General features: G+C 52.7%; 39 protein-coding genes (1 of these 39 running past the window's edge). 10 read left to right on the top strand and 29 right to left on the bottom strand.

The window, feature by feature from the left end:
• Positions 1 to 1,572, bottom strand: partial view of a right-handed parallel beta-helix repeat-containing protein gene (locus ACN0YN_RS23145; RefSeq protein ID WP_417387400.1) — the 5' portion only. 450 nt of this gene lie to the left of the window's left edge; 1,572 of the gene's 2,022 nt are visible here — the first part of the coding sequence; the start codon lies at positions 1,570 to 1,572; the stop codon falls past the left edge of the window.
• A 387-nt stretch (positions 1,573 to 1,959) separates the two neighbouring features.
• Between ACN0YN_RS23145 and ACN0YN_RS23140 the strand changes: the two genes are divergently transcribed.
• Together ACN0YN_RS23140 and ACN0YN_RS23135 are read left to right on the top strand one after the other, a co-directional pair.
• Positions 1,960 to 3,363, top strand: a complete 1,404-nt coding sequence (locus ACN0YN_RS23140) for a DUF1501 domain-containing protein (RefSeq protein WP_417387399.1) — start codon at positions 1,960 to 1,962, stop codon at positions 3,361 to 3,363.
• Positions 3,364 to 3,388: 25 nt separating this feature from the next.
• The gene (locus ACN0YN_RS23135; protein ID WP_417387398.1) at positions 3,389 to 3,928 is read left to right on the top strand and encodes a hypothetical protein; all 540 of its coding nucleotides are present in this window, start codon (positions 3,389 to 3,391) and stop codon (positions 3,926 to 3,928) included.
• A 48-nt stretch (positions 3,929 to 3,976) separates the two neighbouring features.
• On the opposite strand, the gene ACN0YN_RS23130 is transcribed toward ACN0YN_RS23135, so the two are convergent.
• The 5 genes from ACN0YN_RS23130 to ACN0YN_RS23110 all read right to left on the bottom strand — a co-directional run bounded on the left by ACN0YN_RS23130 (position 3,977) and on the right by ACN0YN_RS23110 (position 11,894).
• Positions 3,977 to 4,462, bottom strand: coding sequence for a hypothetical protein (locus ACN0YN_RS23130; protein ID WP_417387397.1), 486 nt, complete (start codon positions 4,460 to 4,462; stop codon positions 3,977 to 3,979).
• A gap of 39 nt (positions 4,463 to 4,501) precedes the next feature.
• Entirely contained in the window at positions 4,502 to 7,639 is a 3,138-nt protein-coding gene (locus ACN0YN_RS23125; protein WP_417387396.1) for an efflux RND transporter permease subunit, read from the bottom strand.
• Between the two features lie 139 nt (positions 7,640 to 7,778).
• A complete protein-coding gene (locus ACN0YN_RS23120) occupies positions 7,779 to 9,050 on the bottom strand; it encodes an efflux RND transporter periplasmic adaptor subunit (RefSeq protein ID WP_417387395.1) in 1,272 nt (423 codons plus the stop codon).
• On the bottom strand, positions 9,041 to 9,499 hold the full coding sequence (locus ACN0YN_RS23115; RefSeq protein WP_417387394.1) for a MarR family winged helix-turn-helix transcriptional regulator: 459 nt from the start codon (positions 9,497 to 9,499) through the stop codon (positions 9,041 to 9,043). Before ACN0YN_RS23115 ends, ACN0YN_RS23120 begins: the two co-directional genes overlap by 10 nt.
• Positions 9,500 to 9,713: 214 nt before the next feature.
• Positions 9,714 to 11,894, bottom strand: a complete 2,181-nt coding sequence (locus tag ACN0YN_RS23110) for a sulfatase-like hydrolase/transferase (RefSeq protein WP_417387393.1) — start codon at positions 11,892 to 11,894, stop codon at positions 9,714 to 9,716.
• A 220-nt stretch (positions 11,895 to 12,114) separates the two neighbouring features.
• Between ACN0YN_RS23110 and ACN0YN_RS23105 the strand changes: the two genes are divergently transcribed.
• The 5 genes from ACN0YN_RS23105 to ACN0YN_RS23085 all read left to right on the top strand — a co-directional run bounded on the left by ACN0YN_RS23105 (position 12,115) and on the right by ACN0YN_RS23085 (position 22,255).
• Entirely contained in the window at positions 12,115 to 14,082 is a 1,968-nt protein-coding gene (locus ACN0YN_RS23105) for an arylsulfatase (RefSeq protein WP_417387392.1), read from the top strand.
• 369 nt (positions 14,083 to 14,451) lie between these two features.
• Positions 14,452 to 17,694 carry a family 16 glycoside hydrolase gene (locus tag ACN0YN_RS23100; protein WP_417387391.1) on the top strand — a complete coding sequence of 1,081 codons (3,243 nt, stop codon included), beginning with the start codon at positions 14,452 to 14,454 and terminating at the stop codon, positions 17,692 to 17,694.
• Positions 17,695 to 18,096: 402 nt separating this feature from the next.
• On the top strand, positions 18,097 to 19,638 hold the full coding sequence (locus ACN0YN_RS23095; protein ID WP_417387495.1) for an arylsulfatase: 1,542 nt from the start codon (positions 18,097 to 18,099) through the stop codon (positions 19,636 to 19,638).
• 104 nt (positions 19,639 to 19,742) lie between these two features.
• Positions 19,743 to 20,714: an HAD family hydrolase gene (locus tag ACN0YN_RS23090; RefSeq protein WP_417387390.1), complete on the top strand. Its 972-nt coding sequence runs from the start codon at positions 19,743 to 19,745 to the stop codon at positions 20,712 to 20,714.
• A 158-nt stretch (positions 20,715 to 20,872) separates the two neighbouring features.
• Entirely contained in the window at positions 20,873 to 22,255 is a 1,383-nt protein-coding gene (locus tag ACN0YN_RS23085; protein ID WP_417387389.1) for a carbohydrate porin, read from the top strand.
• Positions 22,256 to 22,280: 25 nt separating this feature from the next.
• Here ACN0YN_RS23085 and ACN0YN_RS23080 read toward each other — a convergent pair whose 3' ends face one another.
• From ACN0YN_RS23080 to ACN0YN_RS22970, 23 genes are all read right to left on the bottom strand, one after another.
• Entirely contained in the window at positions 22,281 to 22,622 is a 342-nt protein-coding gene (locus ACN0YN_RS23080) for a YegP family protein (RefSeq protein WP_417387388.1), read from the bottom strand.
• Positions 22,623 to 22,706: 84 nt separating this feature from the next.
• A complete protein-coding gene (gene ccoS, locus ACN0YN_RS23075) occupies positions 22,707 to 22,865 on the bottom strand; it encodes a cbb3-type cytochrome oxidase assembly protein CcoS (protein ID WP_417387387.1) in 159 nt (52 codons plus the stop codon).
• Positions 22,862 to 25,321: a heavy metal translocating P-type ATPase gene (locus ACN0YN_RS23070; RefSeq protein WP_417387386.1), complete on the bottom strand. Its 2,460-nt coding sequence runs from the start codon at positions 25,319 to 25,321 to the stop codon at positions 22,862 to 22,864. Before ACN0YN_RS23070 ends, ccoS begins: the two co-directional genes overlap by 4 nt.
• A complete protein-coding gene (locus tag ACN0YN_RS23065; protein WP_417387385.1) occupies positions 25,318 to 26,142 on the bottom strand; it encodes a sulfite exporter TauE/SafE family protein in 825 nt (274 codons plus the stop codon). Before ACN0YN_RS23065 ends, ACN0YN_RS23070 begins: the two co-directional genes overlap by 4 nt.
• 24 nt (positions 26,143 to 26,166) lie before the next feature.
• Positions 26,167 to 26,730 carry a FixH family protein gene (locus ACN0YN_RS23060; RefSeq protein ID WP_417387384.1) on the bottom strand — a complete coding sequence of 188 codons (564 nt, stop codon included), beginning with the start codon at positions 26,728 to 26,730 and terminating at the stop codon, positions 26,167 to 26,169.
• On the bottom strand, positions 26,730 to 28,106 hold the full coding sequence (gene ccoG / locus ACN0YN_RS23055; RefSeq protein ID WP_417387383.1) for a cytochrome c oxidase accessory protein CcoG: 1,377 nt from the start codon (positions 28,104 to 28,106) through the stop codon (positions 26,730 to 26,732). The genes ACN0YN_RS23060 and ccoG overlap by 1 nt, the downstream gene beginning before the upstream one ends.
• 29 nt (positions 28,107 to 28,135) lie before the next feature.
• A complete protein-coding gene (locus tag ACN0YN_RS23050; RefSeq protein WP_417387382.1) occupies positions 28,136 to 28,804 on the bottom strand; it encodes a cbb3-type cytochrome c oxidase N-terminal domain-containing protein in 669 nt (222 codons plus the stop codon).
• 20 nt (positions 28,805 to 28,824) lie between these two features.
• Positions 28,825 to 28,983, bottom strand: coding sequence for a hypothetical protein (locus ACN0YN_RS23045; protein WP_417387381.1), 159 nt, complete (start codon positions 28,981 to 28,983; stop codon positions 28,825 to 28,827).
• A 22-nt stretch (positions 28,984 to 29,005) separates the two neighbouring features.
• Positions 29,006 to 31,288, bottom strand: a complete 2,283-nt coding sequence (gene ccoN / locus ACN0YN_RS23040; protein ID WP_417387380.1) for a cytochrome-c oxidase, cbb3-type subunit I — start codon at positions 31,286 to 31,288, stop codon at positions 29,006 to 29,008.
• A gap of 547 nt (positions 31,289 to 31,835) precedes the next feature.
• Positions 31,836 to 32,531: a hypothetical protein gene (locus ACN0YN_RS23035; protein WP_417387494.1), complete on the bottom strand. Its 696-nt coding sequence runs from the start codon at positions 32,529 to 32,531 to the stop codon at positions 31,836 to 31,838.
• A 193-nt stretch (positions 32,532 to 32,724) separates the two neighbouring features.
• Positions 32,725 to 35,970, bottom strand: coding sequence for an efflux RND transporter permease subunit (locus ACN0YN_RS23030; protein ID WP_417387379.1), 3,246 nt, complete (start codon positions 35,968 to 35,970; stop codon positions 32,725 to 32,727).
• A 47-nt stretch (positions 35,971 to 36,017) separates the two neighbouring features.
• Entirely contained in the window at positions 36,018 to 37,259 is a 1,242-nt protein-coding gene (locus ACN0YN_RS23025; protein ID WP_417387378.1) for an efflux RND transporter periplasmic adaptor subunit, read from the bottom strand.
• 86 nt (positions 37,260 to 37,345) lie between these two features.
• The gene (locus ACN0YN_RS23020) at positions 37,346 to 38,107 is read right to left on the bottom strand and encodes a class I SAM-dependent methyltransferase (protein WP_417387377.1); all 762 of its coding nucleotides are present in this window, start codon (positions 38,105 to 38,107) and stop codon (positions 37,346 to 37,348) included.
• A 14-nt stretch (positions 38,108 to 38,121) separates the two neighbouring features.
• Positions 38,122 to 39,405, bottom strand: coding sequence for an MFS transporter (locus ACN0YN_RS23015; protein WP_417387376.1), 1,284 nt, complete (start codon positions 39,403 to 39,405; stop codon positions 38,122 to 38,124).
• Positions 39,398 to 40,213 carry an ABC transporter ATP-binding protein gene (locus ACN0YN_RS23010; RefSeq protein WP_417387375.1) on the bottom strand — a complete coding sequence of 272 codons (816 nt, stop codon included), beginning with the start codon at positions 40,211 to 40,213 and terminating at the stop codon, positions 39,398 to 39,400. The genes ACN0YN_RS23015 and ACN0YN_RS23010 overlap by 8 nt, the downstream gene beginning before the upstream one ends.
• On the bottom strand, positions 40,210 to 41,265 hold the full coding sequence (locus tag ACN0YN_RS23005) for a FecCD family ABC transporter permease (RefSeq protein ID WP_417387374.1): 1,056 nt from the start codon (positions 41,263 to 41,265) through the stop codon (positions 40,210 to 40,212). The genes ACN0YN_RS23010 and ACN0YN_RS23005 overlap by 4 nt, the downstream gene beginning before the upstream one ends.
• The gene (locus ACN0YN_RS23000; RefSeq protein WP_417387373.1) at positions 41,265 to 42,425 is read right to left on the bottom strand and encodes an ABC transporter substrate-binding protein; all 1,161 of its coding nucleotides are present in this window, start codon (positions 42,423 to 42,425) and stop codon (positions 41,265 to 41,267) included. Before ACN0YN_RS23000 ends, ACN0YN_RS23005 begins: the two co-directional genes overlap by 1 nt.
• Positions 42,422 to 43,570 carry a PepSY-associated TM helix domain-containing protein gene (locus ACN0YN_RS22995; protein ID WP_417387372.1) on the bottom strand — a complete coding sequence of 383 codons (1,149 nt, stop codon included), beginning with the start codon at positions 43,568 to 43,570 and terminating at the stop codon, positions 42,422 to 42,424. The genes ACN0YN_RS23000 and ACN0YN_RS22995 overlap by 4 nt, the downstream gene beginning before the upstream one ends.
• A 35-nt stretch (positions 43,571 to 43,605) precedes the next feature.
• Positions 43,606 to 44,082: a carboxypeptidase regulatory-like domain-containing protein gene (locus ACN0YN_RS22990; protein WP_417387371.1), complete on the bottom strand. Its 477-nt coding sequence runs from the start codon at positions 44,080 to 44,082 to the stop codon at positions 43,606 to 43,608.
• Positions 44,083 to 44,159: 77 nt separating this feature from the next.
• Positions 44,160 to 45,146 carry a DUF1559 domain-containing protein gene (locus ACN0YN_RS22985; protein WP_417387370.1) on the bottom strand — a complete coding sequence of 329 codons (987 nt, stop codon included), beginning with the start codon at positions 45,144 to 45,146 and terminating at the stop codon, positions 44,160 to 44,162.
• Positions 45,147 to 45,450: 304 nt separating this feature from the next.
• Positions 45,451 to 46,914 carry a DUF1501 domain-containing protein gene (locus ACN0YN_RS22980; protein WP_417387369.1) on the bottom strand — a complete coding sequence of 488 codons (1,464 nt, stop codon included), beginning with the start codon at positions 46,912 to 46,914 and terminating at the stop codon, positions 45,451 to 45,453.
• Positions 46,915 to 46,959: 45 nt separating this feature from the next.
• A complete protein-coding gene (locus ACN0YN_RS22975) occupies positions 46,960 to 49,911 on the bottom strand; it encodes a PSD1 and planctomycete cytochrome C domain-containing protein (protein WP_417387368.1) in 2,952 nt (983 codons plus the stop codon).
• A 264-nt stretch (positions 49,912 to 50,175) separates the two neighbouring features.
• On the bottom strand, positions 50,176 to 51,186 hold the full coding sequence (locus ACN0YN_RS22970) for a Gfo/Idh/MocA family protein (RefSeq protein WP_417387367.1): 1,011 nt from the start codon (positions 51,184 to 51,186) through the stop codon (positions 50,176 to 50,178).
• 263 nt (positions 51,187 to 51,449) lie between these two features.
• Between ACN0YN_RS22970 and ACN0YN_RS22965 the strand changes: the two genes are divergently transcribed.
• The 3 genes from ACN0YN_RS22965 to ACN0YN_RS22955 are packed head-to-tail and all read left to right on the top strand — an operon-like array spanning position 51,450 to position 57,592.
• On the top strand, positions 51,450 to 54,323 hold the full coding sequence (locus ACN0YN_RS22965; protein ID WP_417387366.1) for a PSD1 and planctomycete cytochrome C domain-containing protein: 2,874 nt from the start codon (positions 51,450 to 51,452) through the stop codon (positions 54,321 to 54,323).
• Positions 54,324 to 54,329: 6 nt separating this feature from the next.
• Complete coding sequence (locus ACN0YN_RS22960) at positions 54,330 to 55,793, top strand: DUF1501 domain-containing protein (protein WP_417387365.1); 1,464 nt, start codon at positions 54,330 to 54,332, stop codon at positions 55,791 to 55,793.
• Positions 55,790 to 57,592 (top strand): amidohydrolase family protein, encoded by a 1,803-nt coding sequence (locus ACN0YN_RS22955; RefSeq protein WP_417387364.1) that lies wholly within the window; start codon positions 55,790 to 55,792, stop codon positions 57,590 to 57,592. Before ACN0YN_RS22960 ends, ACN0YN_RS22955 begins: the two co-directional genes overlap by 4 nt.
• Positions 57,593 to 57,671 lie beyond the last annotated feature (79 nt).

The raw sequence follows: 57,671 nt of genomic DNA, 5'->3' as shown, positions 1-57,671 counted from the left end.
GAATTCACAGTTCGCGCTCTCTTTGAAGGGAACTGGATTCACGGGAATCACCTTACCGGAAGGTGCGTTCACCGTGACCGGCATCTTATCTCCCGTATAACGTGCCAGCTGATGATAGGTCAGTTGAACAACGACCCGGTCCCCCTGCTTCGCATACAGCAGATAATGAGTTAACGCGCGTTGTCTGACGATCCGTCGCGGCTTCGAACCGGATTCGGGTTTCACGTTCATAGGTTTGAGACGGCTGAGGTCCGTCTGCCAGGGAGTGATATCCCCGGCTTCACTCGCCGGCATCCATTTTTGAATCAGCTCTGGATTCAACCGATATCGCACCTTTAGATTATTGTGTTGAACCTGCAGATTACCTGTGACATTGGTCACCGCAGACAGGTAGGAAGCATCATAGAACGACATTACGGGATGGTCGGCTGACGTTTTCAGAACACAGTCTGTAAAGGTGACCCCGCCAATCTGCCCTACCACTCCCGGTCGCGCGATAAACTGGATCGCCGGTAGCGTCGCATCCTGGTTCTCAGGGCCAATGATGGTGCAGTTCTTAAACGTGATCGGGCAGACATCGGTCGGCTTATCCAGAATGGTGACCGGTACCTGATCGACACTTCGAAAGGTACAGTTCTCAAACTCAATCGATCCCGTCACGCTGCCGGGATTATTATTCCTGGTCGTACAAGAGAGCGCCCGACTCTCACCCATACTGCGACAGTTTTCAAAGCGTATGGAAACCGGTTTCGATTCCCGGGTCAGGTTAGGCAGATAAAGTAAATATCCCGGCCCCTTGTTATTTTCCGAGACACAGTTTCGCAGCACACAATTGACGAGACATTCATCGGCACGGTTCGGTTCAAAATCGACTCCCGCCATCGGCGCCGTGCCGGACGTCTCTTTAAATACAGAATCCTCTATCAACAGATCCTCGGCACTGATGATGCTGATCCCCTGACGATAGTTGCGTTCAAAGATCACATCCCTGATCGTAATCTTTTGATTCGTCACTCCACGTTTCGCTACCCCCAGGTAAATTCCATCACCGCCCGTCTCGCGTATCACTAACCCCGAGATCGTGACGTTACTGCAGCTTCGTACGCTGATCCCATTGCGCCACTCCGCTTTCTGGTATGGCGCAGCATCGTAGTCGGCACGCCGCATCTCCAGGACAGCCCCATTTCCGGTCAGCCGAATATTCTCTTTGAGGGCAGCCGTGAACAGTGATGCGGTGGGTGCTTTGAACTCACCCTTCTTCGCGCGAATGACGGCCCCTGCTTCGAAGACAATCTCCTGGTGACTGGCCAGCTGAAGGGGCGTCACAATCCAGGGCGCATCCATCTTCTCGACGATCACTTTTTTCGCACCCGAGTTGATCGCCGCCTGCAATGCTGCCGTCGAATCTTCCGGCTGGAATCCCCACCACGACGCATAGGCGATCTCCGTTTTCCCTGCCTGCAATTCGTCGATCGCCCGCTGATTGACGTCTGCTGCCCGGACCACACCAGATGCTGTCACGCTCAACAGACTGAAGCACACAACCAAAACACGAAGACCAGACAATAACATCTAAAAATCCTTTCACGAGCGGTTGAAATCCAGTCGGAAAACTGACTCACAGAGGAAAATCGGACCCGATTCACAGACCCGGCGGTAAAATAAAGGGAATAGTCTCAAAATAGGAGACAGGCAAAGACGATGCAAGGAGAACAGACGGCGATTCTATGACTTTCAAACCTGAAACAGACCGGGGCTGCTCTTCTTGCAGACATGACTGTTTTCCAGGATGAAAGTGCCTTCCATAATTCCCTTCCCGATTTAAAAGGTCGTGCTGGACTTAAATTAGAAACATTGTTAACATAAACAAAAGTAGATGTGACACGCGTTCTGTTAATGCTGCAAATGAAACACACGAGTCTGCCAGCAGACTCCTGATTCACGACAGAGGAACGAGATATGCAACGGCGGCAATTTCTGGTGGCATCGGGGCTCGGCTTTGCCGGCATGACGTTTGGAAAACCGACTCCCGTCAAATCTGCTCCTCAAAAACAGACAACCCCCGGGCGCAAAACCGCGAAATCCACCATTCTGTTTTTTCTGTGTGGCGGCGCTTCGCATCTCGATATGTGGGATATGAAGCCCCAGGCCCCCTCGAATTATCGGGGAATGTTTTCTCCCATTCAGACTTCCGCACCAGGCGTCCAGCTCTGCGAACATCTGCCTATGCTCGCGAAACAGGCGCATCATCTGGCACTCATCAATTCCGTCGGCGCGACCGTCAATACCAACGACCATCACGCCGGCTACTACTATAATCTGACCGGACACATTCCCGATCAGTCCTTCATCACACTCGGCAACAACCGGACACCGATGCCGGACGACTGGCCTTACATGGGCTCGGTTGTCGCTTCGCGTCGCCCCACACACAAGAGTCTGCCGAACGCGATCTCTCTGCCGCACATGCCCAGTCGTGCCCCTTACACCCGCCCGGGTCAGTTCGCCGCCCGCATCGGCGTCGAACACGACCCCATGTACATTCAGGGAACCCGTGAAGAACCGCTCAAACTGCGTGGCCCCGCGATGTCACTCGAAGGCGATGTCACCGCCGATCGACTGACCGAACGCATGTCCCTTCTGAAACAGCTCGACACGGCCCGACGTCACTATGACAGCTTCGCCGAAGTCACCACCATGAACCGGCATCAGGAACGCGCACTCTCACTGCTGCTTTCTTCCGACTCCACAGCTGCGTTCGACCTGGAACAGGAATCACAGGCCACCAAAGAACGATACGGAAAAACAATCAACGGGATGAGCCTGCTGGTCGCCCGGCGTCTGGTGGAAGCGGAAGTCCCCTTTATTACCGTCTTCTGGAAAGGGGACCTCAATAAACTGGGCAAAAAATGCAAGAGTGCCGGCAGCTGGGATACGCACGGCAACAACTTCAACTGCCTCAAAGAAAATCTGCTGCCCGAATTCGACCGCGCCTATTCCGCTTTGATCGAAGACCTCGCCGACCGTGGCCTGCTCGATGAAACACTGGTGATGGTCACGAGCGAAATGGGCCGCAAACCCAAAATCGGCGATCCCCGTTCCGGGGGACTTTCCGGTGCCGGACGCGATCACTGGACGCACTGCCTGACCGACGTCCTCGCCGGTGGCGGGATCAAAGGGGGACAGACCTTCGGAGCCAGCGACCGTTACGGCGAATACCCGCTCAACAGTCCGGTCACCCCCGCCGACGTGACTCATACCGTCTATCACGCCATGGGTATCGACGATCTCATCGCTTACGACAAACTGGAACGCCCCTATCACCTGCTCGATGATTCGAAGCCGCTGACGGAGCTGTTCTGATCAGCAGCAGAACCTGCGTGAAGTCATGATTCCCTCCGTTGACAGTTGGCAACCGCTTCCCGTATCAGAGATTCAATCCACTCTGGGCAACTTCACCAGCTGGGTCCTGTGTGGAGGATGTTCCCTCGACTGGCTGCTCAATCAAACAACCCGTGAGCACGCCGATACTGATCTCGGCCTCTTTCGATCAGACCTCACACACTGTCTGAAGTCCCTCGAACCAGCGCGTGTTTTTCTCTGTGACCCGCCCGGTCAACTGGTCCCCTGGAACGGTCTCGAAGTTCCGGCTCACGTCCACGATATCTGGATTGCCAGTGAAGACGGGACTCACTGGGTTCTGCAACTGATGGTCTACGATGACAACGCCGACACGGTCACCTATCGCCGCGATCCGCGCATCACCTGGCCTAAAAGTGAGCATGCCATTTCGATACGTGGTGTCAGCATCTTGAATCCGGTCGTGACGCTCCTGTTTAAACTGCATCGAAGGGAACTACAGGACAAGGATTGCCACGATGTTTTCACCCTGCTCAAAGCCGCTGCCCAATATATTCCAACACAATGAAATCGCCCCGATTTCCGATTTGCGTGAAGGAGAACGGGGATTCCGCAGTCATTTCCATTCTTCATTCGTGTACCACGAAATATCACTGACCTTGTTGACCTGATAGTATTCCCCTCCCAGGAGAGCAACCATTTTTTGCGCGATGCTTTCCGGGACTTGAACATCATCGATCTCATGTGCGATCAGAATCGAAATATCCTCTTTGGAAACAACAATGCGTATTTCAACATTGTCATAATTCATTCCCAGCAGAATTCCTTTTCCCCAAAGACGAACACGTCTCTCCGCCGATCGAAAAAAGGGGGTTTCCGAGACCTCCACCTCGGTCTTCCGCGCAAGCTTTTTTTCGATATAAGCAGCAATTTTCAGATGCAACTCGATATATTCAGTAAAGGGATCGTTTGGAAATCGCTGCACGTGATCAAACTCTTTCATCACTGCTTCAGCATTTTCTTCGACGGATTCCGCATGCAATCCGGAAACACCAAAAGCGGTCCTCCAGATCACTCCGTCTGAAAAATCCCAGATCATCATTCCATCACCTCATTCGTATCCATTCCGATGCAGAATAATTCAGACCGCCTGTGTCTCTACTTCAGGCTCCGGTTTCTTGCGAAAGTATTCATCCAGCTTTTGAAACACGACGTAGAACACGGGGATGAAAAAAATCGCCAGAATCGTCGATGCCAGCATGCCGCCGAAAACTGCAGTCCCTAATGCGCGCTGTCCCGCAGCCCCGGCTCCATTGGCGAGCACCAGGGGAACTACTCCCAGAATGAACGCGAAAGAGGTCATGATAATCGGCCGAAACCGCATTTCTGCCGCTGCAGCGGCGGCTTCCAGAATCGTTTTGCCTTCACTGCGTAAGTCACGCGCAAACTCGACAATCAGAATCGCATTTTTACTCGCCAGCGCGATGATCAGCACGATTCCAATCTGCGTATAGATATTGATATCCATCCCCCGGTACGCCACCGCAGCAACGGCACCCAAGAGTCCCAGAGGGACAACCAGAATCACCGCCACCGGCAGCAACCAGCTTTCATACTGGGCAGCCAGTACCAGGTAGACCAGCAGGATTGCCACGCCGAAGATGAAATACGATTCACTGCCGACGCGTTTCTCCTGGAACGCTGTCCCCGTCCATTCGTAACCGAGTGAATTCGAAAGATTCTCGTCTGCGATCTGCTCCATAATTCGCAGCGCATCTCCCGAACTGTAACCGGTCCGATAGCCGCCCGAGACCGTCGCCGCCGGATACAGATTGTACCGGTTGATCACCTGGGGACCGAACGATTTCTTGATGGTGATCAGAGACCGCAGCGGCAGCATTTTGCCCTCACTCGTACGGACTTCCAGTCGCTCAATGTCTTCCGGTTTGGCGCGGAATTCCTGATCCGCCTGCACGCGCACCTGGTAGGTTCGGCCAAACTTGTTAAAGTCATTTACATACGTCGATCCGAGATAAGCCTGCAACGTGGTGAAGATATTTCCCAGGGGAACATCCAGCGTCTTCGCTTTCTCGCGGTCGATCTCCAGGTAGAGCTGCGGTACGCCGGGACGAAACGAAGTCGTCACTCCCTGTAACGCGGACTGGCTGTTCGCGTCTGCGACAATCGCCTGGGCAGCTTCCTGCAGAACCTGTAATCCCGCGTCGGTACGATCTTCCACCTCCATCTCAAATCCGCCGCGCATCCCCAGCCCGCGAATGGGAGGGGGCGGAAAGGCGAAGACAACTGCTTCCTGAATCGGCGCCAGCTTCTGTTGCAGCGCTCCCAGGATTTTCTCCTGGGTGATCCCTTTGCTGACCCGTTCCTCAAACGGATCAAACGAGGCAAACACGGTCCCCGCATTCGAGGCACTGCTGTTATCGAGCAGCGAGAGCCCCCCGATTGTGATCCAGCTGGCTACCCCCTCAGTTTCCGCCAGGACCTGATCGATTTTTTTCATCACTTCCCGCGAGCGCTGCTGAGAAGCGGCGTCGGGTAACTGGACGGCCATCAGAATATAACCCTGGTCTTCCATCGGGATAAATCCGGTCGGCATCCGCAGATACCACCAGCCCGCCAGAGTCACCAGACCTGCAAACACGACAAAGACCGGGACCACCAGTCGCACCAGTCGTTTGATGATGCTGGTATAACTCCGCTCAAAAAAACCGTACACACTTTCAAACCAGCGATAGAAAAAGAATTTCTTCTTCCGGGAAACCGGTCTGAGCCAGAGCGCACACTGTGCCGGCTTCAAGGTGACGGCGTTGATCGCACTGATCAAAGCGGTCGCGGCGATCGTCAAAGCAAACTGACGATAAAGTTGTCCCGTGATCCCCCCCAGCAGAGAAGCAGGAATGAAGACTGCCAGTAACACCAGGGTAATTCCGATGATCGGCCCGAGCACTTCCGACATCGCTCGTATCGTCGCTTCTTTAGGCGGTTCGCCCCGTTCGATATGATGCACGGCGTTTTCCACCACCACAATCGCATCGTCGACCACAATCCCGATCGCGAGAATCAGACCAAACAACGTCAGCATGTTGATCGAAAAACCAAGTGCATACATGGCAGCGAACGCACCGATGATCGTCACCGGAACCGTCGTCGCCGGAATCAGCACTGCCCGCCAGTCCTGCAGAAAGACCAGAATCACAATCAGCACCAGCACGCCTGCTTCAAACAGCGTTTTATAGACTTCGTGAATCGAGGCATCGACGAACTCTGTCGTATTCAAAGGGATGCTGTATTCCACGCCTTCGGGAAACTTCTCGCTCATCTCCTTGACTGCTTTTTGCACATCCTCAGCCACCTGCAGCGCATTCGCACCGGGCAACTGATAGATGCCGATATTCGCGTTCGGCTGCCCTTCTTTTTCCGTGAACTGATCGTATGACTGTCCCCCCAGTTCCACGCGAGCCACATCTTTCAGATAAACCAGCCGCGTCCCTTCCCCGGTTTTGACGATGATATTTTCGAACTGCTTCGCATCGCTCAATCGTCCCATCGTTGTGACGGTGTATTGAAACTTCCGACCATCTTCAGTCGGAGGCTGACCGATCTGGCCGGCGGCGACCTGCACGTTCTGCTCAGCCAGCGCCTGCATTACATCCTGCACCGTCATTTTACGAGCCTTCAGTTCCTCCGGATCCAGCCAGATACGCATGCTGTAGTTCGCGGTACCAAACACGGTTACTTCACCCACGCCTGGCACCCGACTCAACCGGTCCCGCATCCGCAGGTTCGCGTAGTTCGAGAGAAAGAGCGTATCCATACTCGGATCGTCGCTGGTTAATGACAGCACCAGAATAATATTCGTCGACTGTTTCTTGACTGTCACTCCCTGACGCCGCACTTCTTCCGGCAACTGCGGCTCGGCAATCGCGACACGGTTCTGCACCAGCACCTGCGCATCATCCAGATCCGTCCCGATCTCAAACGTTACTGTCAGGGAATAGGAACCATCGCCGGAACACGTCGATTTCATATACAGCATATTCTCGGTGCCGTTCACCTGCTGCTCAATCGGAGAAGCAACCGTGTCGGACAGAATCGATGCATTCGCGCCGGGATAACTGGTGCTCACACGAATGGTCGGCGGCGTGATTTCCGGGTACTGTTCAATCGGTAAGACCCACATCGCGACCAGGCCAATCAAGACTGTAATGATGGCGATCACATTCGCAAAAATCGGGCGTTCAATAAAGAACTTCGAGAACATTTCACTTACCGTTCTGAAAAATAAAACTTCAACTGTTAACGCAATACATCATGCAGAGAGCCGGGAGTGGCGGGAGAGTTCCCGGTTTGAACGCAGACCAGCCATACCAGTCCGGCAGCTTGACAAAGATACCGACGCGTCAGCCGGCTGTTTTGTGAGCCTCTGTCTTTTTACCTGCCGAGACTTCCGGTTTCGATGCCTTATCCTGAGCGCCGTCGCCCGGATTGACTTCCCTGCCCGGTTGTGCCCGTTGCAGGCCTACTACCACCACGCGGTCATCCGGATTGAGGCCGCTCTCAATCACGCGTTTTCCATCTACCAGAATCCCGGTTTGCACAGCACGATGCTCAACGATATTTTTTTCATTCACGACCCGTAAAAAATCGCCACGCTGATCGGAGCCTAATGCTTCTTCGGGAACCAGCAGTTTTTTCGCAGGATCTCCTACTTTGGCCCGCACACGTACAAACAGTCCCGGAATCAGGCCCCCCTCCGCATTATCGAACACCGCACGACGCTCTGTCGTTCCCGTATCGGGGTCGACGCCAAACTCGCGGAAATCCAGTTTCCCTGCAAATTCAAATACATTGGAATCCCCCAGAGCCAGTTCAATTTGAATCGGATCGGCTTCACTGATCTTGATCTCACCCTTCTGCGCCATCTCCAGAAAACGGAGCAGATCCGCTTCACTCACTGTAAAATAAGCATAAATCGGATCCGTCGCTTCAATCTTCGCCAGTGTCGTTTCACCGATCTGCACCAGATTGCCGATATCCACCATGTGCTGACCAATCCGACCGGCAAACGGTGCCGTGATTTTCGTATAATCCAGGCTGAGTTTTGCTTCCTTCAATCTGGCTTCTGCTGCTCCCAGATCTGCCTTTGACGTTGCCACTTCGGCTTCCTGAATTTCCAGTTCATTGGCAGTCGCGACTTTTTTTGCTGCCAGTTCTTTCGTCCGTTTCAGAGTCTGCTCTGCCAGATGGAGCTGGGCACTTGCCTTTTCCTGAGCCGCCTTCGCAGATGCGACTTCGGCTTCATAAGGGGCCGGGTCAATCAGATACAGCAACTGACCTTTTTCCACCAGGTCGCCATCCTTGAAATGGATTTCCTGTAAATACCCGGAGACGCGTGCCCGTAATACGACTGTTTTGGAAGCGCGGGTCTGCCCCGTTGTTTCATAATATTCCTGTACTTCCTGCTCTACGGGCTGACTGACGGTCACCTCAGGCGGAGGAGGCGCTACAAACTGATTTGATTTCTGACATCCCGCCAGGGACAGCAGCCCCAGCAATACGATTACCTTGAACGGTTTCCCATAAACTCGCATGGGCCTGATACTCCGGGTTTTATGATTCTGATCTGCCGTCTTCATGAATGACGTGCAGACGGTATGGGTTTTTATTCGCATTTCAATGACGCTTCCGAGTAATGATCCAGGTTGGCATCGACGCGCTGCAGCATGCTTCTTAACGACTTCACTTCGGAGGAGGAGAGGCCGCGTTCCAGTTGATCTCGGACGGCACGGAAGCATTTCACAATTCGATTCCAGACCGGGATCGCCGACTTCGTGGGAGACACAATTCGTTTCCGCCGATCCTCCGGGTCCACCTGACGTTCGATCAATCCGTCACGCTCCATCCGATCCAGGACCACCACAATCGAAGGCGGCTGCACCCGCATCCGCTGCGCCAGTTCTCCCTGCGACAGGTTCCCCTCCAGCGCCAGTAACGCCAGAATCTGACACTGCCGATACGTAATCCCCTCGTTCTGCAGTTCCGCATTCACCGCGTTCTCCAGACGATGAGCCGTCATATGCACCCAGTAGCCGCAATCCTGTTTAAAATCATACTCCAACATCTATTTTATTAGCCCCCCTAATTGTTAGACATCTAATTATATGCGCGACAAAAAATCGGACAAGTGCCGAAATATGAGATCGTACGGGGACAGAACAGATAGAAAGCAGAGGCATTCACAGATGTTACTGAAAATCTGAACCTGAAACTGACTGAGACATTCTGTCAGACCTGCTCTGATTTAAAACAGAGAATGCAAAACAGCCCGAAATCAATCAGTCGTGTTGAACTTCAACCAGCTTCCGTTCTGAATCGACAGAAACCTTCGGTGTGCGCGGCGGATAGTACAAGCCGTAGCTCGCAGGGTTCTGATAATAGAGCAGTTGCTGTCGTCGCCACTGCTGCAAGAGTCCGGCAAGCTGCTGCGCAATTTCAGGCTGCTCCTGCAGTACGTTCGTTGTTTCACCTGGATCGTCGTTCAGATTGTACAGGCTGGTCGTCCCCTTCTCGCGATTGTGAATCAGTTTCCAGCCGGTTCCGCTGATCACCGCATCACTCTTCCCGATGCTTGACTGGCAATGCACGAACGCCAGCCGTTGATCTTCTTCAGGACGTTCCGAGGACAGCACATCAATTCCCTGAAAACAGGGATGTACGGGAATTCCCAGCAGACCGCAGATCGTGGGGACAATATCGATCGCCTGTGTGAGATAATCAATCGTTTGTGCAGCCTTTTTGTCCGGAGCGTCAATCACCAGGGCAGTCCGCAGCGTCGGCTCAAACGGGGGGCCAGCGTGTGTCGGAAAGCCGTTCTCATAGAACGCTTCCCCCTGATCGCCTGCCAGCACCAGAATCGTTTTCTCACGCAGATGATGCGCGTCCAGATAAGTGACCAGTTTGCCGATCTGCTCGTCGATATAATGCAGCGAATTATAATACGCGTTCTGCATGACCGGAATTTTGTCTTTCGGGTAAGAGACAAACGAAGCAGGAAAATCAATTGTCGCCGGCTGGAAGGGCCCGGCCTGACCGGGAGGCAGTTCATACGGAAAATGCGAACTCTGCAGATTCATACACAACACGAAAGGCTGCTGCTTCTTCTCCTGTTCCGAAATCCAGTCGATGGCCCGTTCCATGGTAATTGCATCATCCAGTTTGCCGGCGATATGCGCCTCGCGGGCATAGCGGGCAAAGCCGACATCTTTATCAGCCACCTGTGTCGCGCCCTCATAACTGCGCGAATCAAAGAAGACATCCAGGTCAGGGCTCTCCAGAATCGCATCCATGTGCCCCCAGGTTTCATTCTGTGACGAGTAAATGGCAGTCGCATAACCGTACTGTTTGAGCACATCGTACAACATGACTTTCGGCCACGGATCGGTGCGGGAATAATAATGGTGCCCGGTCGTTCGCAGCGGATAGAGCGAACTGAAGAGACAGGGGTCGGCGTAATTGGAATGGGTGCTCTGTGCATAACTGCGTGTGAAATTCATCCCCTGTCGCGCCAGCTGATTCAGGTGCGGCATGACTTCCTGCCCCTGATGTTCGAGTAACACAACATCATTTCGTAGCGCTTCGATGGCAATGAAGATCACCGAATACCGGTCTTTAGAATCCACCAGACTCTGCTTCACCTTGTAGACAGTGGAACGCGGCGGACCTGATTCCTCGACAGTCAGTTCTCCGTCCAGCTCGCCATTCTGCCAGACCTGCATTGCGGATTTCACCGTCAACGTCAGCACGGGATTCAACCGGGTCTGCAATTCGTAATCACAGTCGGGACCTGCGTGTTTCCACCATTCCACAGTCGCCCGCAGACTGTTTTGATTGAGGGAAGAAATCAGGACCAGCACAAACACCAGTTCCACAGTTAAAAAGACAGTCCGCCTGCCGATTTTGGCGCTCGACCAGTCCTGTGGAAGTGATTTGGGAACACGCTTGAACCGTTTGAAACCGTATACAGCCAGAAAAATCCCCGTCAGACAGACCAGCGCGGCCAGCACTAAAGAAATCTGTTCTGCCTGCCACAGATAATGGCTCATCATCAGTAGATTGCTGCCGCCAAAGATCAGCGATTCCCCGTCCAGGAACGCACCGGTGCGCCAGAAAAAGACCCAGCTGCAAACATAAAACAGCAGTCCGCCACTCAGACAAATCGCCAGCAGGCTGACCAGCATCACACTTCTGGTTTTTCCCCATGCCGCAGAACGACAGAGCGACAGCAGCCACCATAAAATCCAGCTGACGGAAGCCCACGTTAAAACGGACAGCACGACCAGTGTCAATGTTTCATACCACACCAGGCTGTGATTGTGCCAGAAGCTGTTGGGATGAAATGCTAACAGGATCAGTTCGCAGACAGCCAGACTCAGAAAGAACAGCGCAAACCAGGGATGAGGATAGATCTTCCCCAGGTTCGTCACACCCACTTTGATCATCGAAGCTACTTTTTTCACGCGTCTGTTACCTGCACACTGTTTTCATCTCTCGGGCGATCCCGCATCACACTATTAAAACGCGTCCCCCTCCCCTCACGATAGTTCAGATTTCTGCAGAAACAGGGATTTTGCTGAAACAGGCAGCGATTGCACAAACTTAATTCAGGATTTAACGGATAAAGCAGACAAACGGTTCTGTTGCGTTTTGAAATCATAGCAGGGTGCAGGTAAGCGATTTATGCAGAATCAGGCAGCAAACCAGAGCCAGTCCAATCCCGACGATCTTTTGATTTCTGCTGACAGAAACGTGCTCCGACCGTTCCGATCCGGTATCATGGATCTGTTTACGAGCCAGCATTTCGTCCTCTATTCAATAAAGCGCATCCATATGAAACAGTTATTCGCCCTGGGTCTGGTAGTCTGTCTTCTGACGGGCAACCTGTCAGCCGCAGAAAATAAAAAGACCCCTGAAAACAAATCCAACAGTAGAGCAGCGACAGCGACCACCACTCATCCCAACATCGTCATCTTCCTCGCCGACGATCAGGGCTGGGGAGATCTCAGCCATAACGGTAACACAAACCTGCACACACCCAACGTCGATTTACTGGCCAAAGAAGGGGTGAAGTTCAACCGCTTCTACGTAGGTGCCGTCTGCGCACCAACCCGCGCTGCATTCCTGACGGGACGCTACCACGCCCGCACGGGAACCACCGGGGTCTCCACCGGACAGGAACGCTTTAATTCTGACGAGTACACCATCGCCCAGGCCTTCAAAGCCGCCGGGTATGCCACCGGTGCCTTTGGGAAATGGCACAATGGAACACAATACCCCAACCACCCCAACGCGAAAGGCTTTGACGAGTATTACGGCTTCACTTCCGGTCACTGGGGACACTACTTCAGTCCCATGCTGGATCACAACGGCTCTTTTGTAAAAGGGAACGGTTACATCACCGATGACCTCACCGACAAAGCCATGGCGTTCATGGAACAGCAGGTCCAGGATCACAAACCGTTTTTCGCGTATCTCCCGTACTGCACACCCCACTCCCCCATGCAGGTGCCCGATCAATACTGGGATCGCTTCAAAGACAAACAGCTCAAAATGCACAATCGGGAACCCGACAAAGAACAGCCCGATCACCTCCGCGCTGCCCTCGCCATGTGTGAGAATGTGGACTGGAATGTGGGACGCGTCCTGAAAAAGCTCAACAGTCTCGGCATCACCAATGATACCATCGTGATCTATTTCTCCGATAACGGACCGAACGGGGTCCGCTGGAACGACGATATGAAAGGCAAAAAAGGTTCGCTCGATGAAGGGGGCGTTCGCTCTCCCTTCGTCATCCGCTGGCCCGGTCATCTGCCCGCCGGACAGCAGGTTAATCAGATCGCCGGAGCCATCGACCTGCTTCCCACATTGACCGATCTGGCCGGAATCCCCCGCCCCGAACCCAAGCCCATCGATGGCGTCAGCCTCAAACCGTTAATGATGAACTCAAAAGCGGACTGGCCGGAGCGGATGATCTTTTCCAGCCTGCGCAATCGCGTCAGCGTTCGCACTAATCAATATCGACTGTCTCACAAAGATGAGCTATATGATATGCACGCCGATCCCGGTCAGCGCAAAAATATCGCAAAGCAGAAACCCGAAATCACCGCGCAGCTCAAGCAGGCGGTAGCAGACTGGAAGCAGTCTGTCTGGCCCAACGGTTACCAGGCCGATAACCGTCCGTTTTTAATCGGCTATACTGGCGCACGCTCCACACAGCTGCCGGCCCGCGACGCTGTCTCGCATGGCGACATCAAACGCTCCTCCCGGCACCCCAACTGTTCCTATTTTTATCACTGGACCAACACCAGTGACAGCATCACCTGGAATGCAGAAGTCGACCAGGCCGGCGTCTATGAAGCAATCCTGTATTACACCTGCCCGCAGGCAGACATCGGTTCCACCGTAGAACTCAGTTTTAATGGCAGCAAATTAGAGGGAAAGATTAAGCACCCCCACGATCCACCCCTGGTAGGCGAAGCACAGGACCGCGCCGTTCGCTCCGAGTCGTTCGTCAAAGATTTCATCCCCATGACACTGGGCAAGATCACACTGCCCCAGGGAACCGGACCACTCACCCTGCAGGCACTGGAAGTTCCCGGTAGCCAGGTCATGGACTTTCGACTGCTGATTCTCAACCGGATCGAGTAAATCTCAGCTCGTCTGGACCGGGAAAGGTAACATTTGCTGCCCCTGATGATTCAGTACAGGCAGCGATTCCACAACAATAATTAACTCCCTTCACAAACCCGCTGAACAGACTGTGAACCGGCTGAAAACGTCCTGTTTTGACTGGTATCATCCCCACGGTCTGGTCATAATGGACTGTGATCATCGATTTTTTGCTTCTGTGATACTGTTCTCTTTCAGGAATGGTGTCATGCGTCTCACCGACACAATTAATGAAGAAGCACAGCGATGATCTACCCCACTATAGCCCTCGATTCCTGCATCGACTGGCAGGTCAATGATGTGAAATGTCAGTCACTTTTTTATTCCTGATAACCCGATGGATACGTTATGAAACGACTCTCTACACTCTCTGCGATCTGTCTCGCATTACTGGTAACTGCAACCTCATACGCCGAAGAGGAAAAAGGCTTCAAACCTCTCTTCAACGGCAAGAACCTCAATGGCTGGGTTCAGAAAGGTGGCAAAGCGGAATACAATATCGTTGACGGTACTATCGTAGGTACATCAGTCCCGAAAACGCCGAACAGTTTTCTCTGTACCAAGAAAATGTACGACGACTTCGAGCTGCAGGTGGACTTCAAAGTCGACCCGCTGTTGAACTCGGGAATCCAGATCCGCAGTAATGTCTACGATGAAGACAAAGTCCTCGAAACCAAAGACGCAGACGGCAAAGATAAGAAAATCAAAATTCCCGCCGGTCGCGTACACGGTTACCAGGTCGAAATTGATCCTTCCGATCGCGCCTGGTCGGGTGGTATTTACGATGAAGGTCGTCGCGGCTGGTTGAACAACCTCGCTGACAACAAAGCCGCTCAGAAAGCCTTCAAACAGAATGAGTGGAATCACTACCGCATCGTCTGTCGTGGCGACTCGATCAAAACCTGGATCAACGGTGTTCCCGCTGCCGACCTCAAAGATGACCTGACTCCCAAAGGTTTCATCGCTCTGCAGGTGCACGGCGTAGGCAATCATCCGGAAAAAGTCGGCAAACAGGTCAGCTGGCGCAACATCAAAATCAAAGAGCTGAATCCAAAAAAAAAAGTAAAGAACAAAAAGCCGGCTCCTAAAAAAGAAGTTGGAGCCGCCATTGGTGGCAACAAAGCCACCCCCATCGACCGCATTTCAGCCGCAAAAGGATTCAAAGTAGAACTGCTCTACTCTGTTCCCGGAGTGGATCAGGGTTCGTGGGTTAATCTCTGCACAGACGATAAAGGACGCCTGCTGGTCAGCGACCAGTACGGCGGACTCTATCGCGTCACCATCCCTCCTGCGGGAGAAGAAGTAAAAGCAGAAGACGTCGAAAAAGTTCCCGCTGGAATTCGTGGCGTCAATGGAATGCTCTGGTCCGACGGTGCACTCTATGTCGGCGTGAACGACTACGAGCGCAAAATCGCTTCAGGCCTGTATCGTATTTCCGACAGTAACGGCGACGATCAACTCGACCAGGTCGAACTGCTGCAGGAAGTCGAATCGCACAGCGATCACGGCGTGCATGCTTTAATGCCGACTCCCGATGGCGAAGCCTTTTACCTGGTGACCGGAAATAACACAATCCCCCCCACTCTGGCCGACAGTTCCCCCGTTCGACAGGTCTGGGGCGAAGATCACCTGCTGCCCAGCATGCCCGATGGCCGAGGCCACAACCGAGGCGTACTGGCTCCCGGCGGCATTATCTACCGTGTTTCTCCTGATGGACAGAAATTCGAAGCCTATGCTTCCGGGTTTCGTAACATCTTCGATGCTGCAGTCAACCGCGATGGCGAGTTGTTTACCTACGACGCCGATATGGAATACGATTTCAATACTCCCTGGTACCGCCCTACCCGTATCTGTCACGTCACCAGCGGAGCAGAATTCGGCTGGCGTAACGGAGCAGGTAAACGGCCTCCCTTTTATGAAGACAACCTGCCAGGCGTACTCGATATCGGACCGGGTTCACCGACCGGCATGACATTTGGCTACGGCGCGAAATTTCCTGCGAAGTACCAGAATGCCCTGTATGCACTCGACTGGAGCTGGGGCAAACTCTACGCCATCCACCTGAAGCCGGAAGGTTCCTCTTATACCGCTACCAAAGAAGAATTCGTAACCGGCGCCCCACTGCCGATTACCGATGCGATCATTCGTCCTCAGGATGGTGCCATGTACTTCACCATCGGCGGACGTCGCGTGCAGTCTGGTCTCTACCGGGTCACTTATGTTGGTGACGAATCGACTGAACCCGTGCAGGCGAAACCCACCGAAAATAAAGCACGCAAAACCCGACATACACTGGAAGCGTTTCACGGCAAACAGGATCCCCAGGCAATCGAAGTCGCCTGGCCTTACCTCGCCGACAAAGACCGCTTCATCCGCTTCGCTGCCCGCACCGCAGTTGAGCATCAGCCGACAGAAACATGGGCAGAAAAAGCACTCACCGAATCCGATCCTGCTAAACAGGTGGAAGCTTTACTGGCACTGGCCCGCGTGACCGGCGTCTGTCCGCAACATCGTAACGACCAGACTCCCGAAGTCGACACCGCCATGCGGGACAAACTGCTGTCTGCTGTCATTAACATTGATGACGCCAGTCTCGATCAGACTCAGAAGTTAACACTGCAACGTACCTTACAGATCATTCTGAACCGTTTCGGTCGTCCCGATGATGCAACGGTAACCGCATTGATTGAAAAATTTGATCCGCAGTTCCCTGCTGACACTCCCGAAATGAACTGGCTGCTCTGCGAAACACTCGCCTGGCTGCAGTCACCCACTGTCGCAGAAAAAGCGCTGGCGCTGATTCAAGCTGCTCCTACGCAGGAAGAACAGATGCAGTATGCCCGCTCGATCCGCATGTTAAAAGCCGGCTGGACTCCGGAACTTCACACTGCTTACTTCGAATGGTTCCTGAAAGCAGCCAACTATAAAGGGGGCGCGAGCTTCGATAAATTCATCGAGTTCGTACGGACCGACGCCGTCGATTCACTCAGTGAGGCAGAAAAAACCGAACTGGCAGAAATCCTCGCGAAAAAACCGGAAAAGAAATCCGCCCTCGAAAATCTGGGCGAAGTCTTCGCCGGTCGTCCCACAACCAAATGGACGCTCGAAGAACTTTCCGCAGCCGCCAGTAAGGAAATGAAGAAACGTAACTTCGTCAACGGACAGAAAATGTTCGCCGCGACGGGCTGTTACGCCTGCCATCGTTTTGGCAACCAGGGTGGTATGACCGGCCCCGATCTGACTTCCGCCGGACGTCGCTACTCTCCTCACGATCTTTTGGATCAGGTGATCAACCCCAGCAAAGTCATCAACGAACAGTTCTCCGCGATCTCGGTCGTAACGGAAGACGGCAAGGTCCATACCGGCGTGGTCGTGAACCTGAGTGGTGACAACATGACCCTCAATACGGATCTGACCGATCCCAACAAGCGGGTCAATATCGACCGCAAGACGATTGACGAGCTGGTGGTTTCCAAAACCTCTCCCATGCCCGCCGATCTGTTCGCCCGCATGACCAAAGACGAAATCCTCGACCTGATCGCCTACCTGATCAGTGCCGGCGATGCACAGCATCCCTTCTTCCAGGATTAAGTCTTAAAAAAAAATGAGATAATCATTCCCAGACAGGCTGCTTACTCACAACAGTAAGCAGCCTGTTTTTTAGTAACAAGATTAAGATACGCTGAGTTCTACTGATTCGATCTCTTTACTAAATCGAAACCTCTCAGCCTTGAATAAGATTTGGTCGATTCTTCTTTCAATTTTAATTGGAATTCACCCCCAAAAGCTGATAGCATCGATTTTAATGATATTGTTTTCGAATTAATCCATCTTTTCTGAATTCTCATATTTGATCTATTTCAAAATTATCAACTCTGACTAAAACTACATCGGGCCAGATTGTAATTTTCAGACCATCCAGGTCTGTCCGCCAATTCTGTTTCTGAGGAACCTCACATGAAAACCAGCCCGCTCAAACTCCCGGTATGCCTAATGCTGCTCGCATTATGCAGTACAACTAACCTGTCCGCTGCCGACAAGCCTAATATTCTTGTCATTTGGGGGGACGACATTGGCACCTGGAACATCAGCCACAACAATCGTGGCATGATGGGCTACCAGACCCCCAACATCGACCGGATTGCCCGGGAAGGAATCTCCTTCACTGATTACTACGGTCAACAGAGCTGTACCGCAGGACGCGCCGCCTTTATTGGAGGAAACGTTCCTGTTCGCACGGGGATGACAAAAGTCGGTCTGCCCGGTGCCAAAGAAGGCTGGCAGAAAACCGATGTCACAATGGCGACTGTCCTGAAAAGCAAAGGTTATGCCACCGGCCAGTTTGGTAAAAACCATCAGGGGGACCGCGACGAGCATCTCCCGACGATGCATGGCTTCGATGAATTCCTCGGGAATCTGTATCACCTGAATGCCGAAGAAGAACCCGAACACGAAGATTATCCGGGAGACTTTGTATTGCCCAACGGCAAAACATTCAAAGAACAGTATGGACCGCGAGGCGTCATCCATTCGTGGGCGCTGGAAGATGGAACCCAGAAAATTGAAGATACCGGCGCACTGACCAAAAAACGCATGGAAACCATCGACGAAGAAACCATCGCTGCTGCCAAGAAATTCATTACGGAGCAGAACGCCGCCGGCAAACCTTTCTTCTGCTGGTGGAACGGGACCCGTATGCACTTCCGCACGCACGTCAAAAAAGAACATCGCGGCCTGAGTGGCCCCAGTGGAGATGAATACCACGACGGCATGGTCGAACACGACATGCAGGTCGGCGAACTCCTGAAACTTCTGGATGATCTGGGAATCGCTGATAATACGCTGGTGATGTATTCCACCGATAATGGACCGCACTACAACACATGGCCCGATGCTGGAACCACACCGTTCCGAAATGAAAAGAACTCAAACTGGGAAGGCGCTTACCGTGTTCCCGCATTCGTTCGCTGGCCCGGTCATTTCCCTGCCGGTAAAACTCTGAACGGCGTCGTCTCACACGAAGACTGGTTGCCGACCTTCGCGGCAGTCGCCGGCGACACGAAAATCAAAGACAAACTGAAAGCAGGCGTCGAGCTCAACGGTCGAAAGTATCACAATTATATCGACGGCTATAATCAACTCGATTACCTCACGGGAAAAACGGAAGACGCACCGCGTAAAGAATTCATGTACGTCAACGACGACGGGCAGATCGTTGCGATCCGGGCCGGAGACTGGAAAGCCGTCTTCCTGGAAAATCGCGGGATGGCATTTGAAGTCTGGCGTGAACCTTTCGTTGAACTGCGCGTGCCTCTCCTGTTCCATCTCAGAAGAGATCCGTTTGAAAAAGCACAGCACAACGCGACTACATACAATGACTGGTTCCTGTCCCGGGTGTACGTCATCGTGCCGATGCAGCAGATTGCGGCGAATTTCCTGAAGACGATGCAGGAATATCCTCCGAGCCAGACACCAGGCTCATTCAACCTGGAAAAAATCAAAAAGACCATTGAGGATGCCGCCAGCGGCAAGTAACTCAGTCTGATTGAAATGAAACAGACAGACGGTTGAATGGGAAATCACATTCAACCGTCTGTTCTTTTTCCACAATCCCCAATACCCGGCAAAGGATTCCTATCATGCGACAGTTTCTTATCCTGCTGTTTCTGTCCATAAGCCACACCGTTTCCGCCGCGGACCCTCTCCCTTCCTGGAACGAGGGACCCACCAAAGATGCGATACTCAACTTCGTCAAATGCGCGACCAATGATGGCTGTCCACTGTATGTTTTGCCTGAGGATCGAATCGCCGTCTTCGACAATGACGGCACACTCTGGTCAGAACAGCCAGCTTACTTTCAGTTGCTGTTTGCCCTGGATCGAGTCAAAGCATTGGCCGATCAGCACCCGGAATGGAAAAATGAGCAGCCTTTCAAAGCCGTTCTGGAAAACGATCTCAAAGCAGTTGCGGCAAGCGGAAAAGAAGGTCTCCTCAAAATCATGGCAGTGACACACAGCGGGATGACCACTGACGAATTTGAGGAAATGGTTCGCTCGTGGATCAAAACCGCCCGCCATCCACAGAAAAAAGTTCCTTATACTCAACTGGTCTTTGAGCCGATGCAGGAAGTCTTAAACTATCTCCGCGCGAACGGATTTAAAACCTATATTGTCTCAGGCGGCGGTATCGATTTTATGCGCGTCTGGGCAGAAGACGTCTACGGCATTCCCCCCGAGCAGATCATTGGCAGCAGCGTCAAAGTGAAACTGGCAGAACGGGATGGTAAACCGGTACTCGAACGCATGGCTGAGATCGACTTCATCGACGACAAAGCAGGAAAACCGGTCGGCATTTATCGCTTTATCGGACGTGCACCAGTGATGGCATTCGGGAACTCGGATGGAGACCTGCAAATGCTGCAATGGACCGATCGTAAACCCAATACCTTCAAAGCCCTCGTCCACCACACCGATGCAAAACGGGAGTATGCCTACGATCGCAAGTCCCACTTCGGACAACTCGACAAAGCCCTCGATCAGGCAGGAGAGAAAGGCTGGACCGTGATTGATATGCAGAAAGACTGGAAACGCGTTTACCCCAAGTCTGAGTAGACCGAAATTCTTTCACTGACCGGCATAATCGTTAATTTCGAACCTCTACTGTTCTGATTATCACGATTGAATGGAAAATTCATCGAGTCGAGAGGAAGTCACGACGAAATGTACCGAAAGGACCATCTTTTTTTACAGGTTCCCTTTCGAGAAAAGCCATGCTCTCAGGTTTGATTCAACGCCGCCACGACCTGCGAACCAGTCTGATATTCAAATTAGTCTGTTACGTTATAGGTATTACGTACGTGACCTGTTCCCATCGTATCGCGACAGCTGACGACGCTCTACCTGAACCACTGGTAGAAGAGATCCAGTCAGCAGAGCCGATTGCTGATGCGGCCTGTTTCAGCTGTGCATGCAACCGTCCCGACATCTGGTCTCAGACGACACTGACCCAAAATCTGTTCGAGCAACACACCTGTCTGGCTGAGAATGGGATTACCCATGATTTTGACGTCACCCAGTTTTATTCGGGAGTGGCAACCGGAGGTAGTCAGCAGGAATTTCGTTACGCCGGTCATGGTGACTATGTAATCAATATCGATTCGGGCAAACTCGGCGGTCCCCAGGGACTGTTTGTGAAGCTCCGCGCAGAGCATCGTTTTGGCGAAAGCATCAACAGTGCCACGGGGGCACTCCTCCCCGCGAATATCCAGACAGATCTGCCGGTTGCAGACAGTACTGAACTCTATCTGACAAACGTTCTGTTTACGCAGATGTTTTCTGAGACATTCGGCGTCTTCGCAGGGAAAATGGATACACTCGATGGAGACATGAACGCCTTCGCACACGGTCGCGGTAAAACACAATTCTCAAATGCCGCCTTCGTCGCCACTCCTATCGGACTGCGTACGATTGTTTACTCTTCACTGGGTACAGGGTTTCTGATCCTGCGCGAAGGGGAACCAATCTTTACTTTTACGGTGATCAATTCGACTGACACATCAGGTACAAGCGGGTTTAGTGAACTGTTTGCAAACGGTGCTTCCGTCATCCCGGAACTGCGTCTTCCAACCAACCTCTTCGGTCGCCCCGGACACTTTCTGTTTGGTGCCAGTTGGAGTAGCCGCGATTACGCAGCGCTGGAGCAGGACCCTTATTTCGTACTGCCAACCATTCCCATCGACCGTAAAACTGATTCCTGGTCACTCTACTGGAACTTCGATCAATATCTCTTCGTTAACCCGGACAATCCCCAACAGGGCTGGGGGGTATTTGGGCGTGCCGGTATCGCTGATGCAGACACCAATCCGATTGAATGGTTCCTCAGCTTAGGTGTGGGAGGTAACAGTCCCATTGAAAATCGTGAAGCGGATACCTTTGGTGTTGGCTGGTATTACTCCGCCACCAGTGACCGACTGAACCCTTTCATCAATAGGATTCTGGGTGGCGTGGGAGACGGTTATGGCGTGGAAATGTTCTACAATATCGAAGTTACGAAATGGTTCCACCTGACAGCAGACATGCAGGTGATTCGACCGGCCCGTCAAACTGTAGACACCGCTCTCCTGGTCGGTCTGCGGGCCGTGATCGACTTATAGAAACGGTGATCCCCACCACTCAGTTTCAGGTCTTGATGATAATATCTTCCGTGATCGCCTTCGGCGCATTTTTGGAAACAGACTTGATCCCATTCTTCACTCCGGTCGTGGCGGCATAACCTTGACCGGTCCCGATGACCTGGGAATTTTTCGCCTTGAGCACAAAGTAATGTTCCCCGGCTTTATTCACCAGGGTTTCATAACGGCTGGGATCAGTGGCGTTGGTCTGTACCGAAACAATGCCCTTCTTCGCTGATGATTTGGAAGCATACATCTGACTGGCGAGGATAATCTCACCGTTATTCGCAAGCAGATGAAAGTAGTATTTGCCGTTTCGCGCCTGTTGTATCTGAAACCTGGCTGCCATACCTGTTCCTTTCTGAGAGCTGAGGAAACATCAGACCTGTTGATTTATGTTATGATTCCCACTCGTCGCATGCAAGACGATTTCTTACTGTTTTGATTTCGGCTTCTGATCGTCTTCCAGAATCCGATAGGCGGGCGTTTCCAGATCATCATACTGTCCCCGCGATACAGTCCAGACAAATCCAATCACGGCTGCCGCTGCCAAGATGATCGCCACGGGTAATGCGATGTAGAGCACACTCATGAACGGGGCTCCTCAAATGCGTGATTCACAAAAGAACAAATCAGAACCGTCAGAGAACTGACCGGCATCAGGACTGCCGCCAGCAGAGGATTGATCAGTCCCGCCAGAGCCAGACCTGCTGCGAATACATTATACATCAGAGAGAGCAGCAGATTGCGATAGATCACGCGATGCGTCAGCAGTGCTCCGTCGAGCAGTTCCTTGACTCCCGCAAGCCCGGGTCGATTCAAATAGACGGCGGCGGCCTGCAAACTCGCTTCTGCCCCACCATGCACGGCAATTCCCACCGTGGCCGCTGCCAGAGCGGCACTGTCATTGACACCATCCCCGACCATCACAGTCGTCCCCTGCCGAGTCGATTCCTGAATAATCGCCAGCTTTTCCTCCGGACGGACAGCAGCGTGAACCAGCTCTGAATCGATAACCAGCCGCCTGGCAATCCCGCAGACGATTTCGGGATGATCGCCTGACAGAATTCCCACGGTCCAGCCATCTGCTCTCAGCTGCTGGATCGTAGCGGAAGCATCAGGACGCAGGTCATCTCCGATCCCCCAGATCAGAACGGTCTCTCCCTCGACCACCGCCAGAACCGCCGTTAATCCCCGCTGATGGTACTCGGTGATCAGATCCTGAAATTCAGCCGGAATCGACACGTTCTGCTCGATCAGATAAGCTTCGCTGCCGACGGTAATCGAGCGACCGTCAATATCTCCTCTGATCCCCATGCCAGGTTGAGAAACCATGTTTCCAATCACCGGATGATCTGGTGCCTCAGATTCCGGCTGCTGCTCGATAAATCGGGTCAGAGCACTGGCGATGGGATGAACGACCTGTCGTTCCAGCGCAGCCACCAGCGGAAAATATCTGCGTTCACCGTGCCAGTCCTGAACCTGCATATTTCCACTGGTCAGTGTCCCCGTTTTATCCAGCCACAACATTCCAGGCTGCGCCAGACGTTCAATGACATCTCCCGATTGAATCAGGATGGAACGTTGCGCCGCTTTCCCCTGTGCTACAGCTAATGCCAGAGGAGTTGCCAGCCCCAGAGCACAAGGGCACGTCACAATCAGTAAGGCAATCGAATGGGAAACGGCCTGTCCAATACCGGTCGACCACCAGATTCCCATGCAGACCAGTGCCAGCAGAATCACCGTCATCACAAACAGACCTGCGATCCGGTTTGCCAGTTCAACGATGGGTTGCCGGGAGCTGATACCCAGCTCAACCAGATTCATCAATCGTCCGATGCGTGTATTTTCGCCGACACTGAGGACTCCGATTCGGAGTGGTGATGTCAGGTTGAGAGTCCCCGCTGTGACTGCCTCACCCGATGCAACCATCCGCGGACGCGATTCTCCTGTCAGAATTGATTCATCAACCGAAGAATCACCTTCACAGATCAGACCATCAGCCGGTATGAGGTCCCCCGCTCTGACTTCGACGACATCCCCCGATTTCAAAACCTCGATGGGAACGTTGAGAACTTCATCACCAGACACCAGACGCGCACTGCGCGGAGTCAGACTTCTTAACAATGAAAGGCGACTGAGCGCCCGATGCTGCTGCCGAAACTGGATATAGCGTCCCACGAGCAGTAAAAAGATCAGGACGGTTAATGAATCAAAATAAACTTCCCCTGCGCCGCGCAGGGAATTATACAGACCGGCACAACCGCCGATCGTAATCCCCAGCACAACAGGCAGATCGATATGCGGACTGCGTGTCCGGACTGCGGAGAGTGCCCCCCGAAAGAAAACCTGTCCAGGCCACAGGATCGAAACCAACGCTAACGCTGCACTTGCCCAGCGAAACAGGTTCAGATGCTCCGCGGACATCCCGGTAAACATACCTGCGTACAAGGCAAATGCGATCAACATCACATTCCCCGCACAGGCACCTGCGATACCCAGGCGAATCAGATACTTACGATTTTCCAGTCTGAAAATCCGTTCGGCGTCATTCGGTTGTGGCGGGTGAGGACGGTAGCCAAGTCGATCCAGCGTGCGCGCGATCTGAGACAGTGGAACCTGTTGAGTATCCCAGAGCAGATCCACACTGCTGTTCGTTAAATTGACACGGGCACTCAGCACTCCCGGCAGATAGTCAGGCAGTTTCTCGATGACAAATACACAAGAGGCACAATGCATCCCCTCCAGGTGGAAACGAATGCGAAAACAGCCCCGCTCGTCTGCTCGTGCATATAACCCGCGGAACCGGGTGTGATCCATTTCCTCATAGGACAGGTCAGAGTGACTACCCGGTTCAATCGCAACCAGATCTTCCCGAAAGCTGTCCTCCAGATCATTCAGAATCGTATATGCAACCTCACAACCAGCGCAGCAAAAACGGGAATCAAGGTCAGCCTGCCTCCCGGTCGGGACCGGCAGTTGGCAGTGGATACATTTGCATGGCTCCTGCCTCGTCATGGTCTCGCATGGTTCGGTTTGCTCAATCACCGGTTCGAAGCCTTCTGGAGATCGGGTTGGTTCTGCGATTCTTTTTGCTGACAACAGGGGAGAGGTTGATCGTGGATCGTTCCCAGCATCTCTGTTTGTGATCGGGAATCGACGTTCTGGCGAATTTGATCCAGATCCGCGTAAGCCCGCACGTTAATGGTAAAGATACCACTCACAATCAGCAGACTGGCAATCAGCGCGTTTCCTGCCAGATTCCATTTCTGAGGAAACAGACGACTGACGACCCCTGCCAGTGAGAGCGCTGGAACGGTTCCCAGCCAGAACGCCAGCATGACGAGGCTGCCTGCCAACGGTGTTCTACCCGCCACCGAGAGCAGCAGGAAAGCATAGAGCCAGCCACAGGGCAGACAGGCAGTGATCAGGCCGATACCCCATGGTCGGATGCCTGCAGGTAGTTGCTGATTTTTTTTGATCAACTTTGACAGGTATTTTCCCACTGCAGCCGTACCCAGATGAGGAATGCTCCCTTTCCGATAAATCGACAGCAGGGAAAAGCTCCCGAACAGAATCATTCCGCCCCCTGTCACGACTGCTGCCATCTGCTGAATCCCCGCGAGTTGGCCTCCGGAATCCAGCAACCAGCCCAGACTTCCGGCAACCAGTCCCAGTGCCACATACCCGATGAGTCTCCCCAGATGATATAACACATCAGGCAGCAGGGTCTTCGTATTTCCCGGCGACGTGCGATTGACTGCCAGCAGCATCAGCGGACCGCACATCCCGACGCAGTGCCCACTGCCGGCAATGCTGGCGATGAAAATTGTGAGCAGTAATGGGATTGTTGCATGCAAATCCTGCATTTCAGATCCTGACGATGTTGAAATTCATTTTTTGACTTTGGAAATCGAGTCGCTGACAGATTCTACTTTTTGAAATTCCCCCGAGTTTTTCAACAGAAACTGCTGTTTCTCCTGGAATGAGCCGGCAGTACCTGCAGCCACCAGAGAGAGCTCCCATAAGCCTGCCTGCTGAATCGGAACCAGTGCAGCGTAATGCCCTGGCCTGGTCTCTACAAAACGAACTTTGAAGACATCCCCGGCACGCGCATGATGAAACAACTCACCTTCCACCTGACAGGCAGTCACCGGTTGTCCGTTCGCATCCAGTAAGGCAATTTCCAGCCGTGACTTTTCCAGCAGTCCGGGTGACTTCTCAAAAGTCACCTGAGAATTCCATCCCAGTGAATCACTCTTTGCCTGTGTCAGTCGCTGTTCATCCCAGGAAAGTGCCTGTTCATAATAGCCTTCAACGATCACGTTTGACGGATCACTGGTTGCCAGAAAGACGGCAACACCCGAGATCAGAATCTGTACTCCCAGCAGAGAAAAGATCACCCCGCACCAGGTCCACCGGGCTAGCGTCTCTGCGGACTGTTCTGTATCACTCATTACGGCCCCAGCAGCTGACATGTGACTTTCCTCTCTTCGGCGTTCTCACGGGCATGAATCACAAGGTCCACCTCGCGCAGACCTCCGACAAACGAAGCACGGGGTGCAGAAACCAGTAACGGAATGGTCTTTGTCTCACGTGCCTGCAAACTGGTACCAGCCATCACTTCCATGTGAACGTCGTCACTCCCTTCAATCTTAAGCTGATACGTTTCGGGAGCATCCGTACGATTTACCAGTTTGATCTGGAGATTATTTTCTACCAGATCTTGATCAGTCACAATATACGGGTTCCCATAGTTCCGCATGACGGTGACATCAAATGATTTTTTATTGATCAGCGTAATGGTAAAGGCAGAAACGGACAACAACAGCAGCAGCGGATAAATCACCACACGTGGACGCAATTTGCGAACAGGCTGGCCTTCAATCTCATCCTGACTGGAATAACGGACCAGCCCCAGCGGACGATCCACTTTCACCATGATTTCATCACAGGCGTCCATACATTGGGTACAGTGAATACACTCCATCTGCAGACCGTCGCGAATGTCAATTCCGGTCGGACAGGCACGGACACACTGACCGCAATCAATGCAGTCTCCCCGGGATTCCGTCTCTGTTTTACTGATCTTGCCGCGGGGTTCACCACGCGATTGATCGTAACTCACAATCAAAGACCGGCGATCCAGCAGGACAGACTGGAACCGCCCGTAAGGACAGGCGATCGTACAGAGCTGCTCCCGAAAGAACGAGAAATTGAACATCATCAGCACCACAGTCGCCGTCATGACCAGAAATCCGGTCGGATGTGTAAACGGTGACTGTTGCACCCAGCGTTGCAGCTCACTGACACTGACAAAGTAGGCCAGAAACGTATGGGCCAGGACCATCGAAACGATCAGATAGACTCCATACATCATCAGTCGACGGATCAGGGGAACCGGTTGATGAGGTTTCCCGCCGTGCCCTTTCGTCCCACAGAACAGGCGTTCGATGGGGCGGTAAACAAATTCCAGGTAGATCGTCTGTGGACAGGCCCAACCGCACCAGACGCGACCGAACAGAGCCGTTAACAGGAATATCGACAGAAATACCGAGATCATGAAAAACGCCAGCAGCAAGGTATCCGTTGGCAGAAATTTGAATCCCAGAATCGTAAATTCCCGCCTGGTGATATTTAAGAAGATTGCCGGGCTGGAATTAATTTTCAGATGAGGCAGCGCGATAAACAGGATGATCAGAAAGTAACCGACCACGCGGCGCCGGTTCCAGTATTTTCCCTGAAACAGGCGTGGATAAATCCAGCGTCGGGAACCATCCTGCTCCAGTGTGGATAAAACATGCTCCTCTGGTTGTAATAATTGATCATTCATCAGTTGTTTCCCATCATCGAAAATGTCTCTCAGGAGGCAGGTTTCGGTTCTGGTGATTTTTCCTTGCTGTCCTTGTCTGCGTCAGGCGAACTGTTTTCCGTTTTTTCAGCTGCGCCTGCCGGAGCCTGCCAGGCTGGAATTTTTTTCGCATTCGGTTCCGGCGCTTTTCCACTGCCAGCTGGCAGAGAACCCCGCAGGCTTGCAACGTATGAGGCCACCAGTGCAACCTCATTGGGATGCAACCGGTTTCCCCAGGCAGGCATTGCCTGACCGTTGGCCCCCTTTTCGACAACTTTGGCAATATCGCCGATCTCCTTCACATGAATCCAGTAATCGTCCGTCAGATTCGGGCCGACTTTGCCTTCCCCCTTGGCTGCATGGCAGGCAACGCAATGCATCTCAAAGACGCTTTCTCCCACCTTAAGCCACTTGGGGTCATTCATGTACTGGTAGACGGTCGCGGAATCCAGTTTCAGTTCGCCGATTTCTTCAAACTGCAACCGCAGATTATCTGCAACAGCCTCGTTGTAATTGTCGTAAATCGTTCGTCCGGGAACTCCGGATTCGTAATAGATCCAGTAAGGCAATGCAAAAAAAATACATCCCCAGAAAAGCATCACCCACCAGCCCGGCATCGGATTATCATACTCCTGGATCCCGTCATAAACATGACTTCTTATCTGATCTTTCTCTGGCATTTTGTTCTCCGGCTCCTGCTTTAGTCGTCGGCAAGTGGAATTTCTGATTGATGTTTAATTTCTGACGGACTCGTTACCGCTGTTTTGATTCCCACCAGCGCGAAGGCAATCAGAAACAGAACGAGCGCGATCTCGGCACAGAAATCATAATTTAAAAGATGTAAAACTTGTTTAATCATGGAACACATCCTCGACAGTCGATTATTTTTGAGTTGTGCCTGCTGAATTCGGCTCTGATTTCGCGGTTTCCGTTTTGTCGGTTGCTGCGGGAGTTTTATAAATATCGGTCCCCAGCCGCTGCAGATAAGCAATCAGAGCCACCACCTGTTTATCTTCCAGGCCTGACGGGCCTTTCTGTTTTTCAATGTCGTCCGCAATGGCTTTGGCCTGCTCTTTCGCCATGGCAATCGAATCGTCCAGTGCCCGGGTATACGGAGCACCCAGGTAAGAAGCCGCCCAGACACGATCCGGAATTGTTTTGAAATTCAGCTTCTTCGTTTCCAGCCACGGATAGGCGGGCATGATCGAACCATTGGTCATTAACGCCGGGTTACGGAAATGAACCACATGCCAGAGATTGGAACGCTGCCCCCCTTCTCTGGCCAGATCGGGACCAATGCGTCTGGACCCCCACTGGAACGGATGGTCGTAAATAAATTCGCCTGGTTTGGAATATTCGCCATAGCGTTTGGTCTCTGACAGAATGGGGCGAATCATCTGCGAATGACAGTTATAACAGCCTTCCGCGACATACAGATCCCGCCCGGCCAGTTCCAGAGGCGTGTAAGGCGTCACCGTCGCGATCGTGGGAATGTTCGACCGGATCAGAAAAGTCGGAATGATCTCAAACAGCGATGCAGCCACCACGGCAATGATCACCCAGATCGTCATCAATCGAGGCAGGCGTTCCCATCTGCGGTGCCAGGAAAGTTTTTCGAACACATCAATTGATTTTGCAATTTCCAGCACGCCGGTCAAATCCGACTTCGGAGCGGGATCATCTTCATAATGCCGTTCCAGTGCCGGTGCCGCGTGTTCCACTTCTTCATAGACAGCCGGTCGCGTCTTCCAGGTTTGTAAAAAGTTATATCCCAGTAAAAGTGATCCCGACAGATAAACCAGTCCGCCTGCAACCCGAATCCAGTACAGGGGAATCAGCACGCGCACCGTCTCAACAAAGTTGGGATAAGCTAACTGCCCCGTATCCGTGATGGCACGCCACATTAATCCCTGCGTTAAACCGGCGACATAAATGGGAAAGATATACAACAGGATCCCGATCGTCCCCAGCCAGAAATGCAGATTTGCCAGTCTGGTACTCCAGAGCTGTGTCTGGAATAATCGGGGCAGCAACCAGTAAATCATCCCGAAGGTCATGAAACCATTCCAACCCAGCGCACCGGCATGCACATGCGCGATCGTCCAGTCGGTATAGTGTGACAAAGCATTCACAGACTTGATGGATAGCACCGGACCTTCAAAGGTGGACATCCCGTAAAAGGTAATCCCCACTACAAAAAACTTGAGCACCGGGTCAGACGTCACTTTCTGCCAGGCCCCTCTGAGAGTCAGCAGACCATTAATCATTCCCCCCCAGGAAGGCATCCACAACATGATGGAAAACAGCATGCCCAGTGTGGAAGCCCATTGAGGCAATGCGGTGTAATGCAGGTGATGCGGGCCGGCCCAGATATAGATAAATACCAGTGACCAGAAATGGAGAATACTCAGCTTATAAGAATAGATGGGCCGATTGGCTGCCTTGGGGAGAAAATAATACATTAAACCCAGAAAGGGAGTAGTCAGAAAGAATGCCACTGCATTATGGCCGTACCACCACTGCATGAACGCATCCTGCACCCCGGCATAGACGGAATAACTTTTAAACAGTCCGATCGGAATGACCAGGTTGTTGAAGACATGCAATAACGCCACGGTCACGATCGTCGCAATGTAAAACCAGAGTGTGACATACATATGTCGTTCGCGACGACGTGCCAGGGTCATAAAGAAGTTGACACCAAAGAACCCCACCCAGACGACCGCAATGGCAAGATCGATCGGCCATTCCAGTTCTGCATATTCCTTACTCTGTGTGATTCCGAACGGTAATGTCAGGGCAGCAGCCAGAATAATCAACTGCCAGCCCCAGAAGTGAAGTCGCGACAGCTTATCACTCCACATCCGCGCCCGACATAAGCGTTGTGTGGAATAATAAACGGCGGTGAAAATCGCGTTGCCCGCAAAGGCAAAAATCGCAGCATTCGTATGCAGGGGACGCAACCGACCAAAGGTAATCAGATCGAACCCCATATTGACGGCCGGAGCCGCCAGCTCGGTGGCGATCACGATGCCAACCAGAAAGGCAACGACTCCCCAGATCAGGGTTGCCAGTGCAAACATTCTTGCAATCTGGTCGTCATAAAAGAATTTCTCGAGATTCCCGCTGTTACTGACTGTTTCTAATGAAGGTTCAGCCGACACAATTGCTCCTCTGCTCCTGAACTCGAATCGAACGCTAAGAAATCAAAAACAAGTACTGATCTCAGGACGTGAACGAAAGACAGATTATTTCTGTCTCATAGTGAATCTGAACAGACTAACTTAGACAGGAAGCCGGCTCAGACCCAAATTCCAGTAATCTCCCCTCCCTGCTGAACTGACCAGTAGCAGGTTGCTCGCAAAGACAGACCGCCGCGCTTTCACTCTGTCTCTAATGGATAGACTGAATAGAAATAGTTTCGTCTTCACGCGCGTATTCTATGAGGAGTAAAATAATATTAAAAGATATAATTATCTGTTTTTAATACCGAGTCTCACTTAAAAGAACAGATTTTCCCGGGACAGGCGTTTTTTCTCATTTACAGTAAACGGGACTGAAAATCCCAGGAGCAAGCTTTGAAACCGAAACAAGGTATTCACCTCATCACGGTACGTAGCCTGAGCAGAACAGACCAGGATACCAGCTCCCTGAGAAGTAGCAGAGTCTGTATGATGTGCCTGTACAGAAGTGAAATCTGGAAGATCGCGATCAGTCTCGCGGAGCGCTGGCGTATATCTTCACATCATCCACGACCGCGTTTCGGGGAACAGCCAGCCGCAGCAGGCGCTTGGTCGGATGTGCCATCCCTGCGGAAGAAAATGAGCCAACCGTTTTGCCATCAATTTTGACGGTCAACTGGTCACCGCGAACTGTCACCAGCAGCGTGTACCATTTTCCGGTCTCCAGTTTGACGGGGAAGCGTTTCCGCTTGGTTTTCAGCTGTTCCTGCAATTCGGATGGCAGTTTTTTAGCGAGCCGCAACTCACGGGTTTTTAAATCCATGTTCCCGGTTTTGAGGTCGGTCAGCTCAACAAATTTCGGACTGACTTTGGCAACAAACAGATGGCCCGCATGTACTTTTTTATATTGCAGATCGGCAAAATTGAGTCCCAGGCTGTCCTTTTCATTCTCCAGCATGAACCGCAGTTCGACGGAACCATCCTGAAATTCCGCAGGATGCGTTACCGAGACAGCATGGTCTGCCACTTTATGAATGTAGATATACATGGCCCCGTTTTTCAGGTCGACCTGCTTATTCCCGGCAGCCCGCGACCGGCTGTTTGTGCCCCAGCCTTTGCCGATCTCATCCTTTGTTTCCTGCGATTCATTTCTTTCAAAGTCATCTTGGAAAATCAGTTTGCCAAGGTCTTCAGCAAATACAGAAGATGTTAAACAGAACAGCAGAACGCAGCTGGAGAGGACTGATTGTTTCACGGAGGAATACCTTAAAGAAGGGAGCGCAATACGTTTTACCGCAAATCGATTCACGGTACGTTGAACAGACTCTGGAATGTAACACATTTAACCTTAGCGTCTCTCAATCCATGATACCCGGTACAAATGGTCCGGGAAGCGCTACAGTAAAACTGAATACAGTCTAATGAATGACATTCTCTTTGTGCATCGTGTGAGCCTCTTTTTTTACGGGCTCAGGAAGAGCCTGCTCGTCGGCGTCTGTTTTTGGCCCCGTAAAGAAAGCGGACAGGTCATCAAAAAACGTGTACAGCACGGGAATTGCCAGCAGCGTCAACAGCAGTGACAGTGTCTGTCCACCGACGGCCAGCACGGCAATCGAGCGGCGTTCTTCGGCTCCGGGACCAGTGGCGATCAACAGCGGAATCAAACCCGCGACGAATGACAGTGTGGTCATCAGAATCGGACGCAGACGATCCCGGTTGGCCTGCAGAATGGCCTGATAGCGGGGAAAGCCCTGCAGCTGCAGTGCATTGGTATGGTCGATCTGCAGAATGGCAGCTTTCTTGACCACTCCGAATAAGACCAGAATCCCCAGTGCCGAATACAGGTTGAGTGTCTCTCCCCCCCAGTGCAGGCTTAATAAACCAAAGGGAACAGCCAGCGGCAATGAAAGCAGAATCACCAGCGGATGAACCAGATTCTCAAACTGTGCCGCCAGGACGATGTACATGAAAATAAAGGACAGCACCATCGTCCAGCCAAAGTCGCCCAGCGTCCGCTCCAGCTCACGACCGCCCCCCAGGACCAGTGTGTTATATCCTTCCGGAATACCAATCTCCTCGGCAGCGGCATTCATGGCTGCGATCCCGTCCCCCAGAGCGTAACCGGAAGCCATGTTCGCCCGCACGGCAATCATCCGCTGACGATTCAAACGGTCAATGCGTGACGCAGCAGTACTGAATTCAAAGTCCACAACGTTATCGATTCTCGCCAGTCCGTTTCCGGGTGTGGGAGAGGCGGAATCTGCAACAGCCTGCGGCGAAGTGCGAACGTACAATTGTGAAATGGATTGAACGTCGCCACGATCCAGGCCCACCAGTCGCAGTTCTACATCATAGGCATCATCTACGGTCCGGTCCCGGTAACGCGAAACCCGGTCATCGCCCCCCACCGCCACCCGTAGCGTGTCAGCGATTTCCTGCACATCAATTCCCAATGCCGCCGCCCGTTCGCGATCGATGAGCGCCAGCAACTCCGGATTATCAATCTGTAAAGTGGAATAGACGTCCACGATACCGGGAATCGTTTTGACTTTTTCACGCAGCTTATTACTGAAGTCCAGCAGGCCATCAATGTCCGGCCCCGTGATTGAGAAGTCGATATCAACGGGGGCCCCCTGACGCAGTGAGGTCAGATTACGCACGGAGATCCGCATATCCGGAATCGTTTTCAGCTTCTTTCTGACCTCAGCCATCTTTTCACGCTGGGTGAAGTTACCTCGAAACGCCGCATTGAAATCGCCGTGTAACAAACCGCTGAAAAATCGACCAAATGAAAAAGTACGTTGTTCGCTGTCTGTCAGACGTACAAAGATACTGGCCCGGTTCACATCAGCAAAACCACCCGAGCCGACGGTCAACAGTACCGTTTCGACTCCATCGGTATTAACCAGTTCCTCTTCAGCGCGGTCAATTACCTGATGCATTGACTGCAACGTAGCCCCCTGGCGGGCTTCGAGTCGAATTTCAAATTCTGACTCATCCACATTCAGCGGGATATAGTCCTGCTTCACCAGTTGATACAACGGGTAGTTACTCAGAATGACGCCGATCGAAATCAGTAACACCAGCCAGCGAAACCGGAGCGAGAGTCTCAGAATCCAGAGATAAGATAACTCAATAAAATGGTAAAATCCTGAACGAGAGCCTGGTCCATCAGGGCTGGGTGTTTCAGGACGCAGCAGTTTACTGCACATCATGGGGGTCAGCGTAAAACTGACCAGCATCGAAACCAGAATCGCCACGGTCGCCGTCAATCCAAACTGAAACAGCAGACGCCCGGTCACACTCGACAGAAACGAGACCGGCAGGAAGACGATCACCAGTGAGATCGTCGTTGCCAGAACAGCCAGTCCGATTTCCTTGGTCCCGATAATTGCGGCTTCACGCGGTGACAATCCCTTCTCTTCGATGCAGTGGAAGACATTTTCCAGTACCACAATCGCATCATCGATAACCACCCCCACCATCAGCACCAGAGCCAGCATGGTGACATTATTCAGAGTGAAACCGAAGAGTTTCATAAACGCGAAGGTGGAAATAATCGATGCGGGAATCGCCACGGAAGCGATCACGGTGGAACGCCACGAACGCATGAAGACCAGCACGGTAATACAGGCAAGAATACTGCCGGAGATCAAATGCTGCTCCAGTTCGTGCAGCGCGGTGACAATATAGCGCGACTGATCCTGAACGATACTGACCTGCACATCATCGGGCAGCAGTTCCTGACTGCGGGGCAGCATTTTCTTAATGCCTTCCACAACCGCGACCGTATTTTCGCCAGATTGTTTCTGAATTTCCAACACGACAGCTGGTTTCTGATTCAGCCGCGCAATCGTGCGAACTTCTTTCGTATCATCGATCACCGTCCCCAGATCTGCCAGCCGCACCGGCGTGCCATTGACGGTTTCCACGACCAGATCGGGAAACTGATCCGACTCGGCTACGCGGCCCATTGTTCGCAGTGATCGTTCACGGAACCCCTGATCCAGTCTCCCGCCCGGCACTTCCGTATTCTGTCTGACCAGTGCATCACGTACCTGTAAGATCGACATCTGATAGGCGGCCAGGCGCGCAGCGTCGATATCGACCTTCACCGCCCGGTCTGCTGCACCGGCAATCTGAACTTCACCCACTCCGGGTGACGACTCGATCACATTTTTGACATAGCGGTCTGCAAACAGATAGAGTTCGCGCGATGTACGCGGTCCGGAGACCGCCAGCGTCATGATCGGCGATGATTCCAGATCCCGCTTCTGCACAATGGGAGGATCGATATTCGGCGGGAGTAAATTCATGACTCCCGAGACGGCATCACGCACGTCCTGGGTGGCGGCATCCACATTACGATTCAAGTTGAATGTGATGATCACAAACGAACGGCCGTCGCGTGAAATGGAACGCAGTTCATCGATGCCGGCCACCGTCGCGACCGCATCTTCGATCACCGCGCTGACTTCTGATTCGACTTCCTGCGACGCGGCACCTGGATAATTGGTACGAATGTAAATCGAGGGCATATCCATGTTCGGAAACCGGTCGACTCCCAGTTCGGGAAATGCAACAACCCCCGCGACCACTAATGCCATGATCAGCATTAATGCGAAGACCGGCCTTTTAACACAGATTTCCGCTAACCAGTACAACGTCGATTCCCTTTATGCGAAAGCAGAATTCGATTATCAGAATGCGCTTAGATTTGTGTTTTCTGTACTTCACTCGGCAATGGTTTCGAATCAGCAAGCGTCCCCGGCCGCCCTTCCCGGGCATTGAGTAAAATCTGATCTCCGGGCTTCAATCCTTCTAAAATGCGAATTCGTTCTCCCCGCTGTTCGCCCAGCAGGACTTCCTGCATTTTTACTTTGCCATCTTCGACTTTCCAGACCTTCTCTGTTCCGGCAAACTGCACTACTGCGGACAGGGGAACCACCATCGCTTTCTGATCGGGATCGACAATGATCTGCCCTTCGGCAAACAGACCGGCCCGCAACGCATGCTGACTGTTATCGACGACGGCCTCAAACAGCAGGGCACGACTCATCTGATCCAGAAAGGGGCTGATGCGTGTCACTTTCGACTGCTTTGTCTCCAGTGATTCAATATCCAGTTCGACAGGCTGACCGACTTTGAGTTGCGTCGAAAGGCGTTCGGGAACCGTTCCCCGGTAACGCAATTGATCAATCCGCACCAGCACCAGCAGCGGGTCACCCATTTTGATATAACTGCCCGGGGCAACCAGACGCTTCTGCACGACTGCGGTGTAGGATGCTTTAAGGACCGTATTATCCAGGTCTTCCTGTGCCAGATCCAACTGTGCCTGCTGCACCGTGATATTTGCCATCTTTTCACGCACCCCATTGAGTGCAGAATCATAACGGGCGGCTGCGACTCGTTCGAGTGAAATGATCTGGTCGTATTCGGCCTGCCCCATGACCTTCTTATTAAACAGCACTTCGGCGCGTTCCAGATTGGCCTTCGCTTCATCCCATTCCGCCTGCTGTTCTTTGGCAGGAGGTGATTTTTCCGGAACCAGGTTTTCAACAGAATCGCCGGGCTTCAGACCGACTGCCGAACGGGCCTGGGCTAATTGAGCTTCTGCCTGTTTGACCCGCAGTTTGAAGTCATCCTGATAAACGGTGACCAGTGGATCACCAGGCTTGACCACATCTCCCAGGTCGACATGTACCTTGAAAACACGGCCTTCCACTTTAATACCCAGCGTCGCTTCTTCATCGGGATACAGACTTCCCTGACTCCGGATAATGCGCGGCCAGTTATCTTCTGCAACTGTTAACGTCTCCACATTCAAGACCGGTAGCGTCTCCCCTGCTTTGGAAACAGGAGCCGAATCACTACGTTCACATCCCGCAAAAATGAGAGTTAACAGGAGGCAGAACAGGCAAGAATAAGGAGGGCAATAACATTGACGGTTCATGATATGATTATATCTGCAGGTGAAGTAAAGTCGAGCAGTTTCCCTGTTCTATTTATCCAATAACAGGCTGACGAGTCCTCTGAAAATCAACCCTCGAGATCCTCTATTCGCTCCCCCGTGAGCACATAAGGCGTCCCCTGTAATACACCATATTCCGGATCCTGCTTTTCATGCTCAACACGTGCCTCCAGCACCGACTGCATCGGCATACTGCGAATATTCTGCAAACCTGCTGCTTCCATTACAACCCGAACCATTCCATCTGTATGATGACGAAACGGCAACTGATCCAGTGCCCTGCGATACGCTTCGTCCGGTTGCCAGCCGGGAGCAGGTCGATATTGACGTTTCAGCTTTTCGGGATCAGTGGGACTGTTCTCACCGATGAGCACCAGAGCGCCTCCTGGTTTGAGAAGACGCACCCAGCGCGCCACCGCATAACCGGGATGAGGCAGTGTGAACAACACGGCGCGACTGGAAACAACATCAAAGGTCTGCTCCGGAAAAGGAGCCGCCTCCACATCTGCTTCCACAAAATTTACACTCAGTCCCCGCTCTTTCGCAGCTTCGCGTCCCGCGGCAATCATCGTGGCAGAAAAGTCCACTCCTGTTACCTCGTGCCCCAGTTCTGCCCATAATTGCGTAATCGTTCCGGGCCCCGTCCCCATATCCAGAATCTGACAACGCACATCGGCGGGAACCGTTTGCCGCAGAACATCCAGCCAGGCAGAACGCGACGGAGCGAATCCGAATTCCCCCTTAATAAATCGTGTGACCCGATGCGAGACGACACTGGGATTGGTCCAGCCACTGTGAAAGATCTGCTTCAGTTCATCGTCCCGCATCATCGTTTTTCATTCTCTCAGATAAAGTCATTTTCAAGTTGTATCTTAAACAGAAAACCGACCAGCAATATTAACGCTGTCAACACCCAGACTGCCAGTAACCCGAACTGGTCAGCCGCCAGTCCGAACAGAGGCAACAGGACCGACACGGTCACTGCGCGACAGACACTTTCCAGTGATAGCACCGATGCCCGCTCTGTTTTCAGCATCTCGGTATTCAGGGTACTCACAAAAATGGGGCGTCGCAGATTTTGCAGGAGTGTCAACACCATCAACAGAGCCAGACCGGGCAGCAAACCCCACTTCAGATTCACAGCGCAACCAGCCAGAAACAGAACGGCAAGAAATCCTGCAACGTAAATTCGATTCAGGGCCCGGCTGCGGCTGCCCGCCTGCAGTTCAAATCCAGCACTGATTCGTGCGCCCACCGCTCCCAGGCTGTCGCGCAGAAACTCATTCAGTCCAACCCAGATAGCCCCTGTGCCGGCAAATCCACTCACACCCACAGGTGCAATAATGGGAATCCCGAACAGCGCCAGCCCGGTTTTGAGAAATGGCTGTGTAAAATATTTGAGAATCATTTTCAGCTGACTCTCAAACAGCACAGACTGAATAAACAGCCTGCGAAAGTTCGGACGCTGCCACATCACACGAAACGGCTTTCGCATCTCTGTATCTGATCTCGCCGACTTCGACTGGCGGGCACGAAAAGTATCTCCTTCCAAGGCGCGTGGATAAGTCAACAATAACAGAAATCCACAGACGGCTGCTCCCGCAGACAGATAAAACAGCAGACCAAAATCGCGCGACCACGCCAGCAGGACTCCGCCCGAGACAGCAGCGATCGCTGAAGTGAATTTCGATACCGAGCGCGTTCGCCCTATCAGTTGCGTCGCCAGTTCCGACTGATTCGTCGAATCCAGATAATCCAGCATGATTGCCTTATGCGAGCCGGTTCGCAGCGCTTCGCCCAGAGCAAATAATGCCAGACAGCCACTCAACCAGAAAATGACAGGCACTGCTGTAAACTGACCTGTCATACCAAACCCGCTGAATGACAGGCTGTAAAAAGCAAAACACAAAACGGTAGCGCGACGCCGTCCCCAGTGATCTGCAAACACACCGGAAGGAAATTCCAGCAGAACAGTCACCAGATGCTGCAGACCCAGCAACAGGCCGATTTCGGAATAGGAAAGGTCCAGTTCCAGAAAATACAGAATCAGAAACGGATCAGCGAACCGCAGATTCTTAAAAAAAGAATAGAGATAGAACCGCAGGATCATATGATTCACGTTAAACATCGTCACCTGCATCCTGCTCCCGTGGTGCCTGTGCGGAATCTGAAACAACTGGACCCAGCACGGTAATCAACGGCCTGCCCTCCTGACCGGGACTCACATGTGTCTCTACCCCATAGACGTCGGCAATCATCGCTTCCGTGAGTACGCTCTGCGGCTCTCCTCCACAACGCAGCCTGCCTTCCTGGATCACATACACCCAGTCCGCATACCGTGAAGCAAGATTCAGATCGTGTACTGCCAGCGCCGTACTGATTCCCCGCGAATCAGTCAGCCTGCGAATCAGGGTACAGACTTCATACTGCCGCCGCAGATCCAGATTCGAAGTAGGCTCATCCAGCAGTAACACCTCCGGTTCACGTGCCAGTGACTGGGCAATCGCCACCAGTTGACGTTGCCCACCACTTAATTCATTCAGAAACCGGTCGGCCACTTCAGCCAGTTTCATCTCTTCCAGTAACTGATCCACGATTCGGGTATCATCGTCGGAAACACGCCATCCCAGTTGATGCACGCGTCCCAGCAAAACTGCTTCATACACGGTAAGCACAGCAGTCGTACTGAAGTCCTGTGGCAGAAAACTTACCTGTCGCGTCAGTTGATCCTGTTTGAGATTTGACAGGGATACGCCGTCCAGTCGAACCTCCCCCTCGGGTCGCAGCAGTCCGCTCAGACACTTTAACAACGTCGATTTACCAGCGGCATTGGGACCAATGATCGCAGTCATGCCCGGCTGCAGTTGAAGAGTTAAATCTTCCAGCACCCGATTGGTACCGTAGCTGAAAGGAATCTCAGAGGCTTCCAGTATCACCAGTAAGACCTCCTTCTCCACAAAGCAATTGCCGCAAAACAGGGCGCGCCGATAGCCGCGGTGGCAATTCCGATCGGAAAGATTGTCCCCGGGATTAACAGCTTCGTAATCAACGCCGCGAAGGAGACGAGGAATGCACCACATAAAGCGGATAACGGGATGAAATAACGCTGATCCTCACCCACCAGCAGACGCGCCAGATGCGGAGCCAGTAGTCCGACAAATCCAATGGCGCCAGTAAAGCAGACTGCGGTCGCCGTCAGAATCGAGACCAGAATCAGCGTCTGTAAACGCAGACGTTCCGTATTGATTCCCAGGCTGCGGGCATGGTTCTCCCCCAGTCTCAATGCAGTCAACTCCCAGACGCGCAACATCAATAGACCTGTCGTAATAATCATCACAACAACGATGACAGCCAGCTGTTGCCAGTTCGCTCCCTGCAATGTACCGAAGATCCAGAACACAATCGCGGCCAATGTATCTTCCGCCGCCATGTACTGCAGAAATGCTACGCCGGAGCTGAAGATAAAATGCAGCGCCACTCCGCCAACAATGATGGTTTCCGTCGAAGCGCCTCTGATGCGACCAATCGCGTAAATCGCCAGGGAACAAAACATCGCAAACACAAAGGCACTCAGAGGCACAAACAGCGTTGTCGTCCAGGCCAGGACTCCGGATCCCAACACCAATGCCAGCGCAGCCCCAAAGCTGGCAGCAGCTGAAACGCCCAGTGTATACGGACTGGCGAGCGGATTATTCAATATCGTCTGCATCTCCGCACCAGCGATTCCCAGAGAAGCGCCAACGAATACCGCCATCAATGCAGTCGGCAGGCGAAACGTCCAGATTATCGTCCGATTTGCTTCGCTTACGACTCCCGGTTGAAACAGCGAAGCCAGAACTTCAGACAGCGACAACGAAGCGGGTCCCGTGATGACATCCAGAAACAATGAAATCAGAACCAGAACGACCAGCGACGCAATCACTGCCAGTCGACGTCGGCTCAGACGATAATACGCCTGACTAAGTTGACTTGCGCTCGCCTGCTGCATTACTCACCATCCAGGCTGACCATCCAGGTCCCACTCATCTCAACAGGCAGAAACTTCTGATGAAATTCCCGTAACCGTTCTTCCGGATTCAGATCTTGAAATTTCTCAGGATACAACCATTTTGCCAGTTGCTGTGCCGCAGCAAAACTCATGAGATGACTGCCAAACCGCGTATGAATTCCATGCACGCGCTGATTCTTGACTGCGGCCAGATCAGACCAGCCGGGCCGCGTTGTGAATGCTGCCAGCTGTTGTGTTGCCTGGGATCGATCGGTCGCATATCCCAACTGCAGACTGTCGGGAAATGCCGTCCAGTGTGCCCCTGTGATCACAATGACTTCCGGATCAGCGGTTAGCAGAAACTCCGGTCGAATCACCCCCATGCCATACAGGCCGGAGATCGCACCGGCGGCGATATTTTGACAACGCAACTGCGCCAGCACACTCCCCCAGTTGACCGTTTTCCCCTGCTGATTTTCGCCAAACGTATTGCCGTATTTTTCGGGTCCCTGAGTCCCCGCTTCCAGATAAATGGTGGGAACCTTTCCTTCAATGGTTTTGAGCTGACTGAGAACCGGCTGCAGTTCTGCATCAATCCAGTCTGCAGCCGCGTTCGCCCGCTCTGTTTTCCCCAGAACCTGACCGAGCAGCCGAATACTCTCCTGTGGATCACGAAAGGGATCTTCCGACCTCAGAAACAACAGGGGTACGCCCGCCTGTTCCAGTCGTTCGACGGTTTTCGAACCCCGATTCAGCATGTACGTATTCATGATGACCAGATCCGGCTTCAAAGCCAGCACCGCTTCGGCACTCACCGTATCTCGCAGGATATCTCCCAGAATCGTCACTTGGTCCAGACGGGGAAACCGCTCGATATATTTTTGCCAGGTGTCCAGATCACCGGTTTTCAGAGAAGAATCCCAGCCGACCAGCTTCTCTTCCACTTCGTCACCCAGAACCGCCGCCAGCTCGTATAAGCCCAGGCTGCGCATCAGAATGATTCGCTCGATCGGCTGCTGGAGTGTGACTTCCCTGCCCGCCAGATCAGTCACAGTGATCGTCGAATTTTTGTCTGCCGTTTCAGTTATTGTCTGCTTCTCCTGCTGACATCCAGCAGACATCAGGAACAGCAAACTGAGCAGGGGCACCGATAATTTCATTTTGTTTCCTGCAGTTCAAGTTGAACGGGCGTCTGTGATCTGTGTGTACGACGTCTCCGCCACCAGACCAGAAAACCTGTCACATATAATACCGCAGGCATGAGACCGGACACAAACACGATCCACCGACCGACCAGACCAAAGGCTTCCCCGTTATGCAGCGGAAACTGCCAGGCAAAAAAAGCGTCCGCCGCCGAACGCTGATTCGAATCGCGCACCGACAGCACTTCGCCGCTGTACTGATCGATCCAGACGCGGCTGTTACCCGAACTCTTTCTCACTTCCCCTGCCTGCCGCAGTCGCACTTCAAAAGCATCTTTTGGCTTCGACGGAAGTTTAACGCGTTTGAATTCTGCATCCGGAAAGACAGACTGGGCAACTGCAGTCGCCTGACTGACGTCAATCCGTTTGCCTCCACTCACTGGGTTCGAATTTTTATTTTCTGAACGCGGCTCACCATCATCCAGAACCGCCAGCACACAAGGCCTGACCCACTCTGGAAAAATCATATAGACGCCCGTAAAAGAAACGACGAGCAGCAGCAGAGCGGCGATGACGCCCGTGCTCTTATGCAGGTCATACTGAAAACGACGTCCGCTGCGAATGGCAAAGGCGGCCCGCCAGCTGTGTCGCCATAAAGGCCACCAGAGATAGACGCCGCTGGCTACCGACACCATCAGAATCAGGCCGCATAAGCCGACAATGATTTCCCCGGTTCTGCCTGACAACAGCTTGTAATGCAGGCTGTACATCCACGTCACAAAGTATTCACCCCAGACGCGCTGACCTGTGACTTCTGCTGAGGAAGGATCGACATAAACCTGTGTAAATCCAGCGGTTTTATCGCTCGTATTGCGAAACCAGACGGTCCAGACCCCCAGTTCGGTGCGCGGTGGTTCTGCAAAAAACAGCTGCAGATTCGCGTCGGTAAGACTCTGTTCTGCCGCCTGCAGTACTTCATCGACAGTTCGCGATGCTCCATTTCCCGCTGATACCAGAATTTGCGGATTAAGCCATTCATCAATGGTGCGATGAAACACCAGCAGGCTGCCTGTCAATCCGATGAGGACAAACAGCAGCCCTGCGGTTAATCCCAGCCAGCGGTGCGTGATGACCCAGAGCCTGCGCAGCCGTTGGTTCAGCATAAATCAAACTCCCGGGAACCCTCAGGTTCCATGACTCAGTTGAGAGAAGAGCCTTTCAGAATTTTGACATCCTTCAAAACGATCGGCTGCATTTCATTCGCTCCTTCGTCCACTTTCATGTGAATGTTCGATTTTTTGGGATCGGCATAAGCTCCCTGCAATCGATCAGGAGGGGGAGGCGGCATGCCACCGTTCGGCGGACGCCAGTTACGATCGGGCCATTCGATCGTAACAGTGTAACCGCCTGCAGGAGCCCCGTCGTCACCTTCATAGGTTGTCAGTTGGTAAACCCCTTCCTCATTCACCTTACCACTGGGAAGCAACGGATAGTCCGCTCCCGTCTGAGGTGAGTCCGGATGGAACCTGACGGTTGCCCCGGTTGCAGGTACGCCGTTAATCGTCACTTTACCCGTAACGGCGTTCGTTGAAATCTTATCGTACTCGGCACCACTGCATCCGCTGCACACAACAAGACATAATACAGCCAGTGGACCGGCCAGTCGCTGATACATTGAGAATTGTCTCCCTTAACGAACTCTAACTCGCTGACTGGGATTCAGTCAGCACTCTACAGAATGAATCACACGATTTAGAATTCGCCAACCACCTGGCCATCCTGCTTACCAACCAGAGAACGAAATGTCCCTTTGTCGATGTTGGCACTCAGAAATCGAACGGAACCATCTCCCAGGCTCGCATGCATGCCGCCGGTATGATAGGAAAACGCGCCGCCCCAGTCGTTCGTGCAGTTGATCACACAGGGACCGTAATACTGCAGACCGTCATAAGTCCAGCTGCGAATCCGGTCGTGTTGCGTCGAAGCCCACCAGCCCTGAAAGTTCGTATCGACAACGGAGGGATAAACATAATCGGCAGGATCCTTGGGAACACTCCCTTTTCGCAGAATGGTAGGAAAGTTACAGCGTTCGAAACAGAAAATGGTATTCGTCAAGCCATCCGTGATGCTGTTCATCCTGGAACCACACTGACTGAAATTCACACCGCCACTCAGGTCACCATTAAACAATGCACCGACAATCTCCTGGGGAGTAAAAGCGGGGTCCCGGAAACTGCGGGCAATAAAATAGTCTCCACTGCCTGCTCTCAGATTCGTATTGAAGCTGGAAGTATTGTCTTCCTCTTCGATCACGCCCTGGATCGGTCCACTTCGTGGAGTAGAGGGACAGTTAAAGACGGCCAGTTGCGTCTGAATCACCTGTTGATTTGACTGATCCGAAACACCATTCGGCGCATTCTGATTAAACAGATTGTATGCAGGTGCCTGATCCAGATACGGTAACAGCGAAATTCCCCAGCTGGTAGTCCAATGTGCTGATGTCGCGTAAGTAATACCAACGTCAGGAACCGGCAGCATATTGAATACATCATTATAATTATGCATCGCCAGTCCAAGTTGCTTCAGATTATTCTTACACTGAGAGCGACGGGCGGCTTCCCGGGCCTGCTGGACTGCGGGCAGCAGCAGGGCAATCAGGATCGCAATAATAGCGATCACAACCAGTAATTCAATCAGCGTGAATCCATTTCTGGACGCGCGGAGACTCTTAAACGACATGGGAAAATACTCCAGTTCAATCGGGCGGGAGGGATGCTGCTTTGAGGAATGCAAGCGGCGGCGAGCAGTGAGACTGGGTTTCAGTCTCTGCCCCTATAATAGTGAGAGACCGAGAGATTTCAACCCAGTACTCCTGATAATACAAGGCAAATAGCGAAGAGATCCGGGCATGATCCTCTCGATTCAGACAGATTACCGCCTGATTTCAGTAACACAAACCATTAACCTGGTCAGGACTTTACGGCATGACAGACACATGTTTTCAGTACACATGTGTGCGATGAAACATCAGTAAATCTGGATATCAGGCGATGATCTCGTGAATCAGCTCTCCCCCCAGATCGGTCAGGCGATAGTCGCGACCGTTAAAGCGGTAGGTCAGTTTCATATGATCGATCCCCATCAGATGCAGTAGCGTCGCATGCAGATCGTTCACGCCTACGCGATTATGGACGGCTTTGTAGCCAAAGTCATCGCTGGCACCATATTGCACGCCCCCTTTAATGCCTCCGCCTGCCATCCACATTGTGAAAGCATTCGGATTATGATCGCGGCCCTGACTTCCCTGCGAGTCAGAGGTCCTGCCGAACTCACCTCCCCAGACCACCAGTGTGGAATCGAGCAGTCCGCGGGCCTTCAGATCCGCCAGCAGCGCACCAATGGGTTGATCCACCGATTTTGCAGCGATGCGATGATTGAGACCAATATCACTGTGCCCGTCCCAGGGAACATCCGCGACTCCTCCGCCTCCCCCATTCGTACCCGCGTAGATTTGAATGAACCGTACCCCCCGCTCCACCATGCGTCGTGCGGTGATACACTGTCGCGCGACCAGTTCAGTTTCTTTCTGATCGACCCCATACAGTTTCTGAATCGTCTCCGATTCCTCTTTGACATCGAGCGCTTCGGGAGCTGCGGTCTGCATCCGGTAAGCCAGTTCGAACGATTCCAGCCGCGCCGCCAGATCCGCTTCATGGGGTCGCAGTTTCTGATGGCTGGCGTTCAACTCATTCAACAGATCCAGCTGAGTACGCTGCTGACGATCAGTCATGGACCCCAATCGCGACAGATTGGAAATCGGCTGCTGACTGCGCCCATCGATGGCGGTCGGCTGATAGACTTTAGGCAGAAACCCAGGCGCCCAGATCGGATTTCCGCCGCGCGGCATGGCACCATGCATCACCACAAACCCTGGCAGGTTCTGATTCTCCGTCCCCAGCCCATAAGTCACCCAGGATCCCATACAGGGACGCCCCTGCAGAAACGCGCCCGAGTTCATCTCCAGCATTGCCGGCGTATGATTGTTCGAACGGGAAAAACAGGAATAGAGAAACGACATATCGTCGACATGCTGAGAGATATGAGGAAAGATTTCCGAAACCCAGGCCCCCGATTCCCCATGTTGCTGAAACTTGAAAGGCGACTTCAGCAGTTTCCCGCTTGTTGTGAAGAAGCCTGTTTTGGGATCGGCGCCTTCAAGCTTTTCGCCGTCCTTTTTCTGCAGCATCGGTTTATAGTCAAATGTATCGACCTGCGAAGGGCTGCCTGGCATGAACAGCCAGATGATTGATTTTGCCTTGGGAACAAAGTGAGGCTGGCGCGCTTCCAGGCCATCCTCTTCCGCGCCTGCCGACTTCAGAATCCCCTGCTCTGACAACAGCCCTGTTAACGCCAGGCTGCCAAATCCGGAGCCGGCATTTTTCAGAAACGACCTGCGTGATTCATAATCAAAACCGTGTCCCGGCTGTAATCTGTTGCTTCGTCTCATAGCGTCTTATTTCCTGTGTATCGATTAATGGAAAATCATTCAGGATCAGTCAACAAAAATAAATTCATTCATGCAGAAAATCAGCTGACAGAAATCTGCCATCGCCAGTGCGCTCGCACGTGGATTTTCTCCATACGATTCGGTCTGGTAATGGATAAACTCCAGCATCTTCTGCTGTTCTTCCGGACGCGGTTTACGGGACAACGCAATCGCATAGACTTCGTCGACCATCTGCTCGAGTTTTTTCTGATCATCGGGCCGCACCCGTTTGGCAAACTCTTCAGCCAGCTTGCGGATAAAGGGAGAGTTCATCATCGCCAGCGCCTGCGGAGGCACTGTCGTCACATTGCGTTTGCCAATACTCTGAATCGCATCCGGTGCATCAAACAGTTGCAGAATCGGAATCAGTTTATCGCGTTTGACCGTCAGATAAATGCTCCGTCTTTTATCTTCCTGTTTCAGACTTCCCGCACCGAACATCTTTGCATCGAGTGTCCCGCTCACGGCCAGCAGGTGATCCCGAATCACTTCCGCATCCATCCGCAGCGCCGGTCGTCTCCACCACAGATGATTTTCGGGATCATGTTCCATCCCACTGGCATTGCTGGCCCCCGATTCGCGATAGACCGAGCTCAGCATGATCAGTTTATGAATCGGCTTCAGATTCCAGTTGTTTTCGATTAACTGAGTCGCCAGATAGTCCAGCAGTTCAGGATGCGTCGGTCGAAAACCCTGCGTACCAAAATCGCTGGGCGTCTCAACAATACCGCGTCCAAAATGATGATGCCACATCCGATTGACCATCACCCTCGCCAGCAGGTGCCCTGCTCCGTTGCTGGTATCAGTCAGCCAGTCGGCAAAAGCAATCCGCGGGTGTACTGGTTTCTCTTTCTGGGAATCCTCAAGCAACCACTGCTTTTCCTGTTGCTCTCCGGTCATCAACACCTGCAGAAAACCTGGTTCAGCCAGACCATCTTTGCGGTTTGAATTCCCTCTGACCAGGTAATACACCTTACGTGTATCTGGTCCAAAATTATAAGTCGCTCCCCCTTTGCGAGCGGCGAAGACAGGCATCAGATCCCGTTTAGGATGCTTCTCCATATTCTCCTGCTCGGCGTCTTTTAACTTCGCCCAGCCTTCATCATAGGGAGCAAACCACTTCAACAGTTCCTGCTGCTGTATTTCATTTCGATCAGTTGCTGGCAAAGCCAGAATTTTCTGAATGTTATCCGGAGGCGTGGTCTCCTTCGCTTTGAAATAAAAACCGGAAGCCCCTGCTGCATTCACAATCTTAACCAGCAACTCATTTTTACCCGCTTTCAGCGCCAGCTTGACCTGATCCTGATCCGCTGCGGCACCACCCATCACTTTTTTCGACAGGACCGACTTTCCATTCAGCCAGACCTGAATCGCATCGTCGCGACCAAGTGAAATATCCAGCGGGCCGGCCGCAGGCACGTCAATCGTACGAAACAGATAATTTGCAGAGTTGACCCCGGTGAGCGTGTTGTGAACGACACCGTCTTTCCATTCCGGTTGTGGAATCCACTTCAACTTTCCGTCTGCAAAGGTCTGCGTAAGATCCACTTTCTTTTCAGGTTCATTTTTCTTCCTGAAGGCCTGGTCAAAGTTCGCAGCCGGAAAGGGCCCCATCACATGCCAGTCACTGAGCACAGGCTGAATGATCTCCGTCGGTCGTTTCTCCAGCCACGCCGTCAGTTGGGCTGGCAAACTTTCTTTCTCGTATTTTATTCGCGCATCGATAAACGGCTTATGAGTAATATCGAAAGCCGCTTTCTCTTTCTGATATTTTTCCGGGTGCAGATCGTGCTGATAATCCTGAAACCCGGTTTCCGCAAAAGACGCAACCATCCGGTAATAGTCGTGGCTGGAAATCGGATCGAATTTATGATCGTGACACCGCGCACATCCCAGCGTTAATCCCAGTGTCGTCGTACCCACAGTATGGATGATGTCATCCAGCTGTTCGTAGCGGCTGCGTTCCCGTTCTTTTTGTGTCTGTTGTGAAGTGAACGGCCCCGCGGCCAGAAATCCAGTTGCCGCCTGTGACATATAATCGGTCGGCCCCAGTTGATCGCCGGCGATCTGCAGTCGGATAAACTGATCGTAAGGCATATCTTCATTCAACGCTTTGATCACAAAATCACGAAAGTGATACGCTGCCGGACGATCTCGGTCAAAGGCATAGCCGTTACTCTCAGCAAACCGGGCCAGATCCAGCCAGTGTCGCGCCCAGCGTTCTCCATAATGCGAACCGGCCAGCAGTCGATCAACCAGCTTAGAATAAGCTTCCGGATCAGGGTCGTTCACGAACGATTCCACATCCGCCGGTTCGGGAGGCAGGCCCCACAAATCGAAATAGACGCGGCGAACCAGTGTTTCACGACTGGCGATATCGTTGGGAGTAATCCCCACCGCTTCCTGCTTCGCCAGAATATACTGATCGATCGGATTCGTGCCCCAGGTTTTGTTTCGGGGAACCGGCGGGGGTGACTGATTCAGCGGTTGAAATGACCAGAACTGACGCGCCTTTTCGATATCAATCTTTTCGGCTTTTAATTCGGGAACCTTGCCGTCGCGGGGATCGGGAGCCCCCATCTGAATCCATTTCTCAAAGTCGGCAATTACCTGGTCTGATAATTTGTTTTTCGGAGGCATCTCAAACGACTCATGTCGAATCGCCGCCATCAAAAGACTCTTTTGTGGATCACCGGGCACGATCGTGGCGCCGGTGTCGCCCCCCTTCAACATCGCCGGACCGGAATCCAGCAGCAGTTCACCTTCCAGCTTGTTATTTTTCTTTGCGTCCAGGGAGTGACATTCGTAACACTCATTCACCAGCACCGGTCTGATTTTGGATTCAAAAAACTGAATCCCCTCCCGACTGGGCAGGACAGGTTTGGTGGCCTCAACTGCCAGCGCAGGTTGAGACAGAGTGATGATTCCCATAAGCGAGAGCAGACAAAAGCGAATCATTAATATCATCCCTAATCAGCAAGGCGGGAAAGCATGGAGAGAATTTCAGGCAGTATTTTTATATGAGCGGGTGGCCCCTTCATTGGTAGATGACAAACGCATAAAGCAATCTTTAATTGTACAAGGTTCCAGACTCTTCGCAAGGATTATCATGCATCACCACTGGACCATGACCAACGCTATGAAAGCGGACTTTCAACTCTGATAATGGCACATCCCGGTAGAGAAACCGATTTATCCGCACAACCGGAATGATTAACCTCTTCAGAATGTAATGACAGATCCCGTCCGGGCAGACTCGGTAGCCGCTGCCATCCAGGCAACAGCGGCTTGCGATTCCCGGGGAGTAATCCGCGCGGGACGTTCGCCAGACCGTACACAGTCGGCGAAATAGCGCAATTCCTCCTGCAACGTTCCCAGATAACGACCGAAAGTACGAGGCCAGTACATTGTGTCCGGCATCTTCACTCCTTCTGCATCATGGATGGTCAGCCCTGCTTCACCACAGTTGATATAAATCGCGCCTTTCGTACCGATGATTTCCATTCGTGCATCGATCGTAAAAGGCGTTGATTCCGGCAGATGCCAGACCGACTCCACTACCGCGACCGCACCATTATCGAGTCTGGCGATCGACCAGCCACCATCAGGATAGCGATTTTTTCCTGGATGTACTTCCTGTGCATAGACAGTCGAAACCTTTGCCCCACTGAACCAGAGCATCAGGTCGGCGTCATGAATTCCATCTCCCATTAAAGCAGAGATATCATCAAGCACTGTTTCACCGATGGTCTTTGACAGATTCCGTCGCGCATGCATGGAAATAATATCGCCTATGCGTCCTTCTTCAATCGCCTGTTTCGCCAGTGTCACACGTGGATCAAAACGACAGATATGCCCGACCATGAAGAACCCGGCAGCCTCTTGAGCCGCTTCCACTATTTTTTCACAGTCTTCCACCGTCGGTGCCATCGGCTTTTCCAGCAGGACATGCTTTCCACTGTGCAGTGCCTCAATGGCAATATCACGATGGTCGTTAATGTGAGTCGTAATGCTGACCACATCGACTTCAGGATCGGATAACAGTTCACGGTAATCCGTATACCGCCGCGTGACTGCCAGTCGATCCGCAATTTCATTGAGGCGTTCCGGTCGTCTGGTACACAGTGCAACCAGATCAACTCCAGTCATCTCAGACAGATTGTCAGCATGAACTTCGCCAAACCAACCCAGACCAATTACTCCCCAGCGAACTGTTTTTGACGGGCTCATCATTTGATCTTATTCCTCTCGAAGCGATGATTCTTACGAAGTAGTTGTACATACGCTTTCCAAACTACCGCAAACAACCGGTTTCGTCTATCGAGTCCGAATTTGAATGACCCCGAAAATTCTCCCAGATATCGTAATGTGAATCTCATCGCCGAACCCTTTCAGATCTCTCTTCCCGATGCTTTTTGTCTTGTATGGCCTGCCTTCATCGCTTACCATGGGGAGAACAACACCTGCGTTCCTCACCCCACCTTCCAGCGTTACCAATGATGCTCATACGAACGATAATTCCTCTGCTTGTTGTTGTTTTTGTTCCAGGCCTGGCCCGAACAATTCATGCCGCCGAAAAACCGCTCCAGTTCGAAGCGGATATCCAACCTGTTCTCGCCGCGAAATGTGGGAAATGCCATAGCGACAAGGTCCGCAAAGGAGGCCTCGATCTGTCGACTATCGCCGGCGTCCATCGGGGCGGGGAATCTGGCGAGTCTGCGATTGCAGAAAAAGTCGACGACAGTATGCTCTGGATCCTGATCGACGGAGGTGACATGCCACCGGAAGGTCAACCGCAACTGACAGATGCAGAACGCACATTGATCCATACGTGGCTTGCCACCGGAGCGAAATCGGCACAACCCCATCAGCCGGAAGAAAAACAGATCACACAACACGATGTCCTGCCTATCGTGCTGCTTCGCTGTACCGCCTGCCATGGTGCGCGACTGCAACGGGGAGGCCTGGATATGCGGACTCCCGCCAGCATGCTCAAAGGAGGTAAACAGGGCCCGGCTTTTATCGCAGGTAAACCAGATGAAAGCCGGATGATCAAACGCATCGAAAGCCACGCCTGCCCGCCTCAGGAACAGCTGTTAAAGTTTTTTGTGAAGCGGCCCCCCCAGTCAGAAGTCGACACACTGCGTGAATGGATCGCTACAAATGCTCCCATTGTCGATCCCGAACCGGAAGTCGTCGGTTTACAGCCCGATCCCCTCGTCACTGCAGAAGACCGCCAGCACTGGGCCTTTCAACCACCGCAGAAACAGCCTGAGATCAAATCCATCGATCAGCTGATTCTCAAAGAACTGCAGGCACACAAACTCGAATTCTCACCCGAAGCCAGCCGCGATACCCTCATCCGCCGGGTCTATCTGGATCTGACCGGCATTCCCCCGACACTCGCAGAGTGGAAACAGTGGCGGAATTCTGAAGATCCAGACTGGTACGCGCAAATGGTCGATCACCTGCTCGCTTCTCCCCGCTACGGCGAACGCTGGGGACGCTACTGGCTGGACCTCGCCGGTTACGCCGACTCTGAAGGGGGTGTCTCTTCCGATCCGCTACGTGCTGTCGCCTGGAAATATCGCGACTATGTCATCGATGCGTTCAATAAGGATAAACCTTACGATCGCTTTCTGCTGGAACAGATCGCCGGCGATGAACTGACGGACTATGAAAACGCACCAGTCATCACAGAAGAAATGGTCGAAAATCTGGTCGCTACCGGATTCCTCCGCATGGGGATCGACCAGACCGGTTCCCGCACGATGAATTTTGTGCCCGAACGCCTGGGCGTAGTCTACGATGCCATCAATGTCATGGGCTCCTCGGTCATGGGGTTAACACTCGAATGTGCCCGCTGTCATTCACACAAATACGACCCACTGCCCCATCGTGACTATTACCGCTTCAAAGCGATCTTCCAGGGAGCCCTTGATGAATACGACTGGCTCTCCTTCAAAAATCGTTCGCTGGAACTGGGCACTCCCGAACAGAAAAGCCGCGTCAAGCAAACCAACCCGCTGCTCAAAAAGGAACTCACCCAACTCGAAAAGCAGCATAAAAAAGCAATCGCTGCACAGCAGATCGCCATGCTTCGCCAGTTCTATCCCGATCAACCCGCGGAAGAACAACAGGAAACCCTGCAGGCTTTAAAAATTGCCGATAATACTCGCACGCAACGACAGCGAATTCTGGTCGAGAAATTAAGAATCGCGGAAACCATGCCCGAGTCGGATTTCTCAGATGAGGTGCAACAGGCATTGCAAAACGTATCATCGGTCGAAAAACAGATGAGCGAAGTGCAACAGCAGATGGAGCCCCCCCTCACAATCCGTGCCCTCTGGGATCGCGGCGAACCTTCTCCCACTTACATTCTGTTACGAGGCGAACACGATCAACCAGGTCATCAAGTCGGCCCCGGTGTCCCCTCCGTGCTCACTGACGGGCGTACTCCCTTCACGGTCAAACCACCGTTCCCTGAGGGAACTCCCAAAACCGGCAGACGCCTCGCATTAGCCCAATGGCTGACGCAGGACAATCATCCACTCACAGCACGCGTGATGGTCAATCGAATCTGGTACCACCATTTCGGCACGGGACTGGTCAAATCTCTCGAGAACTTCGGCGTCAAAGGGGAACGCCCTTCCCATCCGGAACTGCTCGACTGGCTGGCAGTCCAGTTTATGGAACAGGACTGGAGCATCAAAGAGATGCACCGCCTGATGCTGAATTCACGAACCTACAAACAGACCAGCCACATTTCCCCAGAGATCCAGGAACATGACCCGCAAAACCGGCTGCTCTCACATATGCCTCTTCGCAGAATGAACGCCGAAGCCCTGCGTGACTCAATCCTGTCTGTCTCAGGCAAACTCGATCCGACACCAGGTGGACCGCCCGATTCAGTCACCGTCGATCGTGACGGTCTCGTCAGCGCCAACATGACCGGCAAAGGGGGCTGGCGTCGTAGTGTCTATCTGCAGTATCGACGCACTCAGATTCCCACCATGCTGGATACCTTTGATTATCCGGAAATGGGCCCCAACTGTGTCTCCCGAACCGTATCTACTGTTTCGCCACAATCGTTGATGCTTTTAAATAACGAACGCGTACATACGCTTTCACATGCTTTCGCCAGCCGGGTACGCGATCTACTGCCCGACGATCAGAAACAGAACCAGGGTGCCCAGGTCGATCTGGTCTACCAGTTGGCCCTTAGTCGCTCCCCCAGCAAACAGGAACGCCAGTTGGGACAGGCAACGCTGCAGGAACTGGAAGCACTCTGGAAAGAAAACCCGGAAGCCGCTCTGGATACTTATTGCCACACGATTCTGAACTCAGCCGCGTTTTTATACATTGACTGAATGAATATGAACAGCCAGCCCGAACCACTTTCCACACGTCGAGATTTTTTTGCCCGCACCAGTGACGGCGTCATGGGTGCAGCTTTGACGCATCTGTTTTGCCAGGATTTTTTTGGTGGCACCGAGGCACTCGCCAATGAAGCGCCGCACGCACCACAACAGTTCGATCTCAAACCCAAACAGCCTCACCATCCCCCCAAAGCGACATCGGTCATCCATCTTTTTATGAATGGCGGACCGAGCCAGATGGATCTGTTCGACCCCAAACCGGTTCTGAACAAGATGGACGGCAAACCATATCCCGGTAATATTGAAGACCTGGGAAATTCGAACACCACAAGTATCGGCGAAATGCTGGGCGGGCAATACAAGTTCGCCCGCCACGGGGAATCAGGCATGTGGATGGCGGATATCCTTCCCGAAACAGCAAAGATGGCAGATGAGCTCTGCCTGATCAACTCCATGTGGACCGATCATCCCAATCACGATAATGCCCTGTATAAAATTCACAGCGGCCGTCTGTTTATGGGCTATCCCACGCTGGGCTCCTGGACCGTTTATGGACTGGGAACCGAAAACCAGAATCTGCCCGCGTATGTCGTCTTAACCGATCCACTGGGCGCACCTAAGAACGGCACACGCAACTGGACGTCCGGCTTCCTGCCACCAACTTACCAGGGAACTCGACTGCGTCCCACCGGTTCGCCAATCTTAAATCTCAAGCCGCAATACGATCAACCCTCGGCTGTAACGGAATCCGCACGCAAACTGCTCAATCAGCTCGATTCTATCCATCGCGAAAAACGCCCCCACTATCCCCTGCTCGATGCCCGGATCGAATCTTACAGCCTTGCCGCACGCATGCAGATGTCCGCCACGGAAGCCCTTGATTTATCGAGTGAATCAAAACACACCCTGGCAGATTACGGCATCGGAGAGCAGGAAACCGACTCATACGGCAAACGCTGCCTCCTCGCTCGCAGACTGGTTGAGCGAGGCGTCCGCTTCGTGCAGATCTTCCTCGAAGAGCAACCCTGGGACAGTCATGCCGACCTGGCCGCCAATCACCGCGCCATGTGCCAGCGAACCGACAAACCGGTTGCCGGCCTGCTGCGAGACCTCAAACAGCGGGGTCTGCTCGATTCCACACTGGTGATCTGGGGAGGCGAATTCGGTCGCACTCCCACCACACAGAAATCTGCAAACGGTTTCTCAGGACGCGACCATAACATGCAGGCCTTCACATCCTGGATGGCAGGCGGCGGTATCAAAGGAGGCACCACCTACGGCGTCACCGATGAATTCGGGCACAGCGTTGTGGAAAACCCCGTCAGTGTTCACGACTTCCACGCCACGATCCTTCACCAGTTAGGGCTCCACCATCAGGAACTTTACTATACCCGCAGCGGACTCGAAGAACGCCTGACCGGCGTCAATCCGCCCCGCGTGGTCAAGGAGATCATCAGTTGAACCACCCGCTGAGTGAATTCAACCGACGCCAGTTTCTGACGACTGCAACTGCAGTAGGACTCACTGCTTCACTGGGAATCAAATCCACCCGGTCTGCAGAGAACCAGCTTCCCGATATTCAAATCATCGATACCAACGTCAATCTGTTTCAGTGGCCCTTTCGACAGCTTCCGCTTGATGACACACAGACACTGGTTCAAAAGCTGCAGTCACTGGGAATCAAACAGGCCTGGGCAGGTAGTTATGAGGGGATTCTGCATCGTGATATCACCTCAGTGAATCAGCGGCTGACTGACCAATGCCGACGGTTTCCCCTTCTCATCCCCATCGGTTCCATCAACCCTACACTGCCAGGCTGGGAATCCGATCTGCAGCAGTGCCACCAGAAACATCAGATGCCCGGCATCCGCCTGCATCCCAACTACCACGGTTATACGCTCAAAGATCCTCGCCTGCTGACATTGTTACAACAGGCCACTACTGCCGGACTCTTCGTACAACTGGCCGTCTCTCACGAAGATGTTCGCACCCAGCATGAATCACTGCAGACTGCTGATGTCGACCTGACACCACTTCCGGATCTGGCTGCGAAAGTCCCGGGGCTCAGACTGCAGCTGTTAAACGCGAAACTCCGACCGGATCTGCTCAACAAACTCGGTCAGTCTCCAGGAATCTACTTTGATACAGCGCGAGTCGAAAGTACCGATGGCGTACCTGAACTGGTAAAGCATCTCCCTGCAGGTCGCGTCCTGTTTGGCTCACACGCCCCATTCCTGATTCCCGAAGCGGCATTAGTGCGGGTCTCTGAATCTTCAATCCTCGATACACCAGCACTGAAATCCGTACTGGCAGACAATGCAACCCGATTCTTTTCTGGCAGCAAAGCGAATCAGAAACAGCCTGCGAAGATCAACGTCAAAACAGGCGATTCAAAAAACTCAGCTCCTCCCCATCAGACCGCAGGTCTGCCTGCCAATGAAGTGCTGGAAGGCTATCGCATCTGGGACTCCTATTTCACACCTGCCCATTCTCATCCGGGCCGTGATGGCAGCAGTGCTCTCATTGCCGAAATTGAACGGGCGATGCCCGCCATCAAGGCGGGTAAGTTTGAAAAACTCTGCTACTTCCCACATGTGGGTATCGGGACAACCACAGACCGTGATCTGGAACAGCGACTGCAAACACACCCGGAACTGGTGGAACAACCACTGAAACGCTGGCCTGACCTGCTGCTGGGGATGATTCAACTCAATGCCAACAATGTACCCGCTTCGCTGGACGCACTCACTCGCTGGTTACAGGATGGCCCGATGCGCGGCGTCTATTTTCCGGGAGGCGGACCTGCGGCTCTCACTTGTACGCATCGCAATTTCGATCCCCTCATCGAACGAATATCAGACCTGAACGGCGTAATCATGCAGCATACGTGGTTCATCACGGGAGGCAAGAAGAGCCCGCGCATGTCAACTCCCTCCGAACTGGCAATGCTGGCGAAACGCTTCCCGCAACAGAAATTCATATGTGCGCATGCCGGCGGCGAGTGGGAACGCGGCATTCGTGCGGTACGCGACTCAGAAAACATCCTGATCGAAACCTCAGGCTTCGATCCGACCGCCGGCTTCATCGAAATGGCCGTCCGTGAACTGGGAGCCAGCCGCATTATTTTCGGCAGCCACCTGCCTTCCCGCTCTCTGGGAACCGAGCTGTGTAAAATCACCGCTGCACAGATTTCTGAAGCGGACAAACGCCTGATCCTCGGCACCAATTACCGCCAGCTGCTGAATCCCACTTCCGACTAGAACGCATCACATTTAACTATAGCGTCTTTCAATCTAATATACTCGGTCCAAATGGACCTGGAGACGCTACAGTAAAACT

Origin of the sequence: Gimesia sp., from assembly GCF_048260065.1 — a bacterium.
In the GTDB taxonomy this organism is placed as follows: domain Bacteria; phylum Planctomycetota; class Planctomycetia; order Planctomycetales; family Planctomycetaceae; genus Gimesia.
The sequence above is the reverse complement of the archived record's forward strand: the minus strand, read 5'-3'. Positions and strand labels throughout refer to the sequence as shown.

Excerpts from the sequence above, each read along its gene's own strand:
- ACN0YN_RS23065 (WP_417387385.1), bottom strand. The coding sequence starts at position 26,142 with ATGCAGGATTTGCATGCAACAATCCCATTACTGCTCACAATTTTCATC.
- ACN0YN_RS23135 (WP_417387398.1), top strand. The coding sequence starts at position 3,389 with ATGATTCCCTCCGTTGACAGTTGGCAACCGCTTCCCGTATCAGAGATT.
- ACN0YN_RS23015 (WP_417387376.1), bottom strand. The coding sequence starts at position 39,405 with ATGTTTAACGTGAATCATATGATCCTGCGGTTCTATCTCTATTCTTTT.
- ACN0YN_RS23090 (WP_417387390.1), top strand. The coding sequence starts at position 19,743 with ATGCGACAGTTTCTTATCCTGCTGTTTCTGTCCATAAGCCACACCGTT.
- ACN0YN_RS23105 (WP_417387392.1), top strand. The coding sequence starts at position 12,115 with ATGCAGAATCAGGCAGCAAACCAGAGCCAGTCCAATCCCGACGATCTT.
- ACN0YN_RS23115 (WP_417387394.1), bottom strand. The coding sequence starts at position 9,499 with ATGTTGGAGTATGATTTTAAACAGGATTGCGGCTACTGGGTGCATATG.
- ACN0YN_RS23025 (WP_417387378.1), bottom strand. The coding sequence starts at position 37,259 with ATGAACCGTCAATGTTATTGCCCTCCTTATTCTTGCCTGTTCTGCCTC.
- ACN0YN_RS23095 (WP_417387495.1), top strand. The coding sequence starts at position 18,097 with ATGCTGCTCGCATTATGCAGTACAACTAACCTGTCCGCTGCCGACAAG.
- ACN0YN_RS23100 (WP_417387391.1), top strand. The coding sequence starts at position 14,452 with ATGAAACGACTCTCTACACTCTCTGCGATCTGTCTCGCATTACTGGTA.
- ACN0YN_RS23005 (WP_417387374.1), bottom strand. The coding sequence starts at position 41,265 with ATGCAGCAGGCGAGCGCAAGTCAACTTAGTCAGGCGTATTATCGTCTG.
- ACN0YN_RS23125 (WP_417387396.1), bottom strand. The coding sequence starts at position 7,639 with ATGTTCTCGAAGTTCTTTATTGAACGCCCGATTTTTGCGAATGTGATC.
- ACN0YN_RS23130 (WP_417387397.1), bottom strand. The coding sequence starts at position 4,462 with ATGATGATCTGGGATTTTTCAGACGGAGTGATCTGGAGGACCGCTTTT.
- ACN0YN_RS22990 (WP_417387371.1), bottom strand. The coding sequence starts at position 44,082 with ATGTATCAGCGACTGGCCGGTCCACTGGCTGTATTATGTCTTGTTGTG.
- ACN0YN_RS22995 (WP_417387372.1), bottom strand. The coding sequence starts at position 43,570 with ATGCTGAACCAACGGCTGCGCAGGCTCTGGGTCATCACGCACCGCTGG.
- ACN0YN_RS22980 (WP_417387369.1), bottom strand. The coding sequence starts at position 46,914 with ATGAGACGAAGCAACAGATTACAGCCGGGACACGGTTTTGATTATGAA.
- ACN0YN_RS23050 (WP_417387382.1), bottom strand. The coding sequence starts at position 28,804 with ATGCCAGAGAAAGATCAGATAAGAAGTCATGTTTATGACGGGATCCAG.
- ACN0YN_RS23060 (WP_417387384.1), bottom strand. The coding sequence starts at position 26,730 with ATGAGTGATACAGAACAGTCCGCAGAGACGCTAGCCCGGTGGACCTGG.
- ACN0YN_RS23000 (WP_417387373.1), bottom strand. The coding sequence starts at position 42,425 with ATGAAATTATCGGTGCCCCTGCTCAGTTTGCTGTTCCTGATGTCTGCT.
- ACN0YN_RS22960 (WP_417387365.1), top strand. The coding sequence starts at position 54,330 with ATGAACAGCCAGCCCGAACCACTTTCCACACGTCGAGATTTTTTTGCC.
- ACN0YN_RS22975 (WP_417387368.1), bottom strand. The coding sequence starts at position 49,911 with ATGATTCGCTTTTGTCTGCTCTCGCTTATGGGAATCATCACTCTGTCT.
- ACN0YN_RS22970 (WP_417387367.1), bottom strand. The coding sequence starts at position 51,186 with ATGATGAGCCCGTCAAAAACAGTTCGCTGGGGAGTAATTGGTCTGGGT.
- ACN0YN_RS22965 (WP_417387366.1), top strand. The coding sequence starts at position 51,450 with ATGATGCTCATACGAACGATAATTCCTCTGCTTGTTGTTGTTTTTGTT.
- ACN0YN_RS22985 (WP_417387370.1), bottom strand. The coding sequence starts at position 45,146 with ATGTCGTTTAAGAGTCTCCGCGCGTCCAGAAATGGATTCACGCTGATT.
- ACN0YN_RS23080 (WP_417387388.1), bottom strand. The coding sequence starts at position 22,622 with ATGGCAGCCAGGTTTCAGATACAACAGGCGCGAAACGGCAAATACTAC.
- ACN0YN_RS23020 (WP_417387377.1), bottom strand. The coding sequence starts at position 38,107 with ATGATGCGGGACGATGAACTGAAGCAGATCTTTCACAGTGGCTGGACC.
- ccoG (WP_417387383.1), bottom strand. The coding sequence starts at position 28,106 with ATGAATGATCAATTATTACAACCAGAGGAGCATGTTTTATCCACACTG.
- ACN0YN_RS23085 (WP_417387389.1), top strand. The coding sequence starts at position 20,873 with ATGCTCTCAGGTTTGATTCAACGCCGCCACGACCTGCGAACCAGTCTG.
- ACN0YN_RS23120 (WP_417387395.1), bottom strand. The coding sequence starts at position 9,050 with ATGCGAATAAAAACCCATACCGTCTGCACGTCATTCATGAAGACGGCA.
- ACN0YN_RS23045 (WP_417387381.1), bottom strand. The coding sequence starts at position 28,983 with ATGATTAAACAAGTTTTACATCTTTTAAATTATGATTTCTGTGCCGAG.
- ccoS (WP_417387387.1), bottom strand. The coding sequence starts at position 22,865 with ATGAGTGTGCTCTACATCGCATTACCCGTGGCGATCATCTTGGCAGCG.
- ACN0YN_RS23140 (WP_417387399.1), top strand. The coding sequence starts at position 1,960 with ATGCAACGGCGGCAATTTCTGGTGGCATCGGGGCTCGGCTTTGCCGGC.